This window comes from Alistipes sp. HGB5, assembly GCF_000183485.2.
Taxonomy (GTDB): domain Bacteria; phylum Bacteroidota; class Bacteroidia; order Bacteroidales; family Rikenellaceae; genus Alistipes; species Alistipes finegoldii.
This window is the reverse complement of sequence record NZ_AENZ01000021.1, coordinates 115,344-160,386: the sequence shown is the minus strand read 5'-3', so window position 1 is coordinate 160,386 and position 45,043 is coordinate 115,344. Positions and strand designations below refer to the sequence as shown.

Genomic DNA, 45,043 nt, shown 5'->3' with positions numbered 1-45,043 from the left:
AAACTCAACAACCGCCTCGACGAGTTGACCACTGGTAAAATCGCGACTTTGGAGTCGCAGCTCAGTTCGTTGCAGACATCTGTCGATAACCTGAAGAGTGCCGACGAAGCTCTCGGTAAACGGATCGACGAACTAAAGAGTGATGCAGATGCCAATGCCAAGGACATCGAGGCTTTGGAGAAGGCACAGGAACAACTCCAGAAGGACATCGAAGCTATCGAAAAAGACCTTTCGGACAATTATGTTACGAAAAGCTATCTGAACACGACGCTTTCTTCGTATGCGACTACCAAATACGTGGGTGACGCCGTAGCGGCCGTAACGCAGAACCTTGGCAAATTTACGACGGAGAAGGCTATTCAGGATGCCATCAATGCAGCAAAAGACGCAGCTATAAAGGCTGCCGGCGACGCCTGCAAGGATGCATTCCAGACTTCGTTCGATGCTGCCGTCGCTTCGGCCAACCTCGTGAACGAGACCAAGCTGACCAAGGCGATCGACGATTACGATGTAAAAATCAAGCAATATCTTGAAGATGCCGTAACGAAAGAGGACGGTTTCATCAACAAGGCTATTGCTCAGGCTGTAAGTGACGCTGTCGCAGACCTGCAAGCCATGATTTCAGGCCGTCTGACCAGCGTGCTGCTGATTCCCGACCTTTATGTCGGCGGCATCGAGACCATCGAGTTGAAATCGTTGTCGTATGAAGCTTGGAAAGTCACCTCGACCGCATCGGCCGAGACCGTGGCACAAGGTTCGACGACTTCTACGACCGCAGCTTCGGCTACTTCGGTACGCTACAACGTAAGCCCCTCGGTCGTTACGAAAGAGGATGTCAAAGAGCCGAGCTTCGTATTCGAAAAGGCTGAGGTTCGCACGCGTGCCGCTGTCAGCGAACAACTGCTGAGCGTCGCTTCATGGGATATCGCTGGCGGCGTGCTGACCGTAGACGTGAAGAAGACTGCAGGCACCGCTCTTACGCTGGATGCTAACCATGTTTACACGGCTGCTCTGAAAGTACCCCTCGCAGACAAATACCTCGGCGAAGGCGAAGTAGGCACTGCTGTATATTCGGATTATGTCGCGCTGACCGAAACGGCCATCGAACCGAAAATCGCAGCTCTGATCGACCTGAACTCTGGTAAAGCGACAGATGGCAAGTTCGAGTGCGACGAAACTGCAACCCACTATCATTTCTCGGCTAAATACGAGGATGCACAGGCTGCCGATCCTTCGTTCACCGAAGCATACAACAAACCGATCGACCTGCTGTCGATGGTTACCGGCTGCTATATCGATAACGACGAAGCCAAGGAAATCACCAAAGAGACACTGAAAGCCGCCGGCCTTGAGTTCCGTTTCGCACTGCCGACCAAGCCTTATACGGTAGGTGACAACGATACCGACCAGCAGAAATTCGCCAGCGTAGCCAATACGGACGGCGCATGGACGCTGACCTCGAAACTGCCCGACGGAACGACCAACAACCAAGCAGCCATCGACAAGACGCCGATCGTTCGCGTCGAGCTGGTTGACGTAAACAACAAGAACGCCGTCGTCGATGTCCGTTATTTCAAGGTGCAGTGGCTGAGGGAGAAGATCGCTCCGGTTGATCTGGAGATTCTCAAGACGTTCAACTACACGCTGACTTGCAACGCTTTCACCGGTTCGTTCACTTGGGAAGAGATGGTTACCAAGGTGCTCGGCAAGCTCGGTGAGAATGGTCTGTCGCAGGCTGAGTTCATCGCAACCTATGCCGCACCCGAAATTACCGCAACCGACCATACCGTGGGTACAGTGGCTCAGGCTGCTGCCGATGGTGTCGAGCTGGTTTACAATTTCGATGCCGCCGCTGCCGAGTCTGCTGCCGCCTTCACATGGACGCTGTCGCCTGAGCAGATCGGCAATGTGATCGCAGACCTGATCGCCGGCAAGGAAGTGAAGAAGGTTGTCAATGTGACGATTCCCGCACAGAACGCATATCAGGGCAAACTCACTTTCTCGTTCGTTGTGAACATTAAGAAGCCGACCCTGCCTTCGATCTACGGTTACGACTCCTCGTTCTGGCACTCGGATTACACGCTGGCATATGTTTATCCCATCCAGTACAATACGCCCGGTGCATATGCGACCTGCGCATACCGTTATGAACTCGACCGTCTGTTCTCCGACAGCAAACCTGTCAAAGATATGCTTCCCTGCGGCAAATGGGATATCCAGTTCGCCAAGAAACAGCCTGCTACGGGTTACGCTCCCGCACTGACTGGCAACACCGAACCTGCCGGCGAAACCGACAAGACGGGTTACACGCTGAAAAAGGGCGCTTTGGATGCCGTTCAGCTCAACTACAACGGTATGGGTGACAACTGGTACGCTCCGGAAACCACGAACACGGGCGCCGTAAACGCTGCTGCCGCTGCTGACATCACCGTACAGGTACTCAACAACGAAGCCGGCATCGGTATCCTGAAACAGCAGGCTACGCTCAAGGTTTGGGCTGCAATCAATCCCTACAACCACATTGAACTGACCGACTTCAATGTCTACTTCGTCGAACCTCTTAAGATCAACACCGAGCTGACCAATGCATACTTCGTAGACCAGATTATCAGCGGGTCCGAGGTTGACTGTTCGAAAGCCTTCACGATGACCGACTTCAAGGACTACATCGTGGCTGAGGTGACGACCGGTACGGGCGAGAAGGAGAAATATGCTGCCGAACTCTATGCCTACTATGCAGTGAATGCTCCCGCATGGGACCTTGCAAATGCCAAGACCAACCTGAAGAAGGATGCCAACGGCAACTACGTAGTGGATGAAGCGATCACCGCAGAGACTGCCAAGATCAAGGCTGCAGACCGTTTCGGTGTGAACTGCATCACTAAGAATGGCTCGAAGCTCGTCTTCAAGAATATCAACGGCGTGAAGGTCGAGAAGACCGTCAAGCTCTTCATTCCGGTTACCGTCAGCCACAAGTGGGGTACGATGACCGCCAACGTGACGATCGAGCTGCACCCCGAAGAGCCTGCTAACTAATCCCCCTTTCCCGCTATTCCGGCGCCGTCCTTCGGGGCGGTGCCGGGAACGCGGGAAATCAAATCCCCAAAGCAGGAACAGCACATCCCAAAGTTTTTTTGGTTAACAACAACTCCCATTTCAAGTAACATTCCTGCTTGCGGCAGACCGAAGAGGCGCGGTCTGCCGCTTTTTTTATCCGGAATCTCCGCAATATTCTTCCGTCTCTCCGGCACACTGCGGCCGCCGGCACGGACTCCGCCGCCGGCCGGGCCGTCTGTCCGGCCAATCGCCGTTTCGAAATCCGCCCCGCAATACGTCTGGGAGGTCCGCAGACGGCGGTTATCCGGCTGTCGGCCCCCGTCCGACAACGGCTTCGCGCCCGACGGCATCCGGCGGCGTGCATCTCAAAAATTTGATTTTGAACCGATGTTGTATTATCTTTGCATGCGGACGCATAATAAATTCGGGAACCATGAAAAGATACATAGCAACACTCTTGCTCCTTGCCGCCTGCGCTTCGGTGCAGGCCCGCGAGGTATTTCCGCTCAACGAAGGATGGCGTTTCTTCTTCAAGTCGGAGAACAGCAGCGACAACGCCCGGCACGTAACCCTGCCCCACACATGGAATACCGACACGGGAGCCTGCGGTTATTTCCTCGAAACGACAGCCAATTATCAGAACGACATGTACGTACCCGCCGAATGGGCATCGAAACGGTTGTTCGTGAAGTTCTACGGCGTGCAGAACGTCGCCGACCTCTTCGTGAACGGCTATCATGTCGGCGCACACCGCGGCGGGTCCACGGCCTTCACCTTCGAAATCACCGACAAGATACGCTTCGGCGAGGACAATGCGCTGCTGGTCGTGGTGAGCAACAACAGCCGCGACGACGTGCTCCCCGCTTCGACCGACATGAATCTTTACGGCGGCATCTACCGCGAAGCGGAGCTGATCCTGACCGGAAAGACGGCCGTTTCACCGCTCCACCTCGGTTCGGAGGGCGTACTCGTGCGCCAGAATTCGGTCACCAGCGCGCTGGTCGAAGGCGAGGCGGAGATATATCTCACCTCGGCGGGCGAAAGCACCTGCATGCTGACGCTCGACATCACGGCCCCGGACGGACGCAAAGTCTTCACCAAACGGCAGAAAACCCGTCTCGACGGCAGACCCGTCGTCATCCCCTTCTCGATCGCCGATCCGCAGTTGTGGAGCCCCTCCTCTCCGGCGCTCTACCGGGTAACGGCCAGCATCGGCGAAGAGACCGTAACGGACAGCGTGACGGTACGCACGGGTTTCCGGAACATTCAGGTAACCACGGCGGGCGGCCTTACGATCAACGGCGAGCGCATTCCGGTTCATGGCGTGACGCTCTACCACGACAACGCCATTTCGGGCGGCGCGGTTCTGGCGCAGGATTACGACGCCGACCTGCAGCAGATCCGCGATCTGGGAGCCAACGCCCTGCGTTCGGCCGTCATGCCCCACGCGCAGTATCTCTACGACCGCTGCGACGAGCAGGGCCTGCTGGTCTGGGTAGACTCTCCGCTGCACCGCTCCTCGTTTCTGGGAGACGTGGCCTACTTCGCCACGCCGCAGTTCGAGCAGAACGGCATACAGCAGCTGCAGGAGATCATCGCCCAGAACTACAACCACCCTTCGGTGGTGATGTGGGGCATCTTCTCGCGGCTCTGGATGCGCGGCGACGACGTGACGCCCTACCTGCGCCGGCTCAACGACACGGCGCACGCAATGGACCGTTCGCGTCCGACGGTGGCGTGCAGCGACCAGAACGGTGGCCTCAACTTTATCACCGACCTGATCGTCTGGCGGCAGGACGTCGGCTGGCGCAAAGGCTCGACCGACGACGTGGCCGTATGGCGCAACCAGCTGCAGAAGAACTGGTCCAACCTCCGTTCGGGCGTATGTTACGGAGGCAGCGGCTTCATCGGCCACAAGAGCTACACGGCGCAGGCCGCACCCCGCTCGAACTGGATGCCCGAAGAGCGCCAGACGCGCTTCCACGAGGAATACGTGAAGAACCTGCAGAACGATTCGCTCTTCTGGGGTACGTGGATCAACAACATGTTCGATTACGGTTCGGCGCGCCGTCCCTACGGCATCAACGGCGAGGGGCTGGTGACGATCGACCGCCGCGAGCGCAAGGACGCATACTACTTATACAGGGCTTTGTGGAACGAACGGAAGCCGACGCTGCATATCGTCGACAAGCGGCGCAGCCTGCGCGACCGCAACCGGCAGGCGTTCAGCGTCTATTCGTCGGTCGGAGCGCCTACGCTGTTCGTGGGCGCAGACACCGTGGCAATGACCCAATACGCCGCCTGCCAGTACCGTTCCGACTCGGTGGAAATACAGGGTATCGTGCAGGTGAAAGCAGTGGCCGGGGAGCAGTGCGACAGCGTAACGCTCAGAGTCGGCAACGTGCTAAAACCGAAGCGGCAGCCGGTCCCTCGGCGAACAGCAGGTCCGCAACAGACAAATTAGGCTGGAAAGGCATGCGGTCGGAAAAGACCTGCACATAGGTTTCGGCGATAAACGCCGGACCCTCTTTTTTGCGCTTGGGACGCAGGTCGAGGTCCCCGGCGGCGGCATCGACATAGCTCTCGGAAAAGTCCGGCATCGGGACATGCGTCAGCGAACAGAGCAGTTCGAGCAGTCCGCGGTTGTAATCGGCCAGAAATCCGTACTCCCGGCGGTAGAAAGGCTCGAAATATTCGGCGTAGAAATCAAAATAGGGCGATCCCTTGTACGAAGCGACCAGCGCGCCCCAATGCTGATGCTGCCAGCGTTTCGAATAGTCGATCCGCACATCGCGCACCGGCTGGCGGGGCCGGTTGGCATTGCGCACATGCACCGTCAGCTCCATCACGCCGTCGGTGGCGAGGATGCGGGCGCGGTTGCGCTCCGAACGCTTCACGAAGTGTTCGCCCAGATCGACGACGCACCCTCCGCGCAGCAGGTGCGCGAAGTACTCGACCGAGGGGAGGTATGCCAAGGGCAGAACGGTCATGGCTCCACCCAGTCGCCGTTGTCCCGGATCAGTTCGACGAGCCGGTCGAGCGCCTCCTCCTGCGGTATGTTGCGCTCGACGACCGTACGGCCCTTGTAGAGCGTGATGCGCCCCGGAGCAGCGCCCACGTAGCCGTAATCGGCGTCGGCCATCTCGCCGGGACCGTTCACGATACAGCCCATGACGCCGATCTTGAGGTTTTTCAGATGCGACGTGCGCGACTTGACGGCGGCGAGGGTCTTCTCGATGTCGTAAAGCGTGCGGCCGCAGCTCGGACAGGCGATATATTCGGTGTGCGAGAAGCGCACGCGCGCCGCCTGCAGGATCATCAGCTCGATATTGCGGATCTCTTCCTCCGCGAAGCCCGGCGCGTCGATCCAGATGCCGTCGGCCAGCCCGTCGAGAAACAGCACGCCCAGATCGGCGGCGGCCTTGACAGCTAGCGTCTCCGGCGAAGTCTCCCCGTAACGGCGTTTGACCACGACGGGCCGGGGCGTGTCGAGGTTCAGGATCGCAGCCCGCAGTTCGGCCGTCGGATTCTCCGACACGGCTTCGATCACGCAAAAGCCCTCCAGCGGCTCGGTGTGGACGACCGGCACCGCGACGTTCGTACGGCGGCGGTATTCGGTCGGCGAATAGCGTTCGGGATGCAGTACGGGGAATTTGCCCGGCCGCCGGGCGAAATGCTTCACCAGCAGTTCGGCGACGGGGATTTCGTTTTCGGGCGCTTCGGTCAGCGAAACGCGGATCGTATCGCCGATGCCGTCGGCCATCAGCGCCCCGATGCCCACGGCGCTCTTGATGCGCCCCTCGATGCCGTTTCCGGCCTCGGTAACGCCCAGATGAATCGGATAGTGCATATCTTCGGCGTCCATCGCTTCGACCAAGAGACGATAGGCGGCGACCATGACCCGCGTATTGCTCGACTTCATCGACACGACGACCTGATCGAACCCCTGCGCCTTGCAGACCCGCAGAAACTCCATCGCCGAGACGACCATGCCCTGCGGCGTATCGCCCCAGCGGTCGAAAACGCGCTTCGAGAGCGACCCGTGATTGACACCGATGCGCAGTGCGACGCCCCGCTCGCGGCATTGGGCGATCAGCGCCTCCAGCTCGCCGTGATCCGTACGGTAATTGCCCGGATTGATGCGCACCTTGTCGACATATTTCGCGGCGATGGCGGCGACCTCCGGCACGAAGTGGATGTCGGCGACGATCGCCGTGTCGAAACCGTCCTCACGCACTCTCCGTACAATGTTTGCGAGGTTCTCGCCCTCGCGGCGGCCCTGCGCCGTGAGACGCACGATCCCGCCTCCGGCACGGTCGATCCGCTCGATCTGGGCCGCGCAGGCTTCGGTATCGTTGGTGTCGGTATTGGTCATCGACTGTACGGCGACAGGATGCCCGCCGCCGATCACGACCCGCCCGATGCGCACTTCGCCGCTCGGACGGCGGCTGTATTCCGAAAGATTCATAATCGTTCACGCTTGCAACGCAGCGGACCGCACCGTCCCGTCGCAGCGCCGGATTGCTCCGAATACTGCCGGGACACGGCCTGTCCGTGCGAAAATATCTTTGACAAAGACAGTGCAAGTCGAGCGCAGAGCCGAAAATCGGCTATGCCGAGACGCCGCCTGTCTAAGCCGGAGTTTATCTTCGGCAAAGATAACACACAATTTTGCGAACTGCGAATAATTCGCTATATTTCGAAGAATCCCCAATCCTGCGCACCATGAAACCCACCCTCCGGAAACGTCTTTCCTACCTCCTGCTGGCGCTGCTGGACTTCGCATCCGCCTGCGACAGGGAGCCGGTGGATCGAAACAGCGCCGGAAATAGTATCTTTGCTGCCGAAATACAACCTGTCATCATGCCCAAAAACATGTCCGCACTCCGACCTTTCCTCTTTGCACTGCTGCTCGCGGCGACGGCAGCGGCCTGCACGTTCCGACGCATCGACATCGGAAACGACATAACCGTCCAACGCCTTGCCGAAGGCATCTATCTCTACACGGCCGTCGATGAGATCGAGGGCTACGGTCCCGTGCCGTCGAACGGCGTTCTGATCGTACGCGAGGGCGAAGCCGTCCTGCTCGACACCCCCGTCGGCGATGCGCAGACCAAGACGCTGACCGACTGGGCGGCCGAAACGCTCCGCGCCTGCGTCACGACGTTCGTGCCCAACCACTGGCACAGCGACTGCATGGGCGGGCTGGGCTATCTCAAAACGCTGGGCGTGAAGTCCTATGCCCACCGCCTCACCCACAGCATCGCGCAAAGGGAGGGCAAGCCCGTTCCCGACATCGGTTTCGGCGACTCGCTGCGGCTCGACCTGCACGGCACGGAGATTAGGTGCTATTATTTCGGCGGCGGACACAGCGAGGACAACATCGCCGTATGGATTCCGTCGGCAAAACTGCTTTTCGCGGGCTGCATGGTCAAGGAGATGGCGGCGCAGAACGCGGGCAACCTCTCGGACGCCGTCCCGGCAGCGTGGCCCGCGACGCTGGACAGCCTGCTCGTGCGGTTCCCCGACGCGCGGATCGTCGTGCCGGGGCACGGCGCCCCCGGCGGACCCGAACTGATCCGCCACACCAAAGCGCTGCTCTCCGAAGCAGCTTCAACAGACAATCGGCGGAAAGAATAAAGGAAAACACTGCGGGGATTATCCGTTTTTTCGCATATTTTCGGAATATCGGATGCGTTTCGGACTTGTCCGAAAATAAATTTTTCGTTTTGTCGCCCGACTTTCATTATATTTGTCGTGTGGAGTATCTGGACAACGATATAAAATACGTAGGCGGCGTCGGCGAAGCGCGCGCCCGGCTTCTGGACAAGGAGCTGGGCATCCGCACGCTGGGCGACATGCTGAGCCACTATCCGTTCCGCTACATCGACCGCACGAAAGTCTACCGCATCGCCGAAATCACCGAGGGCGCGCCCACGCTCCTGCAGTTCCGCGCCCGCATAACGGGGGTGGCCTATGCCGGTACGGGGCGTAAAAAACGCTTCACGGCCTACGTACAGGACCCGACGGGATCGGCCGAACTGGTGTGGTTTCAGGGCATCAAATGGATCGAAAAACGCGTCGAAGTCGGACGCGAGTACCTCATCTTCGGACGTCCGTCGTTCTACCGCGGACTTCTGTCGATGGCGCATCCCGAACTGGAGACCATGGAGCAGGCCCTTTCGCGCAAGGCCGAAAGCGGCATGCAGGGCATCTATCCCTCGACCGAGAAACTCTCGAACGTGCTCGGCGCCAAAGGCATGTACCAGATCATCTGCAACACATGGGCGCTGGTCAAGGACCATATCACGGACTGCATGCCCGAAGCGGTGCGCGCCCGCTACGGACTGATCCCGCTGCGCGACGCCTACTACAACATCCACTTCCCGCAGTCGGCCGAAATGCTCAGGCAGGCGCAGTACCGGCTCAAGTTCGACGAACTGCTGGGCATCCAGCTCAACGTCCAGTCGCGCCGCACGGAACGTCTGTCGAAGAACAACGGCTTTCTGTTCATGAAGGTCGGCGGGGTCTTCAACACCTTCTACAACGAAAAGCTCCCCTTCCCGCTCACCGGCGCGCAGAAGCGCGTCGTCAAGGAGATCCGTCAGGACACCGTGACGGGATTCCAGATGAACCGGCTGCTGCAGGGCGACGTGGGTAGCGGCAAGACCCTCGTGGCGCTGATGTCGATGCTGCTGGCCGTGGACAACGGCTTTCAGGCCTGCATGATGGCCCCGACCGAAATCCTCGCCCGCCAGCACTTCGCGACGATCACGCGCATGCTCGAAGGCATGGACGTGAAGACGGCGGTCCTGACCGGATCGTCGAAGGTCAAGGAGCGCCGGCTGGCGCTCGAAGGGATCGCGTCGGGCGAAGTGGACATCCTCATCGGCACGCACGCCCTGATCGAAGACCGGGTGCAGTTCGCCAACCTCGGATTCGTGGTGATCGACGAACAGCACCGCTTCGGCGTGGAGCAGCGCGCCCGGCTCTGGACCAAGAACGAACAGCCGCCCCATATCCTCGTGATGACCGCCACACCGATTCCCCGCACGCTGGCCATGACCCTGTACGGCGATCTGGACGTCTCGGTGATCGACGAGCTGCCCCCCGGACGCCGTCCGATCAAGACCGTACATTACACCGATGCGGCGCGCCTGCGCCTGTTCGGATTCATGAAGCAGGAGATCGCCAAAGGACGGCAGGTGTACGTGGTCTATCCGCTCATCAAGGAGTCCGAGGCGATGGACTACAAGGATCTGACGGACGGTTACGAAGCCATCTCACGCGATTTCCCGCTGCCCGATTACGTCACCACGATCTGCCACGGCAAGATGAAGCCCGCCGACAAGGAGGAGTCGATGCGCCAGTTCAAGTCGGGCGAAGCCGACATCATGGTCGCCACATCGGTCATCGAAGTCGGCGTGGACGTGCCCAACGCCACGGTGATGGTCATCGAGTCGGCCGAGCGGTTCGGACTCTCGCAGCTGCACCAGCTGCGCGGACGCGTGGGCCGCGGCGGCGAACAGTCCTACTGCATCCTCATGTCGGGCGAAAAGCTCTCGAAGGAGTCACGGGCGCGCCTGCAGGCCATGTGCGAGACCAACGACGGCTTCCGGCTGGCGGAACTCGACCTCAAGCTGCGGGGCGCCGGAGACATCAACGGCACGCTCCAGAGCGGCATGGCATTTGATCTGAAAATCGCCAATCCCACGCTCGACGTGCAGATACTCACCGTCTCGCGCGAAGCGGCGGCGGCCATCCTGACCGCCGACCGCGATCTCTCGCTCCCGGAACACCGCGGACTGCAGGAGCTGAGGCGGAAGTATTCGGGACAAGAAGAGATTGATTTTTCCATGATTTCGTAATATTTCAAAACCACCGAACGTTTATCCTAAAAAACCCTGTCCATGAAACGATTGCTTATCACGATACTATTCCTTTCGGCCGTCCTGCCCCTCCCGGCCCAGCTCTACCATCCGGGCGAGCAGCTCTTCTACCGCGTGAGCTACAAGGCCAAGATGTTCCCTAACACCGAGGTCGGCGCCGTGGAGGTCAAGACCAGCGACAGCGAAATCGCCGGCCGCAAATACTACAAGGTCGAGGGCATCGGCCGCACGCTGCCCACCTACCGCTGGTTCTTCAACCTCGAAGACATCTACACGGTATGGATCGACCCGGAGACAAAGCGCCCCGTACGTTTCGAAAGCGACCTGCACGAAGGCGACTATACGTTCCAGAGCTACTACAACTACGACTGGGAGAACAATCAGGTCTTCACCCGCTGGCGCCGCCGCCAGAAACCCTATCAGGAGAAAACCATGCCGCTGACGCCCGAAAGCATGGACGCCATCGCGCTCTTCTTCACCATGCGCGGATCCGACGCCGACAGCTTCAAGCCCGGCGAGCCGGCGACGCTCCAGATGGTGCTTCAGGACACGATCCGGCACCTGAGCTACCGCTTCATCAACCGCGAGACAAAGAAAATCCGCAACATGGGCAAATTCAAGACCCTGAAGTTCGAATGCCAGCTGGGCACCACCGAAGGATTCTCGTTTACCGACGGCACGGTCTTCACGCTCTGGATCTCGGACGACGAGAACAAAATCCCGCTTTACATCGAATCGCCCGTGCGCGTGGGCAGCATCAACGCCTATATTTCGGGCTACAAAGGGCTTAAATACCCGATGACGAGCCTGATAAAATAAAAATTTTATATCTTTGCAGAAACGAAAGTTACCCCGGCAACATCAAATTAATCCTATTTCCGAAAAACCAGCTTTTATGGAAGAAAATAAGCAAGGATACGACCCCTCGGAATTCGAGGACGACGACTACATGACTCCCCAGCCCGACGCGGGCAAATCCATCCGCGGCTACCGCATCGTCATCATCATCCTGTCGGTGATTCTGGTGGCCCTTTCGGCGCTCTATTTCAGCATCCACCGCCAGCAGATGATCGACAACCGGCTGCTGCAGAGCGACCGCGACTCGATCCAGAACGATCTGGGACGGCTGATGACCGACTTCGACAACCTGCAGGTCACCAACGACAGCATCTCGGCGGGGCTGACCATCGAACGCGACCGCGCCGACTCGCTGATGACGCGCCTCAAGAAGGAGCGTTCGTGGAACCTCGCCAAAATCAAGCAGTACGAGAAAGAGGTAGGTACGCTGCGTACGATCATGAAGGGCTACATCCGTCAGATCGACTCGCTGAATACGCTCAACAAGAGACTCATCAGCGAAAACGTCGGCTACCGCAAGGAGATCTCGTCGGCCAAACTGCGCGCCGAAATGGCCGAGGAGAAGGCCGCCGAACTGGACAACAAGGTCCGTGTCGGCGCCGTGATCCGCGCCCGCGACATCACGCTGGCGGCGCTCAACGCCAACAGCAAACCGGTATCGCGCGTCAAGAACGCCGCCCGCCTGCGCGTGGACTTCGTGCTGACGGCCAACGAACTGGCGACGCCGGGCGAAAAGACGATCTACGTGCGCATCACCTCGCCCGACGGCTACGTGCTGACCACCGAAGCCATGCCGACCTTCGACTTCGAGGGCGAACGCCTGAGCTATTCGGCCATGCGCGAAGTGGACTACCAAAATCAGGACCTCGACGTGGGCATCTTCTACAACAGCACCGGATTCGCCGCAGGCACCTACACCGTGCAGCTCTTCTGCGAAGGCCGCCTGATCGGCACCTCGCAAATCGCCATGCGCTAACCGCGGCACCGGGGTCCGGCAATCCGCCGGCCCCCGGCTGCAACCCGCACGAACATATGAATTCCCGGTCTTCGTAGCGAAGACCGGGAATTCTGTTTTCGGCAGCACGCACGGCCTGCCGGAAAGGAAAGAGCACGCCCAACGAAACGGGCAGGAACGCAACAGAGGCGGAGGACAGCGGAAGACAGCGCCGAAACGAAATAAATAAGAGGGAGAAGTCCGCGGACTTCTCCCTCATACCCCGTAAACCGGCGGCCCGAATCGGAGCGAAACAGACCGGCCCGGCGAATACGGCTTATTTGTTCTCCTGCTGCCAGATCAGGGCCGAAGCGCCGAGAATGGCGGCGTTCTTGCCCTGAATACCGCTCGGAAGCAGTTTCACCTTGTTCTTGAATACGAAAAGCATGTTCTCTTCCATGTACCACTGCGTGGGTTCGAAGATCAGCTTGCCCGCCTTCGACAGACCTCCGAAGAGGAAAATCGCTTCGGGAGAGGTGACCGTCACCACGTCGGCCAATGCACGGCCCAGCAGCTCGCCCGTATAGCGGAAAGCCTCCAGCGCCACCGGGTCGCCCTGCTCCGCCGCAGCCGAAATCATCGACGCATCGAAGTCCGCGAAGGCAATGTCGCGCAGTTTGCTGGGCGCCGTCATCGTCGCCATCAGCTCGAAAGCCGTGCGCTTGATGCCCGTCGCCGAAACATAGGTCTCCAGACAGCCCCTGCGCCCGCAGCCGCACTCGCGGCCGTTGCGCTCGACGATGATATGACCGAACTCGCCGGCAAAACCGTCGTGTCCGTAGATCATCTCGCCGTTGGAGACGAAGCCCGAACCGAGTCCCGTGCCGAGCGTAATCATCACGAAGTCGCGCATACCTTTGGCGTTGCCGTAAATCATCTCGCCGATCGTCGCGGCATTGGCGTCGTTGGTCACCAGCACCTTCACGCCGCCGAAACATCTGCCGATATCGTCGGCCAGCGGAAAGAGACGGCGGCTCTCGTCGGGATTGGGGTCGCCCTCGCGGAATTTCCAAAGGTTGGCGGGATTCTCGACCGTACCCTTGTGGAAATTGGCGTTGGGGGCGCCGATGCCGATGCCCGTCAGCTCGTATTCGAACGAAAGACTGTCGGCCAGCGCGTGCATCGCCTGACACAAATCTTCGATGTAAGCCGGATAATCGTCTACATGGGGATATTTCTTGGTCGAAATGACCGATTCGGCATAGAGGTCGCCGTTCTCATCGACAAGGCCGAAGGCGGTGTTGATGCCGCCGATATCCACGCCGATCGCGAGTTTTTTCATAATATGTCCGGTTTAAAAAAGTTAGCAATTATCAGGTCAAAGTTAATCCAAAATTCGGCTACTCCAAACTTTTTTCCTACTTTTGGGACAGATTCCGCTCCAAAATGTAGTACTACAATGATGCAAACGAACGAGCAACTGCTCTTGGCAATCGAAAATTATCTGGCCCAGACCGAGTTCCCGGCCGAACCCGAACGTCTCTACGCACCGATCGGCTATTCGCTGGCGGGCGGCGGCAAACGCCTGCGCCCGATGCTGCTGATGCTCGCACACGGCATTTTCACCGACCGGTTTCAGGCCGCCCTGCCGGCTGCGGCCGCCGTCGAGGTGTTCCACAACTTCACGCTGCTGCACGACGACATCATGGACAACGCCGCCGTGCGCCGCGGCAAACCTTCGGTCTATGCCAAGTGGGGGCCGAGCGTGGCGATCCTTTCGGGCGACGCCATGATGATCTGCGCCTACCGCCTGCTGAGCGAAGTGCCCGCGGAGCTGCTGCCCCGGATACTGGGCACGTTCAACACCATGGCGCTCGAAGTCTGCGAAGGACAGCAGTACGACATGGACTTCGAGAGCAAACGAAAGGTCTCGGTCGTGGAATACATGCACATGATCGAACTCAAGACCTCGGTGCTGCTGGCCGGCTCGATCACCATCGGCGCCATGCTGGGCGGCGCCTCGGAGGAGGACTGCCGCAAACTGCGCCGTTTCGCCATCGAGCTGGGGCTGGCTTTCCAGCTTCAGGACGACCTGCTGGACAGCTACGGCGACGACCGGCTGGGCAAAGCCATCGGCGGCGACATCCTCGAAGGCAAGCAGACCTACCTGATGATTACGGCCATGAGCCGCGCCGACGAAGCGACGCGCGAAGCGCTGCGCACGACCCGTCTCGACGCGCGGCTGTCCGACGCCGAAAAGATCGCCGCGGTAAAATCCATTTACGACCGGCTCGACGTGCCGCGTCTGACCGAGCAGCAGATTTCGTTGCGGTTCGAGCGGGCGCTCTCGATCCTCGATACGCTGTCGGCGGACAAGGCCCGCACGCAGCGCATCCGCGAATACGCCGAAAGTCTGATAGGACGCAAAAACTGACATGCGACGTTCCGATATAGAGATCATGGCCCCCGTGGGGTCGTACGAATCGCTGGCGGCGGCCATTCAGGCCGGAGCCGATTCGGTTTACTTCGGCGTCGGCAAACTCAACATGCGCTCGGCGTCTGCCGCCAACTTCACGCTCGACGATCTGGCGAAGATCGTCGCCACGGCACGCACCGCAGGCGTGAAGACCTATCTGACGGTCAATACCATCGTCTATGAAGACGAGCTGCGGACCGTTCACGAGGTGATCGACCGCGCCAAGGCCGAGGGCATCGACGCCGTCATCGCCTCCGACTTCGCGGCGATTCTCTACGCACGGCGCATCGGCGTCGAGGTCCACATCTCGACCCAGAGCAACATCTCGAACTCCGAAGCCGTGAAATTCTTTTCGCAGTGGGCCGACACGGTGGTGCTGGCCCGCGAACTGACGCTCGAACAGGTGGCGCGGATTCACCGCGAAATCGCCGAGAACGACATCCGGGGACCGCGCGGCGAACTGGTTCAGCTCGAAATGTTCGCCCACGGCGCGCTCTGCATGTCGGTTTCGGGCAAATGCTATCTTTCGCTCTACGAGACCAACTGCTCGGCCAACCGCGGCGCATGCCGCCAGCTGTGCCGCCGCAAATACACCGTCACAGACAAGGAGACCGGCGCGGCGCTGGACGTGGACGGCCGCTACGTACTCTCGCCCAAGGACCTCTGCACGGTCGATTTTCTCGACAAGTTCATCGGCGCGGGCGTCCGGGTGCTGAAGATCGAGGGCCGGGCGCGGGGCGCGGAGTATGTCAAGCGCGTGGTGGAGTGTTACGACGAGGCGCTGCGCGCCATCGAAGCCGGGACATACACGCCCGAACTGGCCGCCGGACTGAAAGAGCGGCTCGCTACGGTCTTCAACCGCGGATTCTGGGAAGGCTACTACGCAGGACGACCCGTCGCCGAACACAGCGAACATTACGGATCGGCAGCCACGCGGCGCAAGGTCTACGTGGGCAAGGTGACCAACTTCTACAAAAGGATATCGGTGGCCGAAGTGCTGGTCGAAGCGGCTCCGCTGGCCGTGGGAGAAGAGATATTCTTCATGGGCGCCACGACGGGCGTCGCCGAACAGACGCTCGCCGAGCTGCACGACACCGACGGAAAGCCCGTCCCGTCCGTCGCTCAGGGAACCTTGTGCGCGGTACGCACCCAAGGGACGATCCGCCGCGGCGACCAGCTCTACAAATTCGTCGATGCGCAATAGCCCGCGCCGGCCGGACAGCACGTATGCCGGACGACATATATATCAAGGAAACGCCTTCGGGCGTTTTTTTCGTTACGATTTTCAGCCAGCGAAAGCACTCAGACCCGCTTATCATAAAATTTTTATCGAAAAACAATAAATTTTATTTGTTTTTCAAAATTTCTTTTGTAAGTTTGCAGTGTCGCAATTAAAAAAGACATCCTATGGAGATCGAAAAAATCATCCGCATGCTGGCCGTATTCATCGTCGTGGCCGCCTTCGCGCTCTCGGTAGCCGTCCAGCTTCTGTTCCCCGAAGTTTCGCACCTGTCCGACACGCCGCTGCTGATACTGCTGATCCTCTCGGTCTGCGCCATCTGGCGCGACGCCCTGCGCTCCGAAAAGCAAAACGAAAACACAAACGAATAATCCCATGAAAAAACTCCTTCTGTTCGCCGCAGCGGCGGCCGTTCTCGCCTCCTGCGCACCCAAGACGGCCCCTGAGCTGCCGATGGAAACCTTCTTCCGCAATTCGGAGAAGACCGGTTACCAGATATCGCCCGACGGCCGCTATTTCTCCTACATGGCGCCTTACGAAAGCCGCCGCAACATCTTCGTACAGCCCGTGGACGGCAAGCAGGCGGTGCGCATCACCTCGGAGACCGAGCGCGATCTGGCCGGATACTTCTGGGCCGGCGACAACCGCATCCTCTACCTGAAGGACACGGGCGGCGACGAGAACTACCAGCTTTACGGCGTGAACATCGACGGCAGCGACCCGAAGGCCTACACCGCCATTCCGGGCGTCCGCACGCAGATCATTGACCCGCTGGAAGAGATCGACTCGCTGATAATCATCGGCACCAACCAGCGCAATCCGATGATCTTCGACCCCTACCGGCTGAACCTCAACACGGGCGAGATGACGATGCTGTGCGAGAATCCCGGCGACATTCAGGGCTGGCAGACCGACCACAACGGCCGCCTGCGCGTGGCTTACGCCATCGTGGACGGCGTCAATTCGCAGATCCGCTACCGCGAAACCGAAGCCGAGCCTTTCCGCCCCGTGCTGACGACCAACTTCAAGGAGAGCGTCTCGTTCGCCGCCTTCACCCCCGACAACAAGCAGGTCTACGCCGTCACCAACCTCGGACGCGACAAGGTCGCCCTCGTGCTGATGGACCCCGCGACGTGCGAGGAGATCGAACAGCTCTACGTAAACGACAAATACGACTTGGACAACATCTGGTACAGCGACGCGCAGAAGAAACTGCTCGGCGTCTCCTACACCGGCCACAAAGGCACCGCGCGCCACTTCTTCGACAAGGCGACGGGCGAGATGTTCGGCCGCATGGAGAAGCACCTGCGCGGCTATGCCATCGGCATCGCCGGCTCGAACAAGGCCGAGGACAAATACATCGTCTATGCAGGCGGCGACCGCACGATGGGCACCTATTACCTCTACGACGTCGAGGCCGACACGATGACCAAGCTGGCCGACCTCGCGCCGTGGATCGAAGAGGAGCAGATGGCCGAGATGATCCCTATCAACTACACTTCGCGCGACGGTCTGGAGATCGAGGGCTACCTGACGCTGCCCGTGGGCAAGACCGTGCACAACGCCAAGAACCTGCCCGTGGTCGTGAATCCCCACGGCGGACCTTGGGCCCGCGACTACTGGGGCTTCAACCCCGAAGCGCAGTTCCTCGCCAACCGCGGCTACGCCGTGCTGCAGATGAACTTCCGCGGTTCGACGGGCTTCGGACGCAAATTCACCGAAATCGCCTACGGCAAGTGGGGCCAGACCATGCAGGACGACATCACGGACGGCGTGAACTGGCTGATCGGCAAAGGCATCGCCGATCCCGCGAAGATCGCCATCTACGGCGGCAGTTACGGCGGCTACGCCACGCTGCAGGGCATCGTGAAGGATCCCGACCTCTACGCCTGCGCCATCGACTACGTAGGTGTGTCGAACCTCTTCTCGTTCCTCGAAACCATTCCGCCCTACTGGAAACCGATGCTCGACATGATGTACGAGATGGTCGGCAACCCCGAAAAGGACGCCGAGATGCTGCGCGAGAATTCGCCGGCCCTCAACGCCGAGCGCATCAAGACCCCGCTGCTGGTGGTGCAGGGCGCCAACGACCCCCGCGTGAACATCAACGAGAGCAACCAGATGGTCGAAGCGCTGCGCAGCCGCGGCGTGCATGTGGACTACATGGTCAAGGACAACGAAGGCCACGGCTTCCACAACGAGGAGAACCGTTTCGACTTCTACCGCGCGATGGAGAAGTTCCTCGCCAAATACCTCAAGGGCGTCGAACCGCAGGGCGGGATCGTGCCGGAGAGCGACCGCAGATAAACCGGAATCACAACCAGCCACAAGCATACTACCATACCGTTTTTTAAAGTAAAAAGTTCAAATTCATAGTTGTGAGAAGGGAGGCCCGGAAATTTCCGGGCCTCCGTTTTCATGCGAGCCCGGCACCCGTTTTGATTTGCGGACGGCATGTATTACCTTTGCACTCCGTGAGCACCATTCCCTACATAGCGCCGCCTGCGGACGGATTGCCGATGCCCCGCCGCTTGTGGGCCATTCTGGCCGTGGCGTTCGGCGTCGGACTGTCGGTGCTTGACAGCGCCATCGCCAACGTCGCCCTGCCGACCATCGGGCAGGAGCTGGGGATTTCGTCCGCCGACTCGATCTGGATCGTCAACGCCTACCAGCTGGCCATCATGGTCTCGCTGCTGTCGTTCTCGGCGCTGGGCGAGCTGGTCGGCTACCGCAAGGTCTACATCGGCGGGCTGATGCTCTTCACGGTGGCTTCGGTGGGCTGCGCACTCTCCTCGTCGCTCGCCACGCTGGTGCTGGCGCGCGTCATGCAGGGCTTCGGCGCCGCGGCCGTCACGTCGGTCAACACCACGCTCATCCGCATCATCTACCCCAAGGCGCAGCTGGGCCGCGGGCTGGGTCTCAACGCCACGGTCGTCGCCGTGTCGTCGGTCGCAGGCCCGACCATCGCCGCAGGCATCCTTTCGATCGCCCACTGGCCGTGGCTCTTCGCCGTGAACATTCCCGTCGGGCTTGTCGCCCTGTCGCTGAGCCGCCGCTTCCTGCCCGACAACCCCGTGCGGGTCGGCACCCACCGCTTCGACTGGCGCGACGCCGTGATGAACGCACTCACGTTCGGGCTGCTGATGGCTTCGGTCGAGGGATTCTCGCACGGTCTCGATCCGCGCATCCTCTCGGCCGGCATCGCCGCACTGCTCGTCGTCGGCTTCTTCTTCATCCGCAGCCAGCTGCGCGAACCCTATCCGCTGCTGCCGTTCGACCTGCTGCGCATCCCGATCTTTTCGGTCTCGGTCTTAACGTCGATCTGCTCGTTTCTGGGGCAGATGCTCGCCATGGTGGCCCTGCCCTTCTACCTGCAGCACGAATTCGGCTACGACGAAGTAGCCACGGGACTGCTGATGACCGCATGGCCCGCCGTGATCATGGTCGTGGCCCCGATCGCCGGCCTCCTCGTCGAACGTGTCCACGCCGGATTTCTGGGCGGCATGGGACTTACGGCCATGGCCGCGGGACTGTTCCTGCTGGCCTTCCTGCCCGATGATCCGGCGCCTTTCGACATCGCATGGCGGCTGGTGCTCTGCGGCGCGGGATTCGGACTGTTCCAGTCGCCCAACAACAGCATACTGATCGCCTCGGCCCCGCCCCAGCGCAGCGGAAGCGCCAGCGGCATGCTCGCCACGGCGCGTCTGGTGGGCCAGATCACGGGCGCCGCGCTGATGGCCCTCCTGTTCCACATCGTCCCCGAAAACAGTACCCATACGGCGCTCCTGCTCGCGGGAGGCTTCGCCCTGACGGGCGCCGTCGTCAGCATCACCCGCATCCGGCTGCCGCTGCCCGAAGGACTAACCCGGCGCAGAAAATAACCGGAAGCATCTCCGACCGAAACCCCGAAGAACCGAAACAAACATCCCTCTACACCCCGAATACAGATCCGACATGAAATATCCGTTCCTGCTCGCCGCCCTCCTGCTCTGCTCTGCAAACCTCGCCGCCCGCCACTCCGATACGGACACCCTTCTACAGCCCGACACCCTTTCCCTCCGGCAATCCGACGCGCTCTCCGCCCAGAAATCCGACGCGCCTTTCGTCCGCCCGCCCTACCTGCGGCCGGGTGACACCATAGGCATCGTCACCCCGGCGCGCAAACTCAAGGAGAAGGCCGACACGGCCAAAGTCCGGGAACGCTTCGAAGAGTGGGGGCTGAAAGTGAAATTCGGAGCGCACTACGCCGACCGCGAACAGCCCTACTTCGCCGGGACCGACGCCCGGCGCGCCGCAGACCTGCAGGCCATGATCGACGATCCCGGCGTGAAAGCCGTCGTCAGCTATCAGGGCGGCTACGGATCGGTGCGCCTGCTCCCGCTGCTCGACCTCACGCCGCTGCGCGAACAGCCCAAATGGATCGTCGGCTTCAGCGACGTCACCATGCTCCACATGGCGCTGGGGCGGTTGGGCGTCGAAAGCCTTCACGCCACGATGCCGGGCAAGTTCCGCTTCGGCGCCGATGAAAAACCCGAAGCGATCGTCTCGGACGAATCGTTGCGCAGCGCGCTTTTCGGCCGCTGGACGCGCATCGACGCCGCCGCACACCCGCTCAACGTCTCCGGCACGGCCCGCGGACGGCTCGCGGGCGGCAACCTCTCGCTGCTCTGCTCGGCGATCGGCACGCCCGAACAGCCCGACTTCGACACCCCGACGGTGCTGTTCATCGAAGAGATCGGCGAACAGATGTACCGGCTCGACCGCATGATGCAGCAGCTGGAGCGGAGCGGAATACTGGCCAAATGCAAGGCCGTTCTCGTGGGGCATTTTACGGACATGCTGGGACAGAAGCACTTCGGCGTCTGGGACCCCTGCGACATCATCGCAGCCTATGTCCGTCCGCTGGGGATTCCGGTCGTCTTCGGCATCCCCGCAGGCCACGAAGACCCCAACGTCGCCCTCTACATGGGCCGCGAGGTCGCCGTCACGGTCAACGATGCGGGCGCAAGCGTCGAATTCTGACCGCAGGCCCGCCCCGCCGGACATTTACCCCCGTCCGCACCCTCCGCAGAAGCCTTTCCGCAAAAAATAGCCGCCGCAGGGCGCGGGCTTGTCATATTTTTACTATTTTTGTAAGAGGTGGAGAATGTGCCGCCGCACAAGCCCTGCGCCGACGGGCCGCAGGCGCCGCAAACGGAATGCAAATTAAAACGCCATACTATGTTTTCAGCTAAGACCTACGCTGCGCGCCGCAACATGCTGCGTACGAAGATCGGCTCAGGGATCATCCTGCTGCCGGGCAACTCCCTTTCGCCCAACAACTATCCGAACAACGCCTACTATTTCCGGCAGGATTCGTCGTTCCGCTACTACTTCGGACTGAACACCCCGTCGCTGGCGGGCCTGATCGACGCCGATACGGGCGAAGAGGCGCTGTACGGCGACGATTTCACGGTCGAGGACATCATCTGGACCGGTCCGCAGCCCACGCTGCGCGAACTGGGCGCCGAAGTCGGCGTCACGGCGACGTTCCCCATGGCCGAGCTTGAAAAGCGGCTCCGCAAAGCCGTTTCGCTGGGCCGCAAGATCCACTACCTGCCGCCCTACCGCGGCGAGACGAAGCTCCAGCTGTCAGCGCTGCTCGGCATCAAGCCCGAACTGCTGCACGACTACAAGTCGGTCGAACTGATGTTCGCCGTGGCCGAAATGCGCGAGAAGAAGAGCGCCGAGGAGGTCGAGGCGATGGAACGCGCGTTCCTGATAGGCTACCAGATGCACACGCTGGCTATGAAGATGTGCCGTCCGGGAGTGGTCGAGCGCGAGATCGCGGGCGCCATCGAGGGCATCGCCAAATCCAGCGGTTCGGGCCTGTCGTTCCCCTCGATCGTCTCGCAGCACGGCGAGACGCTCCACAACCTCAACGCCGACGGCGTATTGGAGCAGGGGCGGCTGCTGTTGTGCGACGCAGGCTGCGAGACCGTGGACGGCTACTGCTCGGACCACACGCGCACCTACCCCGTCAACGGCCGGTTCACGCAGAAGCAGAAAGAAATTTACAACGTCGTACTGGCAGCGCACGACCATGTAGCACGCATCGTCAAGCCGCATATGATGTACACCGAGATACACAACGCCGCCTACATGACGCTGGCCGAAGGGCTGGTGGCGCTGGGACTGCTCAAGGGCACGGCCGCCGACGCCGTGGCTTCGGGCGCTATGACGATGCTTATGCCCCACGGACTGGGACACGGGCTGGGCATGGACGTACACGACTGCGAGGCGATGGGCGAGCGGAGTTTCGACTTCTCGACGATCGCCGACCGCGCCGCCAAGTCGGGAACCTGCATCTACCGCGCGGCGTGGCGCATCGAACCGGGGACGGTGATGACCGACGAACCGGGACTCTACTTCATCCCGGCGCTGATCGACAAGTGCCGCGCCGAGGGTCTCTACAAGGGCATCGTCGATTACGACGCGCTGGAGGCGTACCGCGACTTCGGCGGCATCCGCATCGAGGACGACATTCTGGTCACCGAAGAGGGCAGCCGCATGCTGGGTGACAGGAAAATTCCGATCACGGTCGAGGAACTCGAAGCCGCAGTGGGCCGGTAACGTGAAGCGGATTTTCATTTTCCCCACCATCGAGGAGGCCAAGGCGTTCATCCTCACCCAGCCCCGCGATCCGGTCTTCGTGGCCGGAGTCGGCGCGGCGGAGATCGCGGCCGCGACGATCCGGGCCGTGAAAGCCCGCAAACCGCAGTTAGTCGTACTCGCAGGCATCGCGGGGGCATACGACCGGAGCCTGCAGCGCGGCGAGGTGGTCGAAGTGGTCACCGAGCGGATCGCCGGGATTCCGGAACGTTACGCCCGCGAATACGAAACTTCGGGACCCGATCTGGGACTGCCCCTCGCGGCGGGCGTTACGGTAAACCGTTCGGGAGACGGCCTGCGGGAGACGGGGCGGAAGCAGGAACAGGAACAGGAACAGGAACAGGAGTTCCGGGAAACAGGGTATGGGATTCCGGAGCCGGAAACGAAGTCCGGCGACGCAGTTTCGGCCCCGGCCGGACAGACGCTGCAACCTACCGGAGAGAGGGCGGACAGCCCGGAACAGCCCTCGGACATGCAGTCCGCGATCGGCGACACGAACGGCACGGCCGGACAAGGCTCGCTGCCCGGAATCGACGGCACGGACGGGCAAAGCGCGCTGCCTGAGATCGAGAACATGGAGGGCGCGCCCTTTTTCGCCGTGTGCGAAGCGCTGGGTGTCGCCTGCTGCCAGATTCGCGCCGTGTCGAATTATGTCGGCGAACCCTTCGACCGATGGGCCGTAGGGCTGGCCGTCGAAAACCTTACCGCAACATTAACCCAAATATTCGGAAACGATGAATAAAAAATGGACACTTTGGGCGGGACTGATCCTGATACTGGTCGTCTTCATTCTGATCTGGCAGTTCGCCCCTGCCATCCAGCGCTGGCTGGCCAACGTATTTATCGACATCATCGTCCTCGCGCTGACCTTCGCGGCGGGCTGGCTGCTGGGCCGCTACGGCGGCAGGCGCAACCGCAACCGCGATCAGGAGAACGTGCGCAACATCACCGAAGCGCAGAAACGGTGACGTTCCGCCTGCGCATATCGCCCTGCCCGAACGACACCTTCATGTTCGACGCGCTCCTGAACGGACGCATCGACACGGGCGGATTGCATTTCGACGTCGAATACCGCGACATCGAGGCGCTCAACCGCGGGGTGCAGGCCGGGGATGCCGACGTGAGCAAGATAAGCTGCGCCGTGCTGCCCGCCGTTGCGGACCGTTACGCGCTGCTGGACAGCGGCGCGGCGCTCGGACGCGGCAACGGACCGCTGCTGGTGCGCCGTGCGGGGGACCGGTCGCCGATCCGCCGCGTGGCCGTACCGGGAGTCCACACCACGGCCAACGCACTGATGATGCGCCTTTTCCCCCGGATTACGGAGCGCACGCCCCTGCTCTTCTCGCAGATCGCCGCCGCCGTGGAGCGGGGCGACTTCGACGCCGGAGTGCTGATCCACGAGGGGCGTTTCGTCTACCGGCAGCGGCAGTTGGAGCTGGTCGCCGACCTCGGACAGCTATGGGAGCGGACCACCGCGCTGCCCCTGCCGCTGGGCGGCATCGCGGCCAAACGGAGCCTGCCCGAAGCGATGCGGCGGCAGGTCGAGACCCTCATCCGCCAAAGCATCGAATACGCCTTCGCGCACCCCGAAGCGTCGCGCGCATATATCAAGGAACACGCGCAGGAACTCGACGACGCCGTGATCGACGCCCACATCGCGCTTTTCGTCAACGACTATTCGCTCTCGCTGGGCATCGAAGGCCGCCGGGCCGTCGAGGCGCTGACGGGAATTGTTTTGCGCTCAAAAGCGCAAAACAATGAAAAATGAAAAATTAAGAATTCGAAAGGGACTTACTTCGGCCCAAAGATGCCTCCGCAAAACGCCGTGCGCTGCAACACGGGCACTACAAGCCGCACAAGCACCGACCGTTATACCGCCGCCGACTACTCCCACATTCCAAACGCCGGAAAATGTACCGCACGACCAACCTCCCCAACACCCGCATCGAAGTGGCGGACGCCCTGCGCGGCATCGCCGTGGCGGGCATCATTCTGTTCCACGCCCGCGAGCATTTCAACCTCTACTGGAGCGGGCTGGATTACCTCCGCGCCGGATTCGGCGACTGGGAGCAAACCGTGGCCGGCGCGCTGGGATTCCTGCTTTCGGGCAAGATGTACGCCATCTTCGCACTGCTGTTCGGACTGAGTTTCTTCATCCAGAGCGACAATCAGGCCCAGCGGGGCAACGACTTCTCGCTGCGGTTCGCATGGCGCATGGTACTGCTGTTCATAATCGGGCTGGTCAACGCCGCGATCTACAACGGCGACGTGCTGACCTATTACGCCGTTTTCGGGCTGCTGATGATCCCCATCGGCAAACTCCCGAACCGCTGGGTGTGGGTCATAGCGGCGCTGCTCTTCATCCAGCCGCTCGAACTCTACCAGCACTTCAGCGGCCATACGCTCTCGCTGCGCGGCATCGAAGGCATGGAGACCCTCTATCCGACCCTCGCCACGGGAACCTTCGCCCAGAGCGCCCGCGCAAGCCTCGCCTACGGGCCGATCAGCTCGTTCGCATGGGGATTGGAACACGGCCGCGCCACGCAGACGCTGCTGATGTTCGTGCTGGGCATGCTGGCGGGCCGTTACCGGCTCTTCTACGACGAAGGCCGCAACCGGCGCATCTGGGGCGGGCTGCTGGCTGCCGGCATTCTCGGCACATGGCTCGTGCCGTTCGAGGCGATGCGCAACCTGATGACGGCGACGGCCATCGTCGCGGCGGTGGTCCTGCTGTGGTACGGACTGCCGGGATTCCGGCGGGCGCTGCACGGCATGACCTTCTTCGGCCGCATGAGCCTGACCAACTACCTGCTGCAATCGCTGCTCGGAACGGCGCTCTTCTACAACTGGGGCATGGGGCTTTACCGCCACGTGGACGTGATCTACGGCACACTCGCGGGCGTGGGCATCATCCTCGTACAGTACGCCTTCTGCCGGATATGGCTGCGCCGCCATTCGCACGGTCCCGTCGAGTGGCTGTGGAAAAAGCTCACGTGGCTCGACATTCCTTTTTTAGACCGAAAAATCGCCTCCTGAGGGCGATTTTTTCATGCCCCGGTTTGGTTATCCCGTTTTTTTTGTATATTTATAGTCGGCTAACCGGAAAATCCCGGAAAGGGCGGCTTCCGCAACCGGGAATACGCCCCGCGGGAACACCTCCGGCGACGCCCCGAACCACCCGAAAACCTTAAAACCACACGGGAATATGAAAAATTATTCAGCTAAAGAGATCAAGAACATCGTACTCATCGGCGCGCCCGGCACGGGGAAAACTACCCTTGCCGAAGCGATGGCCTTCGAGGGTAAGGTCATCGACCGCAGGGGTAGTATCGAGACGAACAACACGCTCTCGGACAACACGGATATCGAGCATGAATACAAGCGCTCGATCTATTCGACCATCCTCTTCACCGAATTCATGGACCGCAAGTTGAACATCATCGACTGCCCCGGCTCGGACGACTTCTGCGGAAGTCTCTTCTCGGCGTTCAAGGTGGGCGACGTGGGCGTATTCCTGTTCAACGCCCAGAACGGCTGGGAGGTCGGCAGCGAAATTCAGGCCCGCTACGCCCGTCTGCTGCAGAAACCCGTGATCGGCGTAGTGAACCAGCTCGACGCCGACAAGGCCAATTTCGAGGCCGCCGTCGAGTCGATCCGCGCCTCGTCGCGCGTGAAGCCCGTCATCGTGCAGTACCCGGTCAATCAGGGTCCCGAATTCAACGCCTTCATCGACGTACTGCTGATGAAGATGTACCGTTTCAAGGACAACGACGGCCACCGCGAGGAGCTGGAAATTCCCGCCGAAGAGCTGGACAAGGCTCAGGAGCTGAACAAGGAGCTGGTCGAGATGGCCGCCGAACACGACGAAGCCCTCATGGAGCTGTACTTCGACAAGGGCACGCTCACGCAGGACGACATCCGCGCGGGTCTGAAAATCGGCCTCTCGAAACGCGAGGTGATGCCGATCTTCTGCACCAGCGGCAAGCGCGACATCGGCACCAAGCGTCTGATGGAGTTCATCATCAACGTCGCTCCCGGCCCGCTGAAGGCCCCGAACTTCCTCTCGACCGACGGCGAAGAGATCGCGGCCGACGAGACGGCGCCCGCCGTGGCTTTCGTATTCAAGAGTCAGGTCGAACAGCATATCGGCGAGATCACCTATTTCCGCGTGATCCGCGGCCGTATCGCCGAGGGCACCGAGCTGGTGAACACCCGCACGGGCAACAAGGAGAAGGTGTCGCAGCTCTTCGCCGTAGCGGGCAGGAACCGCATCAAAGTCACCGAACTCATGGCGGGCGACATCGGTTGCACCGTCAAACTCAAGGGCACGCGCACCAACGACACGCTCGCGGCGCCGTCGGCGCCGGTGACCGTCGAACCGATCGTATTCCCCGAACCGCGCTACCGCGCCGCCGTCAAGGCCAAGGAGCAGGGCGACGAGGAGAAGCTGGGCAAGGTGCTCAACGACGCCAAATTCGAGGACCCGACGATTCTGGTCGAATACTCCAAGGAGCTGAAACAAACCATCATACAGGGTCAGGGCGAGCATCATCTCAATATCCTCCGCACGCGCATCGAAAAGGAGAATCGCCTCCAGTACGACTATATCGCGCCGAAGATTCCCTACCGCGAGACCATCACCAAGGTGGCGCAGGCCGACTACCGCCACAAAAAGCAGTCGGGCGGCGCAGGCCAGTTCGGCGAGGTGCACATGATCATCGAGCCTTACTACGAAGGCATGCCCGAACCCAAGAACTACAAGGTTCCCGGCAAGGGCGACATGGTCGTCAACCCCAAGACCAAGGAGGAATACGACCTGCCGTGGGGCGGCAAGCTGCAGTTCTACTCGGCGATCGTGGGCGGCGCCATCGACGCGCGCTTCATGCCCGCCATCCTCAAGGGCATCATGGAGAAGATGGACGAAGGCCCGCTGACGGGTTCCTACGCCCGCGACATCCGCGTAGTGATCTACGACGGCAAGATGCACCCGGTGGATTCGAACGAAATCTCGTTCAAGCTGGCGGCGCGCAACGCCTTCAAGGAGGCATTCCGCAACGCGGGACCCAAGATCATGGAGCCGATCTACAACGTCGAGGTCCTCGTGCCGAGCGACTACATGGGCGCCGTGATGTCGGACCTCCAGAACCGCCGCGCGATGATTGCCGGCATGGAGTCCGACAAGGGCTTCGACCGCCTGAACGCCACGGTTCCGCTGGCCGAGCTGTACCGTTATTCGACGACCCTTTCGTCGCTCACGTCGGGGTCGGCGACCTACTCGATGAAATTCTCCTCCTACGAGCAGGTTCCGGCCGACGTGCAGGACAAGCTGCTGAAGGCCTACACCGACACCGACGAAGAGTAGGCCCCGGCCGAAAAGCAAGGGCAGGAGCGACGACAACGCCCGAAGAGAAAGGGCAGGATCTTGTTGATCCTGCCTTTTTTCATGGAACGACGCGCCGGACGCAGCGTCCGGCTGTTATCCGAAAGTGCCGCATCCGCGAAACTCCATGTTAAATTAATGTTAATATTCGGCGGCAAAACCGTTTCATCGGGAAAAATGGCGTAAATTTGTTCACAATTTGCACTAAACCCTAACATGAGTGAAATCTACACTGTCATTGTAGGCATTCTGGGCATTCTCGCCATATCCGGTCTTTTTGTCGGCGTCACCAACGACGCAGTCAATTTCCTCAACTCCGCCATCGGCTCCAAAGCCGCACCCATGCGCACCATCCTGCTCGTCGCCTCGATCGGCATCATCATCGGCGTAGTAACGTCGAGCGGCATGATGGAGGTCGCCCGCAGCGGCATGTTCAATCCCGGACTCTTCACCTTCCACGAAGTGATGATGCTCTATCTGGGCGTGATGTTCGCCAACATCATCCTGCTGGACCTCTACAATTCGTGGGGACTGCCTACCTCGACCACCGTATCGCTGATCTTCTGCCTGCTCGGATCGGCCATCGCCGTGTCGATCTACAAAATCTCGAACACCCCCGACCTCGGCGTCGGCGCGCTGGGACAGTTCATCAACACCTCCCGCGCCATGGGCATCGTCTCGGCGATCCTCCTGTCGGTGGTCATCGCCTTCACCTGCGGAACCTTCGTCATGTACGTCTCGCGCACGATCTTCTCGTTCCGCTACACGCTTCCGTTCCGCCGCTTCGGGTCGATGTGGTGCGGCGCCTCGCTGACGGCGATCGTCTACTTCGCCGTCTTCAAAGGGCTTAAATCCATTCTGGCGGGACACGATTTCGTCACGATGGTGGACAATCACCTGCTGCTGTCGCTCCTGATCTGCTGGGTCGTCTGCTCGCTGCTGCTCTTCTTCATACAGCGGTTCAAGATCAACATCCTGCGCATCACCATCCTTTCGGGCACCTTCGCCTTGGCGCTGGCCTTCGCGGGCAACGACTTGGTGAACTTCATCGGCGTACCCGTCGCCGGATTCGACGCCTACTCGATCGCCCGGCACAGCGGCGATTCCCAAATGCTGATGGGCGTGCTGAACGACAACGTTCCGGCCAACTTCCTGATCCTGCTGGCCGCAGGCGCCATCATGATACTCACGCTCTGGACCTCGAAAAAGGCCATGCACGTCACCGAAACCGAGCTGTCGCTCTCGGCGCAGGGTGACGAAGGCACCGAGCAGTACGGTTCGTCGGTCCTCTCGCGCACGATCGTCCGCGCGGCACTCAACATCAACGCCGGCATCGAACGGGTCATCCCGCCGCGCGTGCGAGCCGCCATTTCGCGCCGCTTCGAATACGAGGACATCGAACACAGCGGCGCGCCGTACGACATGATCCGCGCCACGGTGAACCTCACGACCTCGGCCATGCTGATCGCCATCGCCACGTCGCTCAAACTGCCCCTCTCGACGACTTACGTCTGCTTCATGGTGGCCATGGGTTCGTCGCTCGCCGACCGCGCATGGGGCCGCGAAAGCGCCGTATACCGCATTTCGGGCGTCATGACCGTCGTCGCCGGCTGGTTCATCACGGCGCTGGGCGGATTCCTGATCGCATTCGTCGTGGGGCTGGCCCTGATCTACGGCGGAACCGTCGCATTCGTCATCGTCACCCTCTTGTGCGGCTACATGCTCATCCACAGCAACTTCCTAAAAAAAGGCAAATCCGCCTCCCCCACGGCGGCCAACGCCGACACGCGCACCAACGAGGACATCATCGCCAGCCTGCGCGAAGAGGTTTGCCGCACGATGGAGTGCGCCACGAAGATTTACGACCGCACGCTGATCGCCGTCTTCAAGGAGAACCGCAAGGTGCTGCGCGACATGGTCAAGGAGTCGAACGACCTCTTCTACCAGTCGCGCGAACGCAAATACACGCTGCTGCCCACGCTCAAGAAGTTGCAGAGCGGCGACGTGAACACGGCCCACTACTACGTGCAGGTGGTGGATTACCTCAACGAAATGACCAAGGCGCTGATGCACATCACGCGCCCTGCGTTCGAACATATCGACAACAACCACGAAGGACTGTCGAAGGAGCAGGCCAAGGACCTGATGTCGATCAACGACGATGTGGAGTCGATCTACCGTCACATCAACCAGATGCTGCGCGACGGCGACTTCACGGAGATCGAGATGGTGCTGGCGCTGCGCGACCAGCTGTTCGAGTCGATCGCCGAGGCCATCAAATCGGAGCTTGGGCGCATCAACGAAGCCCGGTCCAACACCAAGGCGTCGATGCTCTACCTGACGATCCTGACCGAGACCAAGAACATGGTGCTGCAGTCGCGCAACCTCCTGAAATCGCAGCAGTACTTTCTCAAACACCGTGCGGGCGCGCCGCAGCGGTGGATCAAACCGACCAAATAAGCGCGGATCAGCATGGACATAGCACAAGCCAAACGCCGGGAAAACATCGCCGAATACATCCTCTACCTCTGGCAGCTGGAGGACCTGCTGCGGGCGCTGCAATTCAGCCCCGAAGCGATCTTCTCGACGCTCATAGCCCCCCGCAAGGACATCGCCGACGAGCAGAAGCACGTATTCCTGCTCTGGTACATGGACATCGCCAACCTGCTGCATCAGGAGGGCAAAGACGAAAAAGGGCATCTGGAACATACGCTCCACCTGATCGGCGACCTGCACGATTTGCACCTGCAGCTGATGAAGCTCCCCGTCGGCGAGCACTACCGCAGGACATACGCCCGTCTCGAACCCGAACTGCCGCGCCTGCGCGCCGTGCTGGGCAATCCGGGCATGAACGACACGGAGTTGTGCTTCAGGGCCTTGTACGCCGCCATGCTCTATCGCATCAAGGGCGAGGGCGAAAAGTCGGCCGTCGCCGACACGCTCGAATTCATCTCTCCGGTAATCGCCGAGCTGGCCGACATGCACGGCAAGGTCGAGCGCGGCGAAGTCGATCTGTTCAAGACGGCCGAGGGCAAATAACGGCCGACTTTCCCGCGGCTGCCGTATGTCGCCATGGCGACATACGGCGACCGGGAAACAAGCACCGGCACCGATCTTAAAAAAGGATGTCTTTTCAGACATCCTTTTATATCATCCGGCGAAAAGCCCCCCTCTCCGACACATACGGAGCGGCTATTCGATCTCCAGCCCCATGATGTAATCGTTCATGTAATAGCCGTCGCCGATCGGGAAATCGCCTTCGCGGAGCTTGCGCATGCCCATCTTCTCGTAAAAACGCACTGCACGGTTGCTGCGGTTTACGTTCAGCTCCATCCTGCAGGGCGCGGGATGCACCGAACGAACATATTCCACAGCATGGCGGAACAGGAATTCCCCGACGCCGAGACCCTGAAAACGGGGCAGCACGTAGATTTTCTGCAAATGGAACAACTCTTCGGCCTCCTGCTGCACCGAAAGGTACCCGCACGGTTCGCCGTCGGACGAGGCGATGAACCACGCAACCCCGGTGCGCATCTCACGCCGCAAGACTTCGGGCGCATACATCCACTTCATCATGTAATCCATTTGCGACGAGGTGATAATTTCGCGGTAAGTCGCCGGAAACACCTCGTCGGCCAGACTGCGGATCAGTCCGCAGTCGGTCTCCACAGCTCGTCTGATAGTAAGCATCTTCAACGGTTTTACGGTTTGCGCCGCCCGCAGTTTCCCGCGGAGAGACCCCGCAACGAGTTTCCGGCATCAGGCCGGCGGCCGGCGGTAAAGATAAACAAAAAAAGCCGACTTTGCGTCGGCTTTCACTCTTTCCTAACGGGGAACTAAGCGTACTTGAACGTCGATTCGTCCGATACGGTCAGCTTCTTGCGACCTTTCGCGCGACGTGCAGCCAGCACCTTACGGCCGTTCGCCGTCTCCATACGACTGCGGAAACCGTGCTTGTTGATTCTTTTCCGGCGCGAGGGCTGGTAAGTTCTCTTCATTGCCATAGCTATATACTTTTTATTGTTTCAGACATTTTTACGGATTGCAAAAGTACAACAAAAAAGTTATCCGCAAAAATTTTTCACGAAAATAATTCAAAAAAGCCGGGCAAAAAGCACGAAATCTTTTTAACTTTGTCAAGAAGAGGAGGGACGAAAGCCCGCCGACGGCACATCCTGCGGCTGCGCCGCCGGGAGCGGAATCCGGCGGGAAACACGGTCCCGCAGTTAATTATCACGCATATGGCAATTTTCAAAGTCGAAGGAGGCCACCGCCTTCACGGTAGCATTACGCCCCAAGGCGCCAAAAACGAGGCGTTGCAGATACTCTGCGCCACGCTGCTGACTCCCGAACGGGTCACGGTGCACAATATCCCCCGGATTCTGGACGTCATGCAGCTCATCGAGCTGCTGCGCCGCATGGGCGTCGAGGTCGAACAGCTCGCCGAAGACACCTACAGCTTCTGCGCCAAGGAGATCGACTTCGAATATCTGCGCACGGAGGACTACCGCCGGCGCTGCACGCGCCTGCGGGGTTCGGTGATGCTCATCGGCCCGATGCTGGCCCGCTTCGGCGTGGGCTACATCCCCAAGCCGGGCGGCGACAAGATCGGCCGCCGCAGGCTCGACACCCACTTCATCGGATTCCAGAAGCTCGGCGCGAAATTCAACTTCGACATCGCCGACGAGTTCTTCATGGTCGAAGGCAAAGAGCTGAAGGGCACCTACATGCTGCTGGACGAGGCTTCGGTGACGGGTACCGCCAACATCGTTATGGCCGCAGTCTTGGCCAAAGGCTCGACGACGATCTACAACGCCGCCTGCGAACCCTACCTGCAGCAGTTGTGCAAGATGCTCAACCGCATGGGAGCGCGCATTTCGGGCATAGCGTCGAACCTGCTGACCATCGAGGGCGTCGATTCGCTCGGAGGCACGGAGCACACGCTGCTGCCCGACATGATCGAGGTGGGCAGTTTCATCGGCATGGCCGCCATGAACCAGTCGGAGCTGACCGTCAAGAACGTCTCGTTCGAGAACCTCGGCATCATCCCGGCGCAGTTCGCCCGCATGGGCATCCGCTTCGAACAGCAGGGCGACGACATCCATATTCCCCGGCAGGACCACTACTCGATCGAGACCTTCCTCGACGGCTCGATCATGAACATCGCCGACGCCCCGTGGCCGGGACTCACGCCCGACCTGCTGTCGATCTTCCTCGTGGTGGCGACGCAGGCCAAGGGCGCCGTGCTGATTCACCAGAAGATGTTCGAAAGCCGTCTGTTCTTCGTCGACAAACTGATCGACATGGGGGCGCAGATCATCCTCTGCGACCCGCACCGCGCCACGGTCATCGGCCACGACCACCGCATACGCCTGCGCGCGACGCGCATGACTTCGCCCGACATCCGCGCGGGCGTGGCGCTGCTGATCGCCGCCATGTCGGCCGAGGGGGTCTCGACGATCCAGAACATCGACCAGATCGACCGCGGCTACCGCGACATCGACGGCCGCCTGAACGCCCTCGGCGCCCGCATCACCCGCCTCGACGAGTGCGAATAACAAACCGAAACAAACGATACTCTGATTTATGTTCTTGGAAAACGCCAGCCGCAAAGGCTGGATCGAAGTAATCTGCGGCTCGATGTTCTCAGGCAAGACCGAAGAGCTGATACGCCGTCTCAAACGCGCCAAATTCGCCAACCAGAAGGTTGAAATCTTCAAACCCCGCATCGACGTGCGCTATTCGGAAGAGGAGGTCGTCTCGCACGACGCCAACGCCATCCGCTCCACGCCGGTCGACTCGGCCCGGAACATCCTGCTGATGACCTCCGACGTCGATATCGTGGGCATCGACGAGGCGCAATTCTTCGACGACGGCATCATCGAGGTCTGCCGCGAGCTGGCCGACAGCGGCGTGCGGGTCATCGTCGCGGGACTCGACATGGACTACACCGGCAAGCCCTTCGGCCCGATGCCGGCGCTGATGGCCACGGCCGAATACGTCACCAAGGTCCACGCCATCTGCGTCCGCTGCGGCAACCTCGCGCACCATTCGCACCGCCTTACGCAAGACGAAAAGCTGGTCATGCTGGGCGAAACCGACTCCTACGAGGCGATCTGCCGCCACTGCTTCAAGGAGCTGGTCCGAAACCGGAAAGAGACCGAATAGCCGCACAAGCCCCGCCGGCAAAGAGACACCCGCGCATGGAAGAACTGAAGTTAGCCAACCACAACACCACGCTCGTAGACAGCGTCGAGGAGAGTCTGATCTCCTACTTCAAGGAACAGGGTCTGCGCCCCGGATGCAGCATTCCGAACGAGATGGAACTCGCGGCGTCGCTGGGCGTCGGCCGGGCCGTACTGCGCGAAGCGCTGAGCCGCTTCAAGATGACCGGCATGATCGTCTCGCGCACCAAGAAAGGCATGGTGCTGGGCGAGCCGTCGCTGCTCGGCGGCATGAAGCGGTGCATCAATCCGCTGCTGATGAACGAATCGACGCTCTGCGACATCCTCGAATTCCGCGTGGCGCTCGAAATCGGCATCAGCGACAACATCTTCCGCAACCTCACCGACGCCGACGTCGCCGAACTGAAGGAGATCGTCGAAATGAGTCAGGTCATCGGCAACAATAAATACGCCCCGGTCAGCGAACACCGTTTCCACACCAAACTCTATGAAATCACGGGAAACAAGATCATCACCGAATTTCAGGACATCATCTATCCCGTGCTGGATTTCGTCAAGGAGAAGTACCGCGACTTTCTGGAACCGATCGAAAAGGAGCTGGAGCGGGCCGGTGCGCTGGTGACGCACCGCGACCTGCTGAAATACATCGAAAACCGCGACCTGAAAGGGTACAAAAAGGCGATCGAAGAGCATTTCAGGCTCTATTCGATCTATCTGGAACGCCACAAGAAATAGCGCCGGAGATCATGCGGCCGGAGGGGCGGAGCCTGCGACGTCTCCGTCCCTGCAATGCCGTCACCCGCCGTCACCCCCTGCGACGCCTCAGCTCCTGCCGTTCGTCATCGGGCCGCGCGCAGCGCCCCGATGAATCCGGGCCAGAGACACCATAGGTTTTCGGTCTGCAACCACAATTCGCGGGCCTGCGCCCGAAGCGAAGGGCGTTCGCTCTCGATATCGCGCAGGTAAGTCTCGTCGGCGGGATGCTCCTCGGCCGTAAATTCGGCGAAATAGGGCGCAAAGCGGGTTTTGAAGCGCTGCAACTCCCCTTCGGGCAGCTTCCCGCCGCGGCGGAACGCCGACCATAGCAGCAGGATTTCGCGGCTGGCATACTTGTCCGACACGTCGTTGATCACCTCGTCGAACAACTCCTGCTCGTCCATGGCCAGATAATCGAAAGCCAGCAGTTCACTCCCCTCCAGATGGTCTTCGGGGTCCAGTTCGAGCAGCAATTCGAGCAGTGCCGCCGACATTTCGAAGTCGTTGATCAGAAAATGGTCGATGGCCGACGCCCGAATCAGTTCGAGGGCCGCGCGCGAATTGCGGTGGTTCCATTCGAGATTCACCTCCTCGTCCTCCGGCACCAGCTCGGCAAAACGCTGAAAGGCCTGAAACCGCTCGTTGCAGGCTTCCTCGACATTTCCGGCACGCTCCATTTCGCGGGTACGGGCCAGTACTTTGGCAAAATTATAGGGTCCCTCGCCGATTACCTCGTAGGTCTGGTCGGCAGTCGGGTTAAGGCAGGGATTTTGCATCGCGCCGCATTTTAAAAATTAGAATTATCAACAATACGAGTGTCACCGCCCCGCCCAGCAGGTAGGCCGCCGCACGGTCGCGCATGCCGCACATGAGCGGAGAGACGAAGACATAGGACGAGCATACGTAGGTCATGACCGTCGCCGGAATCAGCCCCACCCAGCGGTTGCGGCCGTGCCGGTTCAGGAAAGCCGTAATCATCCACAACGTGACCATCGCCAGCGTCTGGTTCATCCACGCGAAATAGCTCCACATTGTCTGAAAAGGCAGACAGAATATGATTACGAGACCTGCAGCGAAGAGCGGAACGCTGATGCAGATGCGTTTGCGCAGGCTCCGCTGCTCGACGCCCATAAAGTCGGCGACGATCAGCCGCGCCGAGCGGAAGGCCGTGTCGCCCGAAGTGATCGCGCAGGCCACGACTCCGAAAATCACGAACCCGGCCAGCACCTCGCCCAGCGTGTCGCGGGCGATCGCGTCGACCATCACGGCCGCCTGTCCGCCGTATTCGGCGATCGCGGCGTTCAGCCCTCCGACGCCGTTCCAGAACGCCATGGCGACAGCCGCCCAGATCAGGGCGATGATGCTCTCGGAGATCATGGCGCCGTAAAACACGGGCCGGGCCTGACGCTCGGAGCCAAGACAGCGGGCCATCAGCGGCGACTGCGTGGCGTGAAATCCCGAAATCGCGCCGCAGGCGATGGTCGTAAAGAGCATCGGCACGATCGGAAACCGCGCCGCATCGGCGATCTGGTTCCGGAAAGAGGTGAATTCGGGAATCGTATATTTCCCGCTGAAAAGCAGTACCGCAAGGATTCCCAGCGCCATGAAAAGCAGCGCACAGCCGAAAACCGGATAGATGCGTCCGATAATCTTATCGACGGGCAGCAGGGTCGCCACGATATAATAAACGAGAATGACGCCCAGAACGATCAGCAGCAGCCACGAGAAATCGCCGAAGACGATTCCCGAAAGCGCCGGAGCGTCGATGCGGTTGGCGATCAGCGAAGCGGGCTGCGAGAGGAACACCGCGCCCACGAGCACCATCAATCCGACCGAAAAGACGCGCATCAGCTGTTTGATGCCGTTGCCCAGATAGGTGCCGACCGTCTCCGGAAGGCTCGCACCGTTACTGCGCAGGGAGATCATACCGGCGATAAAGTCATGGGCGGCGCCCATGAAAATCCCGCCGAACGTGATCCAGAGAAACGCCACGGGACCGTAAGCCGCGCCCAGCACGGCGCCGAAAATCGGCCCCAGACCGGCGATATTGAGCAGTTGGACGAGGAAAGTCTTCCACATCGGCATCGGAATATAGTCCACGCCGTCGAACGACACGGCCGAAGGCACGGGACGCCCTGCATCGGCCCCGCAAAGACGCTCCAGATAACGTCCGTATGTAAAATACGCCGCCACCAGCAGCGCAAGGCACACCAGAAAAGTGACCATTATCGGGTTAGTTTTGCGCGAATATAGTAAGAAATGTGAGAATTTTTGAAAAATTGTTGTTTGAAAAAAATATTTTTCAGATATTTGCAGTCCCAAAGGGAACTTAATGTTCCCGGCAAGCCGAAATAGCTCAGTTGGTAGAGCGTTTCACTCGTAATGAAGAGGTCCCGGGTTCAAGTCCCGGTTTCGGCTCAAGCCACCGCGAAAGCGGTGGCTTTTTTTTATCGGATAAGTCCCGCCCAAAGCGCCGAAATGCACCGGCAGCGAAATATCTGCAAATAAATGCAGATATTCCGATTATAATGCCTATCTTTGGCAACCCGGACAATCGAGTTCATATTGTAACTTTCTTGGCAATACACTGTCCCGCTTATCTTTAGCAGGTCTTCTCCATCGCTGATTCAGCCTTCAAAACCGACTTTTTTTGTTCGAATACCGACTCGCTCCAGCAACAGCGCGGCACGGAGCATATCCGGCGGCGTGCGGCAACGGCGGCGAAAGCCTGGAACAAACACATTTTAATCATATAATTAATGGCGATTTCATTCAGCAAAAGAGAATTAGAGAAGAAAAAACAAGGCAAGAAGTTAGAGAAGCAACAGCGCAAAGAGGAACGCAAAGCCAACAGGGGCGGCAGCTCGCTCGACGACATGATCGCGTATGTCGATGCGAACGGCATGATTACCGACACGCCGCCCGACATGAGCAGCAAACCGAAGGTCGATGCGGAGACCATCGCGGTATTCGTCCCCAAAAAGGAGGAGCAGGAGCCGGTCGCACTGCGGGGACGCGTGGAACATTTCAACACAGACAAAGGCTACGGTTTCATCAAGGACCTCGACAGTACGGAGAAATATTTCTTCCACATCAGCAACGCACCGGCCGACATCGCCGAAGGCGCGCTGGTGACCTTCGAGACGGAACGCGGTCAACGGGGACTCAATGCGGTCAACATAGCATACGCAAAATAAACAAGCATCATTTCACATAATCAAAAGACAGATGAACATTTACGTTTCAAAACTGAACTTCCGCACGACAGGCGAGAGTTTGCAGGCACTTTTCGCACAATACGGAGAGGTATCTTCGGCTAACATCATCACAGACCGGGAGACCGGACGTTCGCGCGGTTTCGGCTTTGTCGAGATGCCCGACGAGGGCCAAGGTCAGAGCGCCATCGACGCCCTGAACGGCACCGATTTCGAGGGTATGACGATCATCGTAAACGTAGCCCGCCCCAAGACCGAACACGGCAACGGCGGCGGTTACGGAGGCAACCGCGGCGGCGGTGGCTACAACCGCGACGGTTACGGCAAAAGACGGTTCTAAACCGGGAATATAATTCCACAATCCGGCCGCAAGAGTCTGTTTCGACAGGTTCCTGCGGCTTTTTCGATGCCCAAGGCCGGCGAATCCCGGAGCGTACGGCCAATCGCAGAGTGCATGACCGGCTATGGAGCACATGGCCGATCGCGGGACACGACCGGCTGCAGACCGGGAAACACCGGAGATACGACAGAAAACAGACGAAGGGGCGCAGGTCTATGACTACGCCCCTCGTCCATATCTGTAACGCCAAGTCATTCGGTCCAGCCGCCGCCCAACGCCTTGTAGAGCTGCACCAGCGCCAGATGCTCGTCGCGCACGGAGTTGCTCAGGCCGATCTGGGCGTCGAAATAGCGCCGCTGGGCGTCCAGCACGTCGATGTAATTGGTGCTTCCGGCACGGTATTGCAGGTGCGCCAGCTCGACGTATTTGCTCGCCGCATCGCGCAGATTCAGCTTCAAGGCCGCCGTTTTGCGGGCGCTGCGATAGGTGACCACGGCGTCGTCGGCCTCCTTGAAGACCGTCAGGACTTTCTGCTCGTAGGCCAGACGCGCTTCATCGTAGGCCGCCAGCGCGGCGCGGTAGCGGGCCTGCTTGCGGCCGAAACCGAAGATCGGCGAAGCGAGCGTCCCGGCGACATACGAGAAAGGCGAACGGAAAAATCCGCTCAGGGCGTCGTTTTCGAGACCGCCCGTCAGATTGAACGTCAGGCGCGGAAACCGGTCGGCGTAGGCCATGCCCGCCGAAGCCATCGCCGCACGGAGCCGCTGCTCGGAAGACCGGACGTCGGGACGGCGCTGCAACAGCCCGGAGGGCAGTCCGACGGGCAGGCTGTCAGCGAATTCGGCATCGGTATTCATCTTGCCGCGCACCACCCGCCGGTCGGGATTTTCACCCATGAGCAGCAGGATGCCGTTCTCCATGATCTTGATTTTGCGTTCGAGGTCCGGAATCAGCGCGGCCGTCGAGGCGTACTCCACCTTCGCCTGCTGATAGACCATTTCGGAGGTGAGACCGCCCTCGAACCGCAGCTGCACCTGATAGAGTCCCTCGCTGCGCGTAATGAGCGTACGCCGCACGATCGACAGCTCGTTATCCAGCGCGATGAGGTTGAAGTAGGCCGCGGCGACGGACGCCACCAGCGTCATGCGCATCGCCCGCCGGTCCTCGACCGAAGCGAGGTATTCGGCGCCCCCTTTGCGTTTGGCCCAGCGCAGGTTGCCCCACAAATCCAGCTCCCAGCTGAGCGTGACTTTGGCCCCGAATCCGGGGTCGCGGCTCGATTTTTCACCGGCGTAGTCGTTGGTCTCGTAGTCGCCGTAAGCGGTTCCCGTGACCGACGGCAGGCGTTCGGCCCGGCTCACCCGGTACAGCTCCCGCAGGCGCTCCACGCGCGCGGCGGCGGCGAGCATGTCCCGGTTGTTGTCCAGCGTGCGTTCGATGATTTGGCAGAGGGTCGAATCGCCGTAGAACCGCCACCACTGCACGTCGGCAACGGTCAGGGAGTCGGAATCCTCCCCGGCGATGCGCTCCGGCAGATCGACGTCGGGCGCCTTGCAGTGCCGCACGGCCGAGCAGGAGACCATTCCGGCCGCTGCGGCCAGCAGAATGATTATCGTAAGTCGTTTCATCGTTTCAGTTTTGCTTTGATCCTGTAAATCCACACGAAGAAGAAGGGCACGAAGACAATGCCGACGGTAATGGCGACCAGCATGCCGAAGAAGACGCCCGTGCCGATGCCCTGACGGCTGGCCGAACCCGGTCCCGAAGCGAAGACCAGCGGCAGCAGGCCGAGGATGAAGGCCAGCGAGGTCATCACGATCGGGCGGAAGCGCAGGTGCGCCGCGGTAAGGGCCGCAGAGACGGCGTCGCGTCCCTTCTCGATCTCCTCCTTGGCGAACTCCACGATCAGGATGGCGTTCTTGGCCACCAGCCCCACGAGCATCACCAGTCCGATCTGGAAATAGATGTTGTTCTCCAGCCCGCAGATCCAGATGCCCAGATAGGCGCCGATGCCGGCCACGGGAAGCGACAGGATGACGGCCACGGGCACCGACCAGCTTTCGTACTGTGCGGCGAGGAACAGGAAGACGAAGAGGAAGGCCAGCGCCAGCACCAGCCCGGTCTGTTCGCCCACGTGCTTCTCCTGATAGGAGAGTCCGCTCCACTCGACGCCGACCGATGCAGGGAAATGCTTGCGGACGATGCTCTCCAGCACGCTCATCGCCTGCCCCGAACTGTAGCCGTGGGCCGCTTCGCCCGAAATGGTCGCCGAGTTGAACATGTTGAAGCGCTTGATGTTGCCCGCACCCGTGGTATAATGCGTCGTGCCGAGCGCCGTGATGGGAATCATCACCCCGCCCGCCCCGCGCACGAAGAAGAGGTTCAGGTTGTCGCGCTGGGCGCGGTAGGGAGCCTCGGCCTGAATGTAAACGCGGTAGATGCGGTTGAACATGTTGAAGTCATTGACGTAGATCGACCCCGTAAAGGCCTTCATCGTGGAGAAAATGTCCGACATCGAAACGCCCAGCAGCTGCGCCTTGTCGCGGTCCACGTCGAAATAGAGCTGCGGAATATCGCCCTGCATCGACGACGAGAGCCCCGTGAATTCGGGCCGCTGCGCGGCATAGTGCATCAGCGTATCGACGGCGCGCTGCAGCTCGGCGTAGGTCGTATTGCCGCGCGCTTCGAGCACCATCTCGAAACCGCCCGAATTGCCCAGACCGGGAATCACGGCCGGACGCGACAGGTAGACCCGGCTTTCGGGATAGCGCGACATCTCGGCGCGCACGCGCTGCATCACCTCGCTCAGGCCGTCCGAATCGCGGTCGCCCCACGGTTTGAGGATCACGGTCAGCTGGCTGCGCGCCTGATTGGTGCCCACGCGGGGACTCGAACCCGTCACGTTGAGCACGTACTCCACGTCGGGATCGTTCATCAGAAACTCGACGGCCCGGTCGGTCACCTCGCGCGTACGCTCGATAGTCGCCCCTTCGGGCAGCTCCAGCTCCACGGTGAAATAGCCCTGATCCTCCTGCGGCATGAAGCTCTGGGGCACCAGACGGTTCATCAGCCAGATGCCGACCAGCACGATGCCGAAGGCGGCCAGCATGCGCCGCGAGTGCTTCAGCGCCCCCCGAATCATCCGGCCGTAGAACCTGTTGCCCGTCGCCAGTCCGAGATTGATGCGGCGGAAAAACCGGTTTTTCTTCTCCCCGCTTTCGGGTTTGAGGAAAAGCGAACACATCACGGGGCTGAGCGTCAGCGCCACGACCGTCGAAATGATCACCGACACGGCGATCGTAATGGTGAACTGGCGGTAAAGCTGTCCCGTGATTCCCGCAAGAAAGCTCACCGGGACGAAAACGGCGCACAACACGAGCGACATGGCGATCAGTGCGCCGCTCAGGCTGCCCATCGCCTTCTTCGTCGCTTCGTAAGGCGAAAGATGCTCCTCGTTCATGATGCGGTCCACGTTCTCGACCACCACGATGGCGTCGTCCACCACGATGCCGATGGCGAGAATCAGTCCCAGCAGCGTCAGCATGTTGAGCGAGAAGCCGAAGACGAGCATCACGCCGAAGGTGCCGATCAGCGAAATGGGGACCGCCACGATCGGGATGAGCGTCGCGCGCCAGCTCTGCAGCGAGAGGAAGACCACCAGAATCACCAGCAGCAGCGCTTCGAAAAGCGTCCGGTAGACGTGGTGGATCGACTCGGAAATATAGGTGGTCATGTCGAACGGAATCTCATAGCTGATTCCCTCCGGGAAATTCGCACGGATCTCCTCCATGACCTTCTTGACCGAACCGGCGACCTCCATGGCGTTGGCGCCGGGAAGCATGTTGATATTCAAGACGGCGGCGTTCCCGCCGTTGATACCGCTCTCGGTGCTGTAGGAGGAGGCTTCGAGCGAAATGCGCGCCACGTCCTTCAGACGGATGATCGAACCGTCGGGATTGGCCCGCACGACGATATCTTCGAATTCGCTGACCGATGACAGACGGCCCTGCGCCGTGATCGGAATGGTCACGTCGATGCCGTTCATGGGGGCCTGCCCCAGCACGCCGGCCGCCGATTCGCGGTTTTGGTCCTTGAGCGCGTTCTGCAAATCCTTGACCGTCAGGCCGAGGTCGGCCAGCTTGTCGGGCATGACCCATATCTGCATGGCGTAATAGCGGCTGCCGACGTTCGAGACGCTGCCCACGCCGGGCACGCGGCGCAGCATGTCCAGCACGTTGAGCGTGGCGTAGTTGCTCAGGTAGATTTCGTCGAACTTGGGGTCGGATGACAGCAGCGTGATGGTCATCAGCTTGCTGGCCGCCTGCTTCTCGACCGAGATGCCGTTCTGCACCACCTCGGCCGGAAGACGCGCTTCGGCCTTCTTCAGGCGGTTCTGGATGTCCACGGCCGCCAGATCGGGATCGGTCGAGATATCGAAGGTCACCGTGGCGGAAAAACCGCCCGAATTGGAGCTTGACGACTCCATGTAGATCATGCCGGGCGTGCCGTTCAGCTCCTGCTCGATGGGCGTGGCCACGGCCTGCGTCACGGTCTGCGCGTCGGCGCCCGGATAGGAGGCCGAGATGCGGACCACAGGCGGCACGATCTGGGGGTACTGATCGACGGGCAGCAGGGCGAGGCCGATGCCGCCGACGATCACGATGATGATGGACAGCACCGTCGAAAAGACGGGCCTGTCGATAAAAAAGTCCGCTTTCATAGGTTACTGCTGATTTTCGGTCTCCTCCTCGCGCCGCGTAACGACCGGTTCGACTTTCATGCCGTGCTGGAGCTTGTGGTATCCCTCCACGACGATGTCTTCGCCCGACACCAGTCCGCGCTCGACGACGATGTTCTGTCCGATTTCGGGTCCCGTTTCGATAAAACGCTTCTCGACGATGCTGTCGGGACGCACCACGAAGATGTAGGCCCCGCCCTTCTCGATCACCACGGCCTTCGACGGCACGACCACGGCGTCCTCACGCACGTCGAGCAGCAGCCGCACCTTGGTGAACTGGCCCGGCAACAGGATATGGTCGGGATTGGACATCTCGGCACGGACGGAGAAGGTACCCGTCTGGGGATCGACCTGCGGATCGGCGAAATCGACCAGTCCCCGGTAGGGGTATTCGGAGCCGTCGGCCAGCGTCACGGTGATGTAGGGGTCCCATTTACGGGCCGTATCGCGGTGTCCGAGATTGACGTTGCGGGCTTTGCTGCGCAGGTAGTCCAGCGCCGTCATGCTGAAATCGACGCGCACCGTATCGCTCTTCACCACCGTCGCCAGCAGCGATTTGCCGTTCGGTCCCACGAGCGTTCCGATGTCGGCGTTGCGCTCGGAGATATACCCCGCGATGGGCGACTTGACATTGGTATAGCCCAGCGTCATTTCGGCCTGCGTGAGGTCGGCCTCGCCCACCACCACGTCGGCCGCGGCGCTCTCGTACGAAGCGATGGCGTTGTCCAGTTCGAGCTGGCTGGCCGCGCTCTGCTGGTAGAGCGGACGGATACGGTCGAGGTCGCGCTTGGCCTTGAGGGCCTGCGCGCGCGCCTTGTTGAGCTGCGCCTTGGCCTTGTCCACGCGCGCCCGGTAGACGAGCGGGTCGATCACGAAAAGCGTCTGGCCTTTTTTAATATAGGTGCCTTCGGCGAAGAGCATCTTTTCGAGGTAGCCCTCGACGCGGGCGCGGATTTCGACGAACTGCTGGGCGCGGATGCGGCCCACGTAATCGCCGTAAATATTGACGTCTTCCGTCTCAACGGGTTCGACGGCCACGACCGGAAGCGTGACCGATGCAGGCCGCGGCCGGAGCAGCACCACAAGCAGTACGCCCGCGACGATCGCGGCGCAGGCTATCGCAATCCACTGCCTGCGGCTCAGCTTCACACGGACACGGGCCGCACGCGAAGCTGCCTTCTTCACGCCGGCCAGATTCAGGTTCTGCAAATCGGGTTTCAACTTATCAAATTTCATAGAGTGTTTATAAAATGAGGGTACAGAGCAATCGTTCAATCCTTGCGCCAAGATGCACCCGTATGTTTAAAACATTTATTAGCAGCAA

Annotated in this window: 35 protein-coding genes and 1 tRNA gene; 26 read left to right on the top strand and 10 right to left on the bottom strand. The window is 60.4% G+C overall.

Annotated features, from left to right (window positions below; all coding sequences use genetic code 11):
- Together HMPREF9720_RS03970 and HMPREF9720_RS03960 are read left to right on the top strand one after the other, a co-directional pair.
- A partial coding sequence (locus HMPREF9720_RS03970) for a hypothetical protein (RefSeq protein WP_050805072.1) occupies positions 1-3,036 on the top strand: 3,036 nt, incomplete at its 5' end.
- 454 nt (positions 3,037-3,490) lie between these two features.
- Positions 3,491-5,521 (top strand): glycoside hydrolase family 2 protein, encoded by a 2,031-nt coding sequence (locus HMPREF9720_RS03960; protein WP_039939766.1) that lies wholly within the window; start codon positions 3,491-3,493, stop codon positions 5,519-5,521.
- Here HMPREF9720_RS03960 and HMPREF9720_RS03955 read toward each other — a convergent pair.
- Entirely contained in the window at positions 5,445-6,047 is a 603-nt protein-coding gene (locus HMPREF9720_RS03955; RefSeq protein ID WP_014775190.1) for a WbqC family protein, read from the bottom strand. The two genes, HMPREF9720_RS03960 and HMPREF9720_RS03955, sit on opposite strands and share 77 nt — an antisense overlap.
- A complete protein-coding gene (ispG, locus tag HMPREF9720_RS03950) occupies positions 6,044-7,525 on the bottom strand; it encodes a (E)-4-hydroxy-3-methylbut-2-enyl-diphosphate synthase (RefSeq protein ID WP_009596898.1) in 1,482 nt (493 codons plus the stop codon). The genes HMPREF9720_RS03955 and ispG overlap by 4 nt, the downstream gene beginning before the upstream one ends.
- Before the next feature lie 257 nt (positions 7,526-7,782).
- On the opposite strand from ispG, the gene bla reads away from it, so the two are divergent.
- The 4 genes from bla to HMPREF9720_RS03930 all read left to right on the top strand — a co-directional run bounded on the left by bla (position 7,783) and on the right by HMPREF9720_RS03930 (position 12,780).
- Positions 7,783-8,697 carry a subclass B1 metallo-beta-lactamase gene (bla, locus tag HMPREF9720_RS03945; protein ID WP_009596813.1) on the top strand — a complete coding sequence of 305 codons (915 nt, stop codon included), beginning with the start codon at positions 7,783-7,785 and terminating at the stop codon, positions 8,695-8,697.
- A gap of 119 nt (positions 8,698-8,816) precedes the next feature.
- Positions 8,817-10,925 carry an ATP-dependent DNA helicase RecG gene (gene recG, locus HMPREF9720_RS03940; protein ID WP_009596921.1) on the top strand — a complete coding sequence of 703 codons (2,109 nt, stop codon included), beginning with the start codon at positions 8,817-8,819 and terminating at the stop codon, positions 10,923-10,925.
- Positions 10,926-10,967: 42 nt separating this feature from the next.
- The gene (locus HMPREF9720_RS03935) at positions 10,968-11,765 is read left to right on the top strand and encodes a DUF3108 domain-containing protein (RefSeq protein WP_009596913.1); all 798 of its coding nucleotides are present in this window, start codon (positions 10,968-10,970) and stop codon (positions 11,763-11,765) included.
- A gap of 76 nt (positions 11,766-11,841) precedes the next feature.
- A complete protein-coding gene (locus HMPREF9720_RS03930; RefSeq protein WP_014775192.1) occupies positions 11,842-12,780 on the top strand; it encodes a hypothetical protein in 939 nt (312 codons plus the stop codon).
- 295 nt (positions 12,781-13,075) lie between these two features.
- Here HMPREF9720_RS03930 and HMPREF9720_RS03925 read toward each other — a convergent pair whose 3' ends face one another.
- On the bottom strand, positions 13,076-14,080 hold the full coding sequence (locus HMPREF9720_RS03925) for an ROK family protein (protein WP_009596926.1): 1,005 nt from the start codon (positions 14,078-14,080) through the stop codon (positions 13,076-13,078).
- Between the two features lie 120 nt (positions 14,081-14,200).
- Between HMPREF9720_RS03925 and HMPREF9720_RS03920 the strand changes: the two genes are divergently transcribed.
- The 14 genes from HMPREF9720_RS03920 (at position 14,201) to HMPREF9720_RS03855 (ending at position 31,524) form a co-directional block, all read left to right on the top strand.
- The gene (locus tag HMPREF9720_RS03920; protein ID WP_050805076.1) at positions 14,201-15,172 is read left to right on the top strand and encodes a polyprenyl synthetase family protein; all 972 of its coding nucleotides are present in this window, start codon (positions 14,201-14,203) and stop codon (positions 15,170-15,172) included.
- 1 nt (position 15,173) lies between these two features.
- On the top strand, positions 15,174-16,418 hold the full coding sequence (locus HMPREF9720_RS03915) for a peptidase U32 family protein (protein WP_009596797.1): 1,245 nt from the start codon (positions 15,174-15,176) through the stop codon (positions 16,416-16,418).
- 203 nt (positions 16,419-16,621) lie between these two features.
- A complete protein-coding gene (locus tag HMPREF9720_RS03910; protein WP_009596810.1) occupies positions 16,622-16,825 on the top strand; it encodes a hypothetical protein in 204 nt (67 codons plus the stop codon).
- 4 nt (positions 16,826-16,829) lie between these two features.
- Positions 16,830-18,761: a S9 family peptidase gene (locus HMPREF9720_RS03905; RefSeq protein WP_009596857.1), complete on the top strand. Its 1,932-nt coding sequence runs from the start codon at positions 16,830-16,832 to the stop codon at positions 18,759-18,761.
- A 212-nt stretch (positions 18,762-18,973) separates the two neighbouring features.
- A complete protein-coding gene (locus HMPREF9720_RS03900; RefSeq protein WP_175282392.1) occupies positions 18,974-20,335 on the top strand; it encodes an MFS transporter in 1,362 nt (453 codons plus the stop codon).
- A gap of 73 nt (positions 20,336-20,408) precedes the next feature.
- The gene (locus HMPREF9720_RS03895; protein ID WP_009596820.1) at positions 20,409-21,476 is read left to right on the top strand and encodes a S66 peptidase family protein; all 1,068 of its coding nucleotides are present in this window, start codon (positions 20,409-20,411) and stop codon (positions 21,474-21,476) included.
- Between the two features lie 198 nt (positions 21,477-21,674).
- The gene (locus HMPREF9720_RS03890) at positions 21,675-23,066 is read left to right on the top strand and encodes an aminopeptidase P family protein (RefSeq protein ID WP_009596867.1); all 1,392 of its coding nucleotides are present in this window, start codon (positions 21,675-21,677) and stop codon (positions 23,064-23,066) included.
- Between the two features lies 1 nt (position 23,067).
- Positions 23,068-23,847: a phosphorylase family protein gene (locus tag HMPREF9720_RS03885; protein WP_009596892.1), complete on the top strand. Its 780-nt coding sequence runs from the start codon at positions 23,068-23,070 to the stop codon at positions 23,845-23,847.
- Complete coding sequence (locus tag HMPREF9720_RS03880; RefSeq protein WP_009596848.1) at positions 23,840-24,073, top strand: hypothetical protein; 234 nt, start codon at positions 23,840-23,842, stop codon at positions 24,071-24,073. Before HMPREF9720_RS03885 ends, HMPREF9720_RS03880 begins: the two co-directional genes overlap by 8 nt.
- Positions 24,070-24,873, top strand: a complete 804-nt coding sequence (locus HMPREF9720_RS03875; RefSeq protein WP_009596790.1) for a 1,4-dihydroxy-6-naphthoate synthase — start codon at positions 24,070-24,072, stop codon at positions 24,871-24,873. The genes HMPREF9720_RS03880 and HMPREF9720_RS03875 overlap by 4 nt, the downstream gene beginning before the upstream one ends.
- A gap of 143 nt (positions 24,874-25,016) precedes the next feature.
- Complete coding sequence (locus HMPREF9720_RS03870) at positions 25,017-26,141, top strand: DUF418 domain-containing protein (protein WP_009596860.1); 1,125 nt, start codon at positions 25,017-25,019, stop codon at positions 26,139-26,141.
- 169 nt (positions 26,142-26,310) lie between these two features.
- Positions 26,311-28,467 (top strand): elongation factor G, encoded by a 2,157-nt coding sequence (locus tag HMPREF9720_RS03865; protein ID WP_009596881.1) that lies wholly within the window; start codon positions 26,311-26,313, stop codon positions 28,465-28,467.
- 234 nt (positions 28,468-28,701) lie between these two features.
- Positions 28,702-30,945 carry an inorganic phosphate transporter gene (locus HMPREF9720_RS03860; protein ID WP_009596900.1) on the top strand — a complete coding sequence of 748 codons (2,244 nt, stop codon included), beginning with the start codon at positions 28,702-28,704 and terminating at the stop codon, positions 30,943-30,945.
- Positions 30,946-30,957: 12 nt separating this feature from the next.
- On the top strand, positions 30,958-31,524 hold the full coding sequence (locus tag HMPREF9720_RS03855) for a DUF4924 family protein (RefSeq protein WP_009596837.1): 567 nt from the start codon (positions 30,958-30,960) through the stop codon (positions 31,522-31,524).
- Positions 31,525-31,677: 153 nt separating this feature from the next.
- Here HMPREF9720_RS03855 and HMPREF9720_RS03850 read toward each other — a convergent pair whose 3' ends face one another.
- Both HMPREF9720_RS03850 and rpmH read right to left on the bottom strand, forming a co-directional pair.
- The gene (locus HMPREF9720_RS03850) at positions 31,678-32,175 is read right to left on the bottom strand and encodes a GNAT family N-acetyltransferase (RefSeq protein WP_009596925.1); all 498 of its coding nucleotides are present in this window, start codon (positions 32,173-32,175) and stop codon (positions 31,678-31,680) included.
- A 146-nt stretch (positions 32,176-32,321) separates the two neighbouring features.
- Positions 32,322-32,483: a 50S ribosomal protein L34 gene (gene rpmH, locus HMPREF9720_RS03845; RefSeq protein ID WP_009596923.1), complete on the bottom strand. Its 162-nt coding sequence runs from the start codon at positions 32,481-32,483 to the stop codon at positions 32,322-32,324.
- A gap of 243 nt (positions 32,484-32,726) precedes the next feature.
- Between rpmH and murA the strand changes: the two genes are divergently transcribed.
- Genes murA through HMPREF9720_RS03830 form a run of 3 tightly spaced genes read left to right on the top strand, consistent with a single transcriptional unit; the run spans position 32,727 to position 35,405 of the window.
- The gene (murA, locus tag HMPREF9720_RS03840; protein ID WP_039939764.1) at positions 32,727-34,043 is read left to right on the top strand and encodes a UDP-N-acetylglucosamine 1-carboxyvinyltransferase; all 1,317 of its coding nucleotides are present in this window, start codon (positions 32,727-32,729) and stop codon (positions 34,041-34,043) included.
- A gap of 28 nt (positions 34,044-34,071) precedes the next feature.
- Complete coding sequence (locus HMPREF9720_RS03835; protein WP_009596798.1) at positions 34,072-34,653, top strand: thymidine kinase; 582 nt, start codon at positions 34,072-34,074, stop codon at positions 34,651-34,653.
- 35 nt (positions 34,654-34,688) lie between these two features.
- On the top strand, positions 34,689-35,405 hold the full coding sequence (locus tag HMPREF9720_RS03830) for a FadR/GntR family transcriptional regulator (RefSeq protein ID WP_009596814.1): 717 nt from the start codon (positions 34,689-34,691) through the stop codon (positions 35,403-35,405).
- A 104-nt stretch (positions 35,406-35,509) separates the two neighbouring features.
- Here HMPREF9720_RS03830 and HMPREF9720_RS03825 read toward each other — a convergent pair whose 3' ends face one another.
- Positions 35,510-36,202 carry a hypothetical protein gene (locus HMPREF9720_RS03825; RefSeq protein ID WP_009596908.1) on the bottom strand — a complete coding sequence of 231 codons (693 nt, stop codon included), beginning with the start codon at positions 36,200-36,202 and terminating at the stop codon, positions 35,510-35,512.
- Positions 36,183-37,652 (bottom strand): carbon starvation CstA family protein, encoded by a 1,470-nt coding sequence (locus HMPREF9720_RS03820; protein ID WP_039939762.1) that lies wholly within the window; start codon positions 37,650-37,652, stop codon positions 36,183-36,185. The genes HMPREF9720_RS03825 and HMPREF9720_RS03820 overlap by 20 nt, the downstream gene beginning before the upstream one ends.
- A gap of 119 nt (positions 37,653-37,771) precedes the next feature.
- Here HMPREF9720_RS03820 and HMPREF9720_RS03815 point away from each other — a divergent pair.
- The 3 genes from HMPREF9720_RS03815 to HMPREF9720_RS03805 all read left to right on the top strand — a co-directional run bounded on the left by HMPREF9720_RS03815 (position 37,772) and on the right by HMPREF9720_RS03805 (position 38,981).
- A tRNA-Thr gene (locus HMPREF9720_RS03815) sits at positions 37,772-37,844 on the top strand.
- A 341-nt stretch (positions 37,845-38,185) separates the two neighbouring features.
- The gene (locus HMPREF9720_RS03810; RefSeq protein WP_009596899.1) at positions 38,186-38,623 is read left to right on the top strand and encodes a cold-shock protein; all 438 of its coding nucleotides are present in this window, start codon (positions 38,186-38,188) and stop codon (positions 38,621-38,623) included.
- A gap of 31 nt (positions 38,624-38,654) precedes the next feature.
- A complete protein-coding gene (locus HMPREF9720_RS03805) occupies positions 38,655-38,981 on the top strand; it encodes an RNA recognition motif domain-containing protein (protein WP_009596802.1) in 327 nt (108 codons plus the stop codon).
- Between the two features lie 251 nt (positions 38,982-39,232).
- Here HMPREF9720_RS03805 and HMPREF9720_RS03800 read toward each other — a convergent pair whose 3' ends face one another.
- From HMPREF9720_RS03800 to HMPREF9720_RS03790, 3 genes are read right to left on the bottom strand one after another with little or no spacing between them, the layout of a single operon-like run.
- A complete protein-coding gene (locus HMPREF9720_RS03800; protein ID WP_009596845.1) occupies positions 39,233-40,609 on the bottom strand; it encodes an efflux transporter outer membrane subunit in 1,377 nt (458 codons plus the stop codon).
- Positions 40,606-43,701 (bottom strand): efflux RND transporter permease subunit, encoded by a 3,096-nt coding sequence (locus HMPREF9720_RS03795; protein WP_009596862.1) that lies wholly within the window; start codon positions 43,699-43,701, stop codon positions 40,606-40,608. The genes HMPREF9720_RS03800 and HMPREF9720_RS03795 overlap by 4 nt, the downstream gene beginning before the upstream one ends.
- A 3-nt stretch (positions 43,702-43,704) precedes the next feature.
- Positions 43,705-44,955 carry an efflux RND transporter periplasmic adaptor subunit gene (locus tag HMPREF9720_RS03790; protein WP_009596789.1) on the bottom strand — a complete coding sequence of 417 codons (1,251 nt, stop codon included), beginning with the start codon at positions 44,953-44,955 and terminating at the stop codon, positions 43,705-43,707.
- Between the last annotated feature and the right edge of the window lie 88 nt (positions 44,956-45,043).

Coding starts and splice junctions, on each gene's coding strand:
- HMPREF9720_RS03865 (WP_009596881.1), top strand. CDS start 26,311: ATGAAAAATTATTCAGCTAAAGAGATCAAGAACATCGTACTCATCGGC.
- rpmH (WP_009596923.1), bottom strand. CDS start 32,483: ATGAAGAGAACTTACCAGCCCTCGCGCCGGAAAAGAATCAACAAGCAC.
- HMPREF9720_RS03830 (WP_009596814.1), top strand. CDS start 34,689: ATGGAAGAACTGAAGTTAGCCAACCACAACACCACGCTCGTAGACAGC.
- HMPREF9720_RS03810 (WP_009596899.1), top strand. CDS start 38,186: ATGGCGATTTCATTCAGCAAAAGAGAATTAGAGAAGAAAAAACAAGGC.
- HMPREF9720_RS03920 (WP_050805076.1), top strand. CDS start 14,201: ATGCAAACGAACGAGCAACTGCTCTTGGCAATCGAAAATTATCTGGCC.
- HMPREF9720_RS03905 (WP_009596857.1), top strand. CDS start 16,830: ATGAAAAAACTCCTTCTGTTCGCCGCAGCGGCGGCCGTTCTCGCCTCC.
- HMPREF9720_RS03855 (WP_009596837.1), top strand. CDS start 30,958: ATGGACATAGCACAAGCCAAACGCCGGGAAAACATCGCCGAATACATC.
- HMPREF9720_RS03910 (WP_009596810.1), top strand. CDS start 16,622: ATGGAGATCGAAAAAATCATCCGCATGCTGGCCGTATTCATCGTCGTG.
- HMPREF9720_RS03850 (WP_009596925.1), bottom strand. CDS start 32,175: ATGCTTACTATCAGACGAGCTGTGGAGACCGACTGCGGACTGATCCGC.
- bla (WP_009596813.1), top strand. CDS start 7,783: ATGAAACCCACCCTCCGGAAACGTCTTTCCTACCTCCTGCTGGCGCTG.
- murA (WP_039939764.1), top strand. CDS start 32,727: ATGGCAATTTTCAAAGTCGAAGGAGGCCACCGCCTTCACGGTAGCATT.
- ispG (WP_009596898.1), bottom strand. CDS start 7,525: ATGAATCTTTCGGAATACAGCCGCCGTCCGAGCGGCGAAGTGCGCATC.
- HMPREF9720_RS03915 (WP_009596797.1), top strand. CDS start 15,174: ATGCGACGTTCCGATATAGAGATCATGGCCCCCGTGGGGTCGTACGAA.
- HMPREF9720_RS03835 (WP_009596798.1), top strand. CDS start 34,072: ATGTTCTTGGAAAACGCCAGCCGCAAAGGCTGGATCGAAGTAATCTGC.
- HMPREF9720_RS03805 (WP_009596802.1), top strand. CDS start 38,655: ATGAACATTTACGTTTCAAAACTGAACTTCCGCACGACAGGCGAGAGT.
- HMPREF9720_RS03955 (WP_014775190.1), bottom strand. CDS start 6,047: ATGACCGTTCTGCCCTTGGCATACCTCCCCTCGGTCGAGTACTTCGCG.
- HMPREF9720_RS03825 (WP_009596908.1), bottom strand. CDS start 36,202: ATGCAAAATCCCTGCCTTAACCCGACTGCCGACCAGACCTACGAGGTA.
- HMPREF9720_RS03870 (WP_009596860.1), top strand. CDS start 25,017: ATGTACCGCACGACCAACCTCCCCAACACCCGCATCGAAGTGGCGGAC.
- HMPREF9720_RS03820 (WP_039939762.1), bottom strand. CDS start 37,652: ATGGTCACTTTTCTGGTGTGCCTTGCGCTGCTGGTGGCGGCGTATTTT.
- HMPREF9720_RS03890 (WP_009596867.1), top strand. CDS start 21,675: ATGTTTTCAGCTAAGACCTACGCTGCGCGCCGCAACATGCTGCGTACG.
- HMPREF9720_RS03900 (WP_175282392.1), top strand. CDS start 18,974: ATGCCCCGCCGCTTGTGGGCCATTCTGGCCGTGGCGTTCGGCGTCGGA.
- HMPREF9720_RS03935 (WP_009596913.1), top strand. CDS start 10,968: ATGAAACGATTGCTTATCACGATACTATTCCTTTCGGCCGTCCTGCCC.
- HMPREF9720_RS03880 (WP_009596848.1), top strand. CDS start 23,840: ATGAATAAAAAATGGACACTTTGGGCGGGACTGATCCTGATACTGGTC.
- HMPREF9720_RS03790 (WP_009596789.1), bottom strand. CDS start 44,955: ATGAAATTTGATAAGTTGAAACCCGATTTGCAGAACCTGAATCTGGCC.
- HMPREF9720_RS03895 (WP_009596820.1), top strand. CDS start 20,409: ATGAAATATCCGTTCCTGCTCGCCGCCCTCCTGCTCTGCTCTGCAAAC.
- HMPREF9720_RS03860 (WP_009596900.1), top strand. CDS start 28,702: ATGAGTGAAATCTACACTGTCATTGTAGGCATTCTGGGCATTCTCGCC.
- HMPREF9720_RS03800 (WP_009596845.1), bottom strand. CDS start 40,609: ATGAAACGACTTACGATAATCATTCTGCTGGCCGCAGCGGCCGGAATG.
- HMPREF9720_RS03930 (WP_014775192.1), top strand. CDS start 11,842: ATGGAAGAAAATAAGCAAGGATACGACCCCTCGGAATTCGAGGACGAC.
- HMPREF9720_RS03960 (WP_039939766.1), top strand. CDS start 3,491: ATGAAAAGATACATAGCAACACTCTTGCTCCTTGCCGCCTGCGCTTCG.
- HMPREF9720_RS03925 (WP_009596926.1), bottom strand. CDS start 14,080: ATGAAAAAACTCGCGATCGGCGTGGATATCGGCGGCATCAACACCGCC.
- HMPREF9720_RS03795 (WP_009596862.1), bottom strand. CDS start 43,701: ATGAAAGCGGACTTTTTTATCGACAGGCCCGTCTTTTCGACGGTGCTG.